We start from the raw sequence: 55,425 nt of genomic DNA, 5'->3' as shown, positions 1-55,425 counted from the left end.
CTACCTCGGCGATTATGGGCCGCGGCTTGGGCAATGACGTGGCGCTGATTACCGATGGCCGTTTCTCGGGCGGCAGCCATGGTTTTGTGGTCGGCCATGTGTCGCCGGAAGCGTTCGACGGTGGCCCGCTGGCATTGGTAGAGAATGGCGATACCATCACCATTGATGCGGAGGCCGATACCATTGAGGTGGATCTGTCTGACGAAGAGTTGATGCGTCGTCGCGCAGCGTGGAAGCAGCCAGAACCCCGTTATACCCGCGGCGTGCTCGCCAAATATGCACGTCTCGTTAGCTCTGCCAGTACCGGTGCGGTAACAGACCAAGAGTAACGATTTATCGGCGGGTGTCATCAAGACGTCAAGCGCAAGGCTTAGCATATAAGCCTTGCGCTTTTTTATTGGGTAAACGGTGAGGATGGATGGTGGAGCAAACGCAGACAAGCAGGCGCATAGGCGAGGTGTTTTGGGCATTCTTAGCGCTGGGATTAACGTCTTTTGGCGGACCGGTGGCACATCTGGGGTATTTTCGTACTGCCTTTGTGGAGCGGCGTCAGTGGTTAAGCGAAAGTGCCTACGCTGATTTGGTGGCACTGTGCCAGTTTCTGCCCGGCCCGGCGAGTAGCCAGGTGGGGTTTGCGCTCGGCTTACTGCGTGCTGGTCCTTGGGGCGCGGCCATGGCGTGGCTGGCTTTTACGCTACCTTCGGCAATTATTCTGCTGTTGTTCGCATTGGGGGCTGCGGTGCTGGATGGTCCGATCGCCAGCGGTATCATCCACGGCTTAAAAGTGGTCGCGGTAGCGATCGTGGCCCATGCGGTGTGGGGGATGGCACGCAACCTCTGCCCGGATAAAGCCCGTGTAGGAATCGCCTTGGCCGCTGTGTTCACGGTGGTGGTGGTAAGCGGCCCGCTGGGACAGGTCGCCGCGATTGTATTGGGTGGTTTAGTGGGGCTGACGCTGTGCCGGAATAGTGCCGCCATAGCAGAAAGCGCACCGCTGCATTTTCCGGTTTCCCGCCGAGCAGGCTTGGTCGCGTTGGGGCTATTCGGCGGGTTGCTGATTCTACTGCCACTGATGGCGGGCGGTGCTGTTTGGCTTAACGTGATCGATGCTTTTTATCGTTCAGGTGCGCTGGTATTTGGTGGTGGGCATGTGGTGCTGCCGCTGTTAGAAGCCGAGGTAGTACAGTCGGGCTGGATAACACCGGATGAGTTCTTGGCAGGCTATGGCGCTGCCCAGGCGGTGCCAGGGCCACTATTTACGTTTGCGGCTTACCTGGGAGCACTTCTGCCCGGCATGAACGCGGTAGTGGGCGCTTTGTTGGCACTGCTGGCAATCTTTATCCCAGGGTTCTGGCTGCTGGTCGGCGTGCTGCCGTTTTGGAACCAATTTCGTCGGTGGGGCAGCGCTCAGGCGCTAATGCGCGGTGCCAATGCGGCGGTCGTGGGTATTTTAGGCGCAGCGCTTTATCAGCCGGTATGGACCAGCGCGATTATTGGCCCTTATGAGTTTGTTCTGGCACTTACGGGCTTTTTGCTGCTTAGCGTATGGAAACTGCCTGCTTGGCTGGTGGTTGCTCTAGTAGCGATAGCGGGAATCTTTATTCCTCTGCATTAAATGCTCCTTCAGCGCGCTGTGTGACGTAACCGGCACTTCTATTTTGTCGATAACCTTAACGCTGAATTTTCCCTACCTCGGCATTCTCTTCTACGCTAAATATGTCGCCAATCATGGCTAACGAGGGAGGGGGCATCATGACGGACATGGGAGTCTGTGCCTGTCCTGGCTGTGAGCATCACGTTTCCAGCGAGCAGGCGGTCATCACAGAAGGTCGCGCCTATTGTTGTAAGGTCTGCGCTGCTGGCCACCCTGGGGGAAGCGATTGTGTTCATAAAGGGTGCCCCTGTAGTGAGCTTAACCGCCCAGCCGAGGGTGAAGAGAGTGCAGGTGAAGAGGTAATGGACGGATTCAGTAACGCGCAATTTTAGCCATAGACACAGCGTAACTGCCCACATTGACAAGGAGACCACAATGTCTAGACAAGCTCGTATCGAACCGGTCATTGAAGCCAGTGATCTTAAAGAAACCATCACCGGATGGTTGGTGATTGATGAAACAGTGCCTGAAAACGAAGTCGTTGTTTCCGAGCACACCTCTAAGAAAGAGGCAATTCAGGCTGCCGAGGCGTTAGAGCAGCGCGAAGACTAACTAGTCCTCAAAACTAGCCCAGCAAATAAAAACGCCTCGCGAGAGCGAGGCGTTGATTAGCTATTGGCTATGGCGCCTCCAGCTCTAAGGTGCGACGCAGGGCGTGAAGTTCATCCACTCCCAGGTGCTCAAGCCTTCCGGCGAGCAGGTCGCTAATTTTCTGAACGGGAAGCCCTGCCCGGCGGGCAATTTCTCGGCTTCCTAAGTCTGATACAGCGATCAGACGTGTAATAATACGCATTAAACGCGTACGTTTTTCTAGTTCCCTGACATCGAGGTCAGGGCTGCTTCGCGGAGGATCTAGCTGTTCCGCAGTGGCAGTTGCGCGTGCCGTGCTCATGTGGCTCCAACAGTCTGAAATGACAAGGACACAATGCCGCCAACTCGTGCGCATTTCAATGCCTATTTTGATGAAAATTTCACGATTTCTGCAAAGCCCGCAAACGCGCTAGCTCTGGTAAACTAGGCGCCTTCCTATTTTGCTGTGTACCTGGGCCGGTACACGCCGCTTTTTCAATTTAGTATCGCTTTTATAGGCCGTTGGGCCGAGGAGTTTTGCATGTCGTCGAACAGCACACCCAAGGTGGGCGTGATCATGGGTTCTAAGTCTGACTGGCCGGTCATGGAGCACGCTGTCTCCATGCTGGAGCGTTTGGGCGTGGCCTATGAAACCCGCGTGGTCTCGGCGCACCGTACGCCGGACCTGCTGTTCGATTATGCCAAGGGTGCGGCCGAGCGCGGCTTACAAGTGATTGTGGCGGGTGCTGGTGGTGCTGCTCACTTGCCCGGCATGGTGGCCTCGCAAACGCCGCTGCCCGTGCTCGGCGTGCCGGTGGAGTCTAAGGCGCTTAAAGGCTTGGATTCGCTGCTTTCGATTGCGCAGATGCCGGGCGGCATTGCGGTGGGGACGCTGGCGATTGGTAAGGCGGGCGCCACTAACGCAGGCTTGCTGGCGGCGCAGATTGTTGGCTTACAAGATGCCACTGTGCGCAGTGCGGTCGAGGCGTTTCGCGCTGAGCAGACCCAGAAAGTACTCGATAATCCGGATCCGCGTCCCGATCCAGAAGCAGAATAAGGAGGCTGTCTATGAATATCGGTGTACTAGGCGCAGGCCAGCTAGGCCGTATGCTGGCGCTAGCGGGTTATCCGCTGGGCAATCGCTTCACTTTTTTAGATACCACGGGTAACCCCAGTGCAGGCATTGGCGACGTCATTGTCGACCCTAATAACCAGCACCTGGCTGAGTTTTTAGCCAAGGTGGATGTGGTGACTTACGAGTTCGAGCACCTGCCGGTGCAACTGGTACGGGAAATTGAGCAGCACAAGCCGGTTTACCCGAGTAGCCGCGCCATTGAAGTGTGCCAAAACCGGGTCGAAGAGAAGACGCTATTTGACCGCTTGGGAATTCCGACGCCTGCTTATCGTGTGGTGGAAAGTGCCGAGCAGCTTGAAGCCGCCGCCCGCGAGCTGGGCTGCCCGGTAGTGGCTAAATCGGTCACGGAAGGCTACGACGGTAAAGGCCAGGCAGTATTGAAACAGCCTGAGCAGGCGGCAGATGCATGGGCCGCTATTGGCCATTCGCAGCTAGTCGTTGAAGCATTTGTCGATTTCGTGCGCGAAGTCTCGATGATTGCCGTGCGCGGTCGTGATGGCGAGGTGGTGTTCTACCCTATGGCGGAAAACCAGCATGTGGATGGCATTCTGCGCTATTCCGTTGCGCCGCTGCCGGATCTGGATGCTAGCGTTCAGCAAACCGCCGATAGCTATATCCGTGCGTTGTTGGATGAGTTGGATTACGTGGGGGTGCTGGCGTTAGAGCTGTTTCAAACCCGCGATGGCAGCCTGCTGGCCAATGAAATGGCCCCACGCGTACATAACTCCGGCCACTGGACGATGGACGGCGCGGTGACCAGCCAGTTTGAGAATCATCTGCGTGCTATTCAGGGCTTGCCGTTGGGCGATACCCAGGCGATAGCCCCCACGTGCATGATTAATGTAATTGGTCGTGAGGGGGATAATGCGGCGATCCTGGCGCTTACAAACACGCACCTGCATCGCTATGACAAAGCAGAACGTGCCGGGCGCAAACTCGCCCACGTCAATATCCTGGCACCCAACCATGCCGAACTGCTTGAGAAAGTTCGCGCCTGTAGCGCTTTGTTGCCCGATGCTCCCCCTCCAGATCTCAGTTTTTCAATCAAACAGTAGTGCTCCAAAGCCGCCTGCCCCGCAAGCGGCTTTTTTGCTTACTTAATGGGTCAGTAGTTGACCGAGTACGCAACTTATATCGCTAAAATTGCCTAAATGCGCTAAAAAGGAATCACAAAAAAATCAGCTTACTAGGCTGAAACCAATAGCACTTTTTCATTAGGCGGGTAGTCGGTATGTCTCAATCCTCAACTACGAGGACTGCGTCGGGGATGCGTAGTGGTTTCCAGCGCGATCATCATGTCACCGTAAAACGCTTACACAGCGAGAAAGTACGCCTTCTGTACGATAACTTATGGCAGCCCGTGCTTAGCAGTGTGTTGGCAGGCATGTTGTTAGTGGCTGCCATGTGGCCGGTAGTGGCGAGCTGGATACTGCTGACTTGGCTTGCCGTTTTGACCTTTGTGTCGTTGGCTCGCCTTGCCTTGGCTTACTATTTTAGCCGCTTACCCGCGCAGCAACAGCAGCGCCGCCGCTGGTTACATCGGTTCAGCATTGGTGCGATTGCGGCTGGCTGCGTGTGGGGTTCTGGTGGGGTATTTCTGTTTACCGGCGAAAACCATGGCCAGGTAGCCGCGCTTTCGATTGTCCTGGCCGGTATTGCCGCTGGCGGCATCACAACGCTTTCTGCCGTATGGTGGGTTTCGCTTGGCTTTGTGTTGCCGATTATCCTGCCCTTGCTGGTGCAGTTTTTGTTGTTAGGGTCATCACTGGCAATTCTCATTGGCGCCATGCTAAGCCTGTTTTTAGGCCTGATTATTACTACCAGCCGACGCCTAAGTCGCATTATTCACGACAATATTGCCCTGCGGGTGAGTATGTCTGCTCGCGAAGTGCAGTTGCAAGAAAGCGAAAACCGCTACCGCTCTATCTTTCAACGTTCGCCGCTGGGCGTGCTGCATTTTGATGAACATGGCCAAGTAACGGACTGTAATAGCAAACTGCTGGATATCCTGGGTGTTAACCGTGCGCAGCTGCTCGGCTATCGCATGCTATCCCATTCGGCGGATAGCAGAGTGGCAAAGGCTGTGCGCAACGCACTGGCCAAAGGCACTGGCTATTACGAAGGAACCTACTATCTGCCCAAGGCTAGCGCGGGAACGCCCCTGCGTGCCTTCTTCAATGGCGTACATAGCGCGGGTAACGAGATGGTTGGCGGGGTAGCGATTATCGAAGATTTTACTGAGCGTAAGCGCGCCGACGCGATTATTTACCGCCAAGCCTACTATGACTCACTCACTGATTTGCCCAATCGTCGCCTGTTTATTGAGCGATTAGCTGCCCTCTGCAATGAGAAGCAAACTGAACAGCAGGGCGGTTTGTTGATGTTTTTAGATTTAGATCGCTTCAAGCTGATTAACGATACCTGGGGGCACGCCACCGGGGATGATTTGCTGGTGCAAGTAGCCCGCCGCCTAGAAGGCTGTCTGCGCGAAGGCGACATGGCCGCACGGCTTAGCGGCGACGAGTTTGTCCTGCTGGCACTGCTTGAAGAAGAGGCAGAGGTAGATATGGAAGCCGCTGCTGAAGTTTATATGTGCGCTGTTCAGCAGGCACTCTCTGAACCTTATCGGCTTGAAAGCCGCTGGGTGGAGGTAACACCCAGCATGGGATACACCTGCTTTATGGCCGCTGATTGTGACGATGAAGAATTGCTTAAGCAGGCCGATATTGCGATGTACCGCGCCAAAACGGAAGGGCGAGCACGCCTACGCCGCTTTAAGCCCTGGATGCGGGATGCCATGCATTAAAGCGGCGTTGAAAGAATCTTTTAGGCTATCTGTCCGCTCAGCAATAGCCATAGCGCGATTAATGCAAAGTGGCCGGGATACCACGCTAACCATAGACGCCGCGGCATCGCCAAGTTAATGGCAGGAATGCGTTGGGCGGCCCCTGCGGCAAGTATCAGCACCACCACACAAGTGCCTACGGTAAATGACTTGGCCATGTCAGACGCATTCATTTGACCGGCAATCCAAAGTGCCGGAAACGCTGCTAACCCGGCCCACAGGCGCGACTGAAAGTCACTGTCCGCTTGGCTCAAGGCATGCATGGCAAACATCAATAGCGGAATCAGCAACAGCCCATTGTGGCCATACTCGACCCAGAACCCCAGCAGATACCACACCGTAACGCCTAGTGCGGCACCAGCTAACAGCCAGGGCATGGTGAGGGTTTGCTGCTGGTAGTGCTGCCAACCTTGGCGCACGAGCGCGCCCAGGGCCAAGCCGCTGGCGAGAGTAAAACAGACATTCAGAATGAAGGCGTCTGACGTCCGCGGCATCATCATATAGGGAAGCTGGGCGACCAAACCGATAATCAAAATCCGCCGCGAGTAGCGTAGCGGATTGCGGGTATTAAACAGCCCGTGCCAAGCCACCATGGCGGCAAACAGCGGAAAGGCGATACGGCCAATGGAAGACCCGGCCCAGCTCAAATCCCAGTCGCCGGGTAATATGTAGCGAGTGAGGTGGTCAATGGTCATGGTGAGCAGCGCCAGCCATTGCCCCCAGCCTGTCCAGTGAGAAGAAGGACGCAGTGTCGCAGCAGCCTCTTGAGCCACCGAGTGGGCGGCTGATTTTTCAACCATGGTACCTCCTTGTAAATCTGCGTTGAGAAATAAAGACCTGCATTTTGTAAACGAGTTCGCTGAATTGGCTTAACGTTTCTCAACGTCGCGACAACTATGCGATGGAGTTTACTCGGTTTCGTGGCTACTTGGTGGTTGTTGCGGTTAGTGGTTACTTAAGGGGGGTGGGAATTCAGCGTCAGAGAGAAGAGAGAGGAGGTATGCAGGAGACTGTCTGAGAGGTTACTTGGGGGATTGGAAAACCAATACCTCCCCGGCGCTTACGCCGGGGAGGAGAGAGCGGTTACTCAGCGTCTTCTTCACCAAAGTAACGGGTATAGATTTCGTCGTAAGTGCCGTCTTCTTGCACTTCAGCGAGTGCTTCGTTGAATTTTTCAGCCAGTGCTTCGTCGCGCTGACGGAAGGCGATACCAAAGCCGTCACCGAAGTACTCTTTCGGCTCGCTAATGCGCTCACCTACGACGACGTATTCTGCTTCGTCGCTTTCCAGTAGGGTCGATTGGCCAATCGGGAAGTCAAGGAAAACGATATCCAGGCGCTCGGCGGCCATATCCAGCACCATGTCATCGGCGGTGGAGTAGCGGCTGATGTCAGCCACGTCACTGAAATTGTCGGTAACGTAGTTGTCCTGCAGGGTGCCGCGTTGAACGCCGATCGTCATGCCTTCCAGCGTTTCTGTGGTGGCTTCGCTAATACCCAGGTCGCTGGCGGCGAACCAGGCTGACGGCATGGTGATGTAGGGGTCTGAGAACAGTACTTGCGCACGACGCTCTTCATTGATCGTCATGGACGACATAATGGCGTCGTAGTTGCGAGACATTAACCCTGGAATGATGCCATCCCATGCTTGCTCGACCCATTCACAGGTAACGCCCATGCGGTCGCACAGCTCGTTGCCCAGGTCGATATCAAAGCCGGTGAGCTCGCCTTCAGCGGTGCGGAATTCCATCGGTTCGTATGGAACGTCAACGCCAATACGGACGTTGTCGTAGTCACGTGCTTGTGCTGAGGAGGCGGCCGCTACTGCTAAGCCGAGTAGTGAAAGAGTTAGTAATTTTTTCATATTATAGCTATCTCCATAGAAAAGCGGACTCACCAGAATGTGATCCCCGTTTTTAACTGACAAATAGTTGTTAGCCGACAATTAAACTAACCCAGGTTGGCGCTGACGAAAAGAGCTTACATGCCAGTGAACCAACGTTTGTTTGACGGTTTCATCATTTTTTCATGATTAACGGTCTTGGCGGCATACTTATGAATTTAGGTGCGCTAACAGTTTTTTCTCCAAATAACGGAAAAAGAACAGGATCGCGAACGTTAAGCATAAATAAATGGCAGCCACGAACAGAAAAGCTTCGAAAGGGGCGTAATAACGCGCATAGACAAAGCGCGCGGCGCCGGTTAAGTCCATCAAGGTGACCACGCTGGCAATTGCGCTGGCGTGTAGCATAAAGATTACTTCATTGCCGTAAGCGGGCAGGGCACGGCGAAATGCACTGGGTAAGATAATCCGTCGCATCATCAAGCTCTGCGACATGCCATAGGCGCGGGCAGCTTCGATCTCGCCTTGCGCGGTGGCTTTAATCGCGCCGCGGAAGATCTCGGTAGTGTAAGCGGCGGTATTGAGCGTAAAGGCGATTAAGGCCGGATAGAACGCTTCGCGCAGCACTGGCCATAAAAAGGTGTCTTGAATGCCGTCAATAAACACCACGCCGTAGTAGATGATATAGAGCTGAATCAACAGCGGCGTACCGCGAAATACGTAGGTATAAAAATAGATCGGTAGGCTAATCCATTTATGTTTGGAGCTGCGCATGATCGCTAGTGGCACGGCAAGTATTAGCCCGGCGATAAGTGATAAGAAGACTAATTGGGTGGTGGTGACTAAACCTTCCCAATAGTAGCCCAGCGTATCGGCGGTAAAAATGGTATTGCCAGCGAGTAGGTCATTGAACCAAGCGGAAATATCGAGCATATCACTGACCTCCAAAGCCGATGTCGTAGCGTTTTTGCAGCCGCGCAAAAATCCATTCGGAGACGCTGGCGATCAATAGGTAAGCCACGGCGACCGGGATCAGGAAGGTGAACGGCTCGTGGGTGGCGCGAGAGGCTTCAGCGGCCACGCGTACCATGTCGGTTAACCCAATCACGGATACCAGCGCAGTGGTTTTGAGCAGTACCATCCAGTTATTCGACAGCCCAGGCAGGGCATGCCGCATCATTTGCGGAAAGCGGATACGGCGAAAGACGAGACCGCTGCTCATGCCATAAGCCTTACCTGCTTCGATCTGCCCGTTATCCACGGCCATAAAGGCGCCGCGAAAGGTCTCGCCCATGTAGGCACCAAAGATAAAACCAATGGTAAGCACACCCGCGGCAAAGGCGTTGAAGTTAATATAAATATCGATGTCGTAGTTGTAATAGAGCATGTCGCTGATGGCGTTGACACCAATCTGGCCGCCAAAAAACAGCAACATCATTAACACCAAATCCGGTACGCCACGAATGAGCGTGGTGTACACCGTGGCGGTTCGCTTTAACAACCAACTGCGCGACATTTTTGCGCTGGCGGTCAGTAATCCTAAAATAATCGCTAAAATTAACGATAGCACCGCCAATTGAACAGTGACGCCAGCCCCTTCTAACAGCCGGGGCCCATAGCCTTGCAAATCAATCATGGTGAGCCTCGCGGATCAGTATTTAGGTGCCAGGAACTGCTGCAGGCGCGGTGATTGCGGGTTGCCTAGCACTTGATCCGGCGGTCCCGCTTCTTCCACTAGGCCTTGGTGAAGATAGATTACTTGGCTGGAAACATCTCGGGCGAAGCTCATTTCGTGGGTGACCACGACCATGGTGCGGCCCTCTTCGGCCAGCCCGTGCATGACCTTCAACACATCACCTACTAACTCTGGGTCGAGGGCGGAGGTGGGTTCGTCAAATAGCATGACTTCCGGGTCCATCGCCAGTGCGCGCGCGATGGCGCCACGCTGCTGCTGGCCGCCGGACATCTGTGCCGGGTAGGCGTTGGCACGGGCGCTTAATCCCACACGATCGAGCAGGGCGTGGGCGTGTTCCAGGGCTTCTTTTTTGGGTTTTTTCAGTACATGAATCGGCGCTTCAATGATGTTTTCCAGCAGCGTCATGTGGGCCCACAAGTTGAAGCTTTGGAAAACCATGGAGAGCTTGGCACGCATTTGCACCACCTGCTTCCAATCTTCGGGCTCGCGACCATGCTTGGTGGTTTTAAAACGAATCGGTTCGCCGTGGACAATGAGGTCGCCATCGTCGGGCTGTTCAAGCAAATTCATGCAGCGCAAAAAAGTACTTTTACCCGACCCAGAGGCACCAATCATGGTAATCACGTCGCCCTTTTGGGCTTGCAGTGAGAGACCTTTCAGAACTTCCGTATCGCCAAAGCGTTTTTTAATATTACGCACTTCAAGGGGAGTAGGCGTAGCGGCCATAACATTGGCTCCAGTACAGAGTTGCCGCAGCAACGGGTTATCAGCGGTAGTTTATCAATAACGGGCTGTGATGCGGCTGGCGCGAAAAAAGGGGCGATTCTATCAGGCTGGACGCATAATGCGCGCCCTACTTATCACATTAAACATTCGACGTTAGTTGTATCAACGCCGAGCAGCCTGTTGTCGCCTCACCATTATTATTGTCAATCTCTCTAACGTTAGAAGGGTCTTTAGGAGCGCCTTAACGCTTAACCCTACGTAACCGGTGCCACCAACAGTGCCGCGCGGGCACCCACTTCTACATTGGCGTTAGGGAAGACCACGTGAAGGGGCGTATCACCCACTCGGAACTCTCCAGCTTCTCCATCTTGCGCCAGCAGCGTGCCAGGCTCAAAACGGTTGAAGTTGGCCGTGTCTTCGGCAAAACAGAGCTGAAAATCATCTGAGTGGCGAATCAGCTCATGCTGTACCTTAAAAAACTGCATTTGCGAGGCTGGCTGGTGGGCCGGGGAGTGCCCTTCACTTAACGCTGTGAGCAGGGCACACATAGGTTTTAGAGACGCCATATCGTTTTGACCGAAGGGCGCCACGCGGCCCAATTCAAACGTGAAGGCCTGGGCGGCGTGATAGTGCTTGCTGTAGTGGGAGAGTGTCCAGCTGTGCTGATGTTGGTGTAGCACCGCCTGCATATCCGCAGCGGCGAGCCACCCCCATTGCTCAGCGTCGGTAGAGGAGTCGGCAAATGGTTCGACAACGAAGCGGGGATAACGGCTATCCCGGATGGCGGTGTGTAGGTCGTAGTGCAGTTTGGGTAGCCCTGAATGGCGGGCGTAAAAGTTATCCACGGCGGCCATTAATGCTCGGGCGCGTTCCGGCTCTTCGCCTTCAGCGCGTAATTCACGCTTAAACAACCGGTTCAGGTTAGTGGTCATAAACCGCTGCTGTGCTTTAAGCGCGGGTAGGTTCCCAAGGATGACCAGCACGGGCGCGCCAAGTATGGCGCTACCGGCTTCCAGGCGGCTGAGCCATTCACCGATCAGTTCAACGGGCGCGGTTTCATTACCGTGGATAGCCGCTGAAAAAATGCACGCGTGGGCCGCGTGGCTTGCCGTATTCGGTGTGAGCTCCAAAACGCCCGGTGCATACAAGTGGTAGCTACCGCTTGGGAAGACGCCTTGCTTTTTGTCCGGGAGCTGCCCGTCAAGCGACCAGTCGAGCCATTGGCCTAGCATTGTCAGCTCCTTAGTCTCTGTTTTTAGTGTCGTTGTCGTTATAAAAAGTGAGCCTAGCATTACCACGCTAACCGTATGTCACAAGACACTAGGTCGTTCGCATGTAAAAGCCCAGCGTATTCGTGAAAAGCATAAGGGAACTGGCATCAAAAAAAGCGCCCATGCGATGCATGAGCGCTTTTTCAAGCTGCGTGTCGAGTTACGCTGAGCGCTGGCGCTCCATTTCCTGCTGATACTCACTGGCAAGGGAGGTTTTTTGGTTGTCTGGTAGGCCTCGGCCAGCCAACTGGAACACTTCCTGCTCTTCTTCATCAAGGTGGTGAGTCACTAAATGCTGTAGCTGTTTAGCATGGGTCAGCCAGTTAGTGGCGCTGTAGTCGGTTTCATCGAGAAGTTCTATAAGCTCATCAATTTCATGATGTTCGGCCACGCTGTGACGAGCCTTTTCCTGGGTCAAATCCATTTCCATCAGCGGGATGTAGAAAGCGCGCTCTTCGGCTGCGGCATGACCATGCAGTTCTTTTTTCACTTGCTTGTAGAGTGAGTCGCGCTCGTCGCTATCTCCATGAGTCTCAATCAAGCGGGCAAGCAGATCACGCTGAATATCATGATCCTTGCGCAGGGCTTCAAAAATCGTCATTCCAGACTCCTTGGATACGTTTAGGTAGGCAAGACCAAAGCTAGTGGGGGTTTGCGCAAAGTGCAAGCTGGCGTTCGTCGATGAAATCGATGCCCGCAGACGAAAACATTCGCTTTTATCTACGCTTGAGTGCGCTATGTTGTGGGTACTGTTTATTGAGAAAGCCCAACGCACTGCTAAGTTACTTATAAGCCACACATCGCTAAGGAGATATCCATGACAAAGGTTCTGGTACTTTATTACTCCATGTACGGTCATATCGATACGATGGCGCACGCCGTTGCAGAGGGCGCAAAAAGCGTCAGCGGCGTTGAAGTCACCGTTAAGCGCGTACCTGAAACCATGCCCGCGGAAGCCTTTAAAAACGCAGGCGGCAAGCAGGATTACGATACGCCGGAAGCTACGCCGCAAGAACTCGCTGATTACGATGCGATTATCTTCGGTACGCCAACCCGCTTCGGCAATATGACCGGGCAAATGCGTACTTTCCTGGATCAAACCGGTGGCCTATGGGCTAACGGCGCACTTCGCGGCAAAGTTGCCAGCGTGTTTACGTCTACCGGTACGGGCGGTGGTGATGAAATGACCATTACCTCTACGTGGACCACGTTGGCTCACCACGGAATGATCATTGTACCGATTGGTTATGGCCTTGAAGAGCAGTTCGATATTTCCAAAGTGAGCGGCGGCACGCCTTACGGCGCTGCGACCCTTGCTGGCGGCGATGGCTCTCGCCAGCCCGATGAGCGCGAGCTCAAAATTGCTCGTTTCCAGGGTGAGCTAGTCGCCAAGACAGCGGCTAAACTAGCCAGCTGATGAAGTGGTAGTTCATAACGTAAAAGCCTCGCTGGCATTGTCCAGCGAGGCTTTTTTATGGGTGATATCGACACTGCTAGGCGCCGCGTGCCGCGGTGTAAATGGTGTAAACGGATTGGCTGGCGGTCATAAATAACCGGTTACGATTCGCACCAGCAAAACATACATTGGAACAGACTTCAGGCAGCAAAACCCGCCCCAGCAGCGTGCCTTCCGGCGAGAAAACCACGACGCCATCAATACCTTCGCCACCGTTGGCGCTCGACCAGATATTGCCATCCATGTCGCAGGCCATACCGTCGAAAATGGTATCTTCGCTGGTAACGACCACTTGGCGGTCACTGACGCTTTTGCCATCTTCGCCAAGCGACCAGCGAATGATTCGCGCGGGCTCGTCAAAATGGGTGGGGGCACTGTCACTGGCGTAGAAACCCTTGCCATCCGGTGTTAGTACAATACCGTTGGGTTTAAAAATATCGTCGGTCAGCAGGATAGGTTCATCAAGGCTGTCATCGACGTAATAGATAGCGGTTTCAAGTTCCAGATCACGCTTCTTGCCCTCATAGTCGAAGTGGGCGCCGTAACCGGGATCGGTAAAGATCACACCACCCGACGGGAGCGCCACCACGTCATTGGGAGCATTGAGTGGCTTGCCTTGATAGCGCTCGGCAAGCACCGTGGTGCTGCCATCCCACTCGTAGCGTAACACCCGAGAAGGGTAGTGTTCGCAAGCAATTAGCCGGCCCTGGTGATCAAAGGTATTACCGTTAGAGTGGCCAACGTTGTCTCTTAAAACGCTGACCTGGCCAGTCGCTTCGTCCCAACGCATCTGCTTGGCTCGGGGGATATCGCTGAACACAACGTAACGGCCCACGGCATTCCAGGCCGGCCCCTCTGTCCATAGTCCGCCACTCCAGTGGCGCTCCAGCGGGCTATTAAAAATCATGTAGTCACTGAAGCGCTGATCCTCAACTTTCCAGGCATCAATGGGGTAGCGAGCGGGAGCGGACCCTGGCGGGGCCTGCATGGCAAACAGCTGGGGGGAAGTACCGACTGCGGCCAGAGCGGCCGTTGCCGAGAGAAACTGACGGCGTCCAAGTTTCATAGCATTATCCTGAGTTTGTTTGTTGATGTTGTTACGAGCGAAGTGAAACTGACGTTTTCTTCACCTTCAGGACAAATGTAGAACATAGGCGTGTAAAAAACATACATTGTCTGCCCGGTTGGACTCAGCCGGGCAGACAATCGCTATAGCAGATGAACGTCAGCGTGTAATAGCGTCAGCAATTGCCTTGCCTAAGCTTTGCGTTGTGCCTTGGCCACCCACATCGCGGGTGAGAACTTGGCTGTCGCCTGCGCTCAACACTTCCTCAATGGCGCTTACCAGCGCATCACCGGCTTCCTTGTAGCCAAGGTGCTCAAGCATCATGGCACCTGACCAGATCTGGCCGATAGGGTTGGCGATGCCTTTACCAGCGATATCCGGTGCGCTGCCGTGTACCGGCTCAAACAGGCTGGGAAAGTGGCCTTCTGGGTTGATGTTGGCTGATGGGGCAATGCCGATTGTGCCGGTGCAGGCGGGGCCCAAGTCGGAAAGGATATCGCCGAATAGGTTGCTGCCCACGACCACATCGAACCAGTCTGGGTGAAGGACGAAATTGGCGGTCAGAATATCGATATGGAATTTATCCACCGCGATCTCAGGGTAGCCCTTCGCCATTTCGACGACGCGCTCGTCCCAGTACGGCATGGTGATGGAAATGCCGTTGGACTTGGTGGCAGAAGTAAGCTTTTTGCGCGGGCGGGTTTGAGCCAGTTCAAAGGCGTACTTCAATACACGGTCCACGCCGGTGCGGGTCATAACCGTGTCTTGAATCACCACTTCACGGTCGGTGCCTTCAAACATTTTGCCGCCAACGCTTGAGTACTCGCCTTCGGTGTTCTCACGCACTACATAGAAATCGATATCGCCGGGTTCGCGGCCTGCCAACGGGCTTTTAATGCCGGGCATCAGCTTGCAGGGGCGCAGGTTGATGTACTGATCGAACTGGCGGCGGAACTGCAGCAGCGAGCCCCATAGGGAAATATGGTCAGGTACTTTATCGGGCCAGCCGACTGCGCCATAAAACAGTGCATCGAAGCCTTTTAACTGCTCAAACCAATCATCCGGCAGCATCTTGCCGTGTTCGAGGTAGTAGTCGCAGCTACCAAACTCAAAAGTAGTGAACTCAAGGTCGATATTAAAACGCTTGGCGGTTGCCTCGAGGGCACGAATGCCTTCGGGCATGACTTCGGTGCCGATGCCGTCGCCGGCGATAATGGCGATACGATGAGCCATGGTGCTTCCTTCTCTTGTTAGTGGCTGACAATTGCTGGCAAGTACTGGGTCTGGCAAGTACTAGGTCTGGTAAGTACTAGGTCTGGTAAGTACTGAATAGAGTGTAGCGGCTATTTTGGTGGAGATAATCAGGCTACTATTCAAGCTATTGTTGCGTAAAAGTGAAGAGTGGCTAAGGGGTGTATGGCACAACTGGATGATTTGGCGTTTTTTCAACACCTGGCACGGGCAGGCAGCTTAACGGCAACCGCCCGTGAATTGGGGCTATCGCTCTCCGCCGTGAGTAAGCGGCTGAAACTTTTAGAAGCGCGTTTGGGGGTCGAATTGGCCGCCCGTACCACTCGGCGGTTGACGCTGACGGCGGAGGGCGAGCGCTACCTTGCCCGTGGCACGCTCATTTTGGATGAGCTTGCCGAGTTGGAGAGCTCCCTGGGTGAGCGTTCCAACCAAGCCCTTAGTGGTCGGTTGCGTGTTAATGCCACGTTTGGCTTTGGCCGCCGTCATATTGCGCCGTTACTATCGCGTTTTTGTGCTGAGCACCCTGAGGTGGAGGGCTGGCTAGAGCTCACCAACTTTCCGCTCAACCTAAGCGATCACGGCTTTGATATCGGCATTCGTGTGGGTGAACCCCCAGAGTCGCGTTTAGTCGCGCGACGCATTTTAGCGAATCGACGCATACTCTGCGCATCGCCTGGCTATATCGCTCACTCGTCGCCCCTTCAGACACCGGCTGATTTGCAGCAGCATGCTTGTCTAGTCATTCGTGAGAACGACAGTGATTTTCCGCTATGGCGCTTTGAACGCAGCGAGCCGTCCAAAAAGGAGCAAACGGTAAAAGTCAGTGGCCGGTTAGCCAGCAATGATGGTGAGGTGATTACCCGTTTGGCGTTGGACGGCCATGGCGTGATGCTGCGCTCTTGGTGGGATGTAAACGAGCACCTTGCCAGTGGCGCGTTAGTTGAACTGCTGCCTGGCTGGCAGAGTGTACGAGCGGACTTCTATGCGGTCTATGAGCAGCGCAGGCATGTGCCCGCCCGGCTGCGTGCTTTTATTGCCTTTGTTCAGCAGGAAATGGCGGGGCGGGTATCGGCGCTGCCGGAGTCTTCCTGACTAGCGATTAGGGCAGGCTTCGCCCTGGGCGACATCGATCAGTTCATCGGTAGGAAAGTCCAGCTCCGCTGCACGCTGGCGCAGGCGGGACTCCGTCGCGCTATCCATTTCCGGTGTACGCGAGAGCATCCATAGGTAGTCTCGGTTAGGTCCCGCTACCAGCGCCCACTGGTAGTCATCGTCGAGTTCAAGAATGTTATAGCCGCCGTAAAAGGGGCCAAAAAAGCTCACTTTCAAACGGCCCACATTTTTATCATCAATAAAGTAGGCGCGGCCTTCGGCTTCATCCCACACTTGCTCTTCCAGGTTGTAGCCACGGTTGATCACGCGTACGCCGTCGTCATCGCGCAGGCTATAAGTGGCGGTGACGCAATCAAGGCCACGCTCAAATGAGTGGTCCAGGCGCGCTATCTCGTACCATTGGCCCAGGTAGCGATCTAATGCAAAGTCACTAACCGGCTCGGTTCCCTCGGGAATGCCGGTGCAGCCGGTAAGAAAAGCCATACTGATGACGCTGCTTCCTAGCAAATGTTTCATTTAAGCGCTCCTTGGCGATGAGTCTTTGGCGATCGGCTATGTTGTGTACTATCAGACGTTACATTCTGTCGTCATTTTGCCATATAAGAAGGACACGCTGATGACGTGTCGCTAATGAGATAGCAAACACAGGAGTGTTTATGTGGTGCCAACAAGAAATTCATTTACCCGAGGTGGCGCGCGGTTTCCATCTTATTACCGATGACGTGGCCAGGGCGCTGCCGTGTTTAAACGATGTTCATATTGGCACGCTGCACCTTCAGTTGATGCACACCTCCGCCTCGTTAACGCTTAACGAGAACACTGACCCGGATGTGCGCCACGACTTAGATGCCTTTCTGCGCCGCCTGGTGCCGGAAGACTTGCCCTATTTTCGCCATACGCTGGAAGGCCCTGATGATATGCCAGCCCACGTGGCCGCCAGCCTGCTGGGCACTCAGCTCACCTTGGCCGTGCGTGACGGTCGCCTAGCGCTGGGCACCTGGCAGGGCATATGGCTTACCCATAAGTTGCTGTGTTGACAAAACGACACATAAGGGAATAACAAAACAGAATATTTGACAAAAAGGCGTCGAGCTAGATACTGAATATGAAAACAGTATCAAGCAGGCGGGTGCCCACTTTGGCCTACATAATGTCTTATGATGATCAACACCACATTCGCCTTAATGACGGCCAGTGGTTTCCAGATGCATCCAGAAAACCAAAAACTAGGTATAGCATTTGGTGGGACCATGGCGAGCTGTGGTGGGAGGTCTTTCTCTACCTCGCTGAGAGAGCGGTCAAATCCACAACGCTACGAAGCAACGCCAGTGACCTGAATGCATACGCAAGCTGGCTAGAAGCAAACGGTCTCCATTGGTTGAACTTTCCCCTCAGGCGTGAGGATCGTTGTTTAGATCGATTCAGAGGCCATCTGATCGACAATTCTAGTGGCACTAGCGGCGTGCCCTCGCGACGAATGAATGCCGTCGTCAATTTCTATAAGTGGGCAAAGGCAAAGGGACTCATCGATAAACGCCTCAAACTTTGGGAAGATCAGCAGGTCTCTGTCGCCTTTTTCAATAGCACGGGCTTTCAGCGGACGGTTGGTGTGTGGACTACTGACCTAAGAATTTCACACCGAAAGGCAAACGTAACGACCGTTGAAGGAGGCCTTCTACCGCTGACTTCTGATGATCGAGACACACTACTTGATTACCTAAAGAATAATAAAAGCGAGCAGAACCAAGCTCTGCTCGCGATGTTTGTCATTGGCTTCTTTGTTGGAGCGCGTATTGGCTCAATTCGCACACTGCGCATTGAGAATCTGAAGAACGCAACCCCTGATCCTCATGACAAGCAGGTAATGCTTGTGGCGGCCGGTCCAGGCACGGGTATCGAGACAAAATTTAGTGTGTCTGGCTATCTCCGTTTCCTTACGCCGGTTCATAAGTTCATTCTCGATTACGCTGAAACCAATATCACCAGGCTTAACCGACAGGCGAAGGCATCGAAGGAGAATAAGTCGCTGGTCTTCCTCACAAAAGATGGTAAGCCATACAGCGCAGAGGCCATCAATGTTGCCATGAAGAGCCTGCGGGATGCGTTGATTCGATGGGCACACCCAGTTTCATGACCTCAAGTTTCACCAATGCAGAGCGACGTGTGGTACTGAACTGGCTCGCATTTATATGTCGGTGAGCGATGCGTATGCCATCGAGCAAGTAAAAGACTGGCTCATGCACAAGGATGAAAAGACTACTTGGGGCTATATAAAGTTCTTGAAGAAAACGAAGGCTGCTGCAAAGGCAAACAAAGTCTTCACCGAGCGTTTCTTGGGGCCCAACTTCAAGCTGCTAGGCGATAAATCGTGAAAAAACCAGAACAGCTAAAAATTAACGGTATCGATGGGGCCTGGACCGACCTGAGTCGGTGGCTGGTGAAAGGCGCCTCTGACAAAGACGCCCGATGGTTCTACAAGAACGCAACCGAGCAAACATGGGAGGGCGCCGTTAAAACTCGCCTGCCTTTTGTCCAGGCAGTGACAGATTACTCCAATGGGTGCGTGGCGCAGCGCAAGTCATCTGCGACAATCTACGGTTGTGTTAGCAGTATTTCGAAATTCATGCAGTGGGTAGACAGTGTTGGCTTTGATCTTACTCATGAGAGCGCTTCGATCGAAGCTGCTTTTCTTAAGCACGACGAACACATCTATCGACAGGCTTGGGTGGCAAAGGAGATAGAGCAATCATTTGCGTATGGGCATATGCAGCGGTTAGCTGTTTGCCTATCGTCGATTTTGAACAGAGCACCCTATGATGGGCTAAAACATAGTTCGAGAGTTAGCAAGGCGTACAAGTGGCCTCGTATGACTTCCGTCAGCCGCTCAGCTGAGAAACAAAATTTGGGCGATGCACAAGCACTTGGGTATTTTTGCGTTGATCTTAGCAATGCTCTGACAATCAAGGCTATCTACGGAAAGCTACCAATCATCATGGACACGGTGAGGCCCGACGGGACAGAGCAGGCGGTTCAGATAATGCCTCCGCGCTACCAGCTTGCGATTGATGGGAATGACAAACATTATACGCCAGAAATCGCACGCAAACTTTGCGAACCAACCGACATTCTCAATCAGTACCGCGGCTGGCTCCTTCGCCTGCGAGTCCTCGCTGAGTTAGTGATCTTTGTGTACCAGACTGGGATCAACGTCACACCCGCACTACGCATTGAGCGCCAAGGCCTGAAGTTCAAATCAGCGGGTAGTAGTGAGTGGTACGTGACTAGTCGTAAAGGAAGAAAGCACGGCGCTGTAAGTTTCCCGATCTACGATGATTACAGGCCGCGCCTAAAGGATTTCATCAAATTTATTGATTTCTTTTTCCCTGACGATCCTTACCTGTTTCCTATCGCCTCGGAGAATAGTAGGTCACTCGGCCGGATTCACTACGATTGTATACGAGAATGCTGTGCTCGGGCTGGAATTCCGTGGATGCCACCGCAGATGACCCGAAAAACAAGAGTGAATTTTTTGGATCGCATCGTTGGCGATCCTGACGTCAGCGCGGAAATGGCCCAGCACACTAGGGAGACGTTCAAACAGAATTACGAAAAACCCTCGCAGCAGCGAGCCATGTCCGCGTTAACGCACTTTTGGAAAAAGGAGCCGGTAAGCTTGATCAATGGTGGTTGCAATGGCAAGCCAGAAGCCACAGGTGACAAGCCAGCAGGTGTAACGAATCCCGACTGCATTCATGAGTCAGGTTGCCTTTGGTGCAGCAAGCATCGAGACATAGAGTCGAAAGACTACGTGTGGTCGCTTGAATCGTTCAGGAGACTAAAGTTAATTGAGGCGGCGCAACCGATTAAGCGTGAGATACCCGCTGACCAAGTGATCGAACGCATCTCAGGAAAACTAGAAGCTTTCAAAGAACGCAATGAAACGTCGCGCCGCTGGGTAAGCGAGGCGCAGATGCGTATAGAGGAAGGTGACTATCATCCCACGTGGAAGAACATCATCGCCTTCTGGGAGGCCAAATGAACGCTCCAATGCTCAGGTTTTGCGGAAATCCAGTATCGCCACTTGAGACAACGAAGCTGAGCAATTACCAGCCACCGACTTTTCCCCCGCCGAATGATTTTTGCGTGTCTGTCGATAGCGACGGAAACCCGTTATCGAAGTATTCTGATGTCTATTGGGACTTCAGTGCTTATGGATGTTTTGGCTTTAATTTTGGTTTCCGGGGCCTTACCTCTGAGAACGAAGCACTGCTAAAGCAGGTGATCTTTCTTTACCTCTACCACATGAAGCTTTTTCCAGGGAAAGTGGGCTCTATAACATCCTATTTTAGTGTTCTGGGTCGCTTTTGTCAGTTTGCTGACAAGCAAGGCATCACGATTGACCAACTATACCGATTTCCTCAATTGGCGAAGCCGTTGATTCAGGCTCTTACTACAAACCAACAGCAATTACTGATCACTATCTTTGGAGCCTTGCTTAGAGTAGAGAGTACGCTGGGTTGGAAGATCGCTGACGAGGACTTCATCTCGCGGCTTGCGGTACACCAGATTCCTCACATAAATACACAGAGTGCTTACATACCACCGAGGATCTGGATGACCCTGGTTCGTTCATTAGAGCGCACCATGGGTTCTTTTGAGCAGCACCAATCCGCGTTCGTGGACGCGTGGACCTGGGTCTCTGAAGCATACCGTCACAACATCCAGAGTGGTTACAGCGAGAAAAGCCCGTTCGAGAGGCCTCGCTCCAAAAGCACCGATATGCCTGGAAGAAAAGCCAGGAGGGTTTATTCAAAAGGCGTTTCAGCATTTATTCAGGATCGCGGCCTTGCTGAGCTGTTGAATCAAGAGGTTGGGTACGTGCCCAGTGATAGGTACGAGCTTTTGGTTTTGACAGCCTACGCAAACCTCGTCCGGAATAGCGCGTTCACCTACATACTCGCACACAGCATTCAGCGCTTAGGTGAAGGTTTGGATCTCCGGTTCGATTGTTTTGTTACTGACGATGATCCTATTCTCGGCAAGGTAGCGATGCTGGTCGGCGAAACCACGAAGACAGACCCTGATAGCGACGCGCGCTGGGTCGTACCTCTGCAGGTTAAGCGGGCTATCGATATTTTAAAGACTTTAGGGAGGATGCGTCTAAGTAACTCGCTTGAACCCACCGTACAATACGGTAATGAAAACCCATACCTGATGGTCGGCACACTAGAGACTTGGCAGCATCTTAATGCTTACCGAGTAAATCACTGGACCCTTAACAGTTTTGTGACATCACATCCCCTGACGTTCGATTTAAACGAGCTGACGATTACGGAGGAGGACTACAAAATTGCTTATCAACTGACTCCTCGGTTGACCGAAAAGGACTGGTTCAAAGTCGGTGGTGTTTGGTCATTCAGCGCTCACCAGTTGCGCCGTACTCTGGCAGTCAATCTCTTTGTTTCAGACGTCGATGCATCCATCATTCAGTGGATGATGAAGCACCGGACCGCCAACCAAAGCTACTACTATGGTCGCAATCACACGCACCTGACGGTAAATCGCAATGCTACGGAGACGGTATTGGTGGAGAGCTACAGGACAACAACACGGATACTGATAGAAGCAGCTGAGAACTCTTTGGGTGATTGCGTGCATCCCGTGGGGAAAAACTTGATAGCAGATGACACCCTGAAGCTCATTAAGGAGAAGGAACATAAGAAACTGGAGTCCCTTGCAAAGAAAGGCGCGATTGCCGCGAGGCCCACTTTGCTCGGCTTTTGCATGACACAAAGCTGCAATTACGGTGGGGTTGAATCAGCAGTGCATTGCGCTGGCGTTGATGGCAAGGCCCCCTGTAAGGACGCGATCTTCTCCAAACGAAATGAAGAGCGTCTCCAGACCCTTTACAACGGGAATGCCGAGGAGTTGAAGAATCTGCTTGAGAACACGCCCAGGCATTCAAAGCTGAAAGCCGAGAACGAAGCTATCGAGGTTTATTTCCATGCCACGTCCACAGACCGCTGAGACGGAACTGCGGGCTGCGTTCGAGAGACTGAAGAACGACTGCCCCCAAGAGCTGACAAAGGGCTCCCGTGTCACCCTCACCAATGTTGCCGCGGAGGCTAAGAAACCGCCTTCAAGCCTGCGTAAGGATCGCTACCCAAGACTGTACAAGGAGATTACAGCATATGCGGAGCGGCCGTCTGCGACGCCCCACAAGTCCAAATATATGAAGACCAGAACGTCGTCTACGAAACTCGTCACCAGGCTCAGGAGGGATTGCTCGGAACTGCAGAGTATTGTAGTGGCGCAGAATGCTCGCATTGACGAACTGGAACACGAAAATGCGTTGTTGAAGGAAAGCAAGGTTACGTAACTGACGCGCTAGGGGAGCTTGTGTGGTTTTCACCATAGCATTAGCGTAGCTTGTATCATTCTATTGTGTCATAACTTTATGATTATATTGATTAATTTAACAGTAACGTTTTAGGCTTTTTTGAGCATCCGGAGTAAGTGGTAAACCCGGTCTTTCAGCAGCCAACGAACACGATTTGGTTTTCTCACAGGATTCCCACGAATTAAAAATTTTGTCCTGTGATGACATAGAGCTCACATCCGCATGATACATGCGATATATCCTCTTACGACTGACAGCCAATGTCGTTGTTGTGAGATTTTCGAGACTGTTTCAGTCATATGGCTTGTATCCTTACCCCCTATGTATCATGCCCACCGAGCCGATGCGTTGGGCGGTTTCAAGGTTAAGCGTGCAAGGGGCTGCACAGCCAAGGTAAGGTGGGGAAATAAACAATACTTCTATCGGCGTCAAAGTGATCCCGTGAGCAGGATTCTTAGGAGTGATATAGATCCATAAAAGGTCTTTAATAATGTCTGATGTGGCAACAGTCTTCCGGACATATTTCTAAGCAGCTACTGGTAGCGCTGACTCATAGTCCACTGGACTCATATAGCCATTGCTGGAGTGCAGCCGCACCCGGTTATAAAACACTTCGATATACTCGAAGATGACTTGCTTCGCTTCAGCCCGCGTCCTGAAGTCTTCATGGTGAACAAGTTCCGTCTTTAGCGTGTGGAAGAAGCTTTCTGACGGGGCATTATCCCAGCAATTTCCCTTACGACTCATACTGCACCGGTAACCATGTTGCGTCAGCAGCTGCTGGAAGTTGTCCGATGCATACTGGCTTCCGCGGTCGCTATGCACTAGTAATCCGGCATTAGGCCTACGCTTCCAAATCGCCATGGTGAGCGCATCATTGACCAGCGAGGTCGGCATGCGACTATCCATTGACCAACCTACGACAGCGCGCGAATACAAGTCGATAAACACCGCCAGGTAAAGCCACCCCTCCCGCGTCGGTATGTAGGTGATATCCCCCACATAAGCCTGATCGGGCTTCTCCGTGGTGAAGTGTCGATCCAGCAGGTTGGGAGCAATGGGTTTATCATGTTTCGAGTTCGTCGTTGCCCTGAACTTGCGCCTTGTTTTGCACGCCAAACCTTCCTCCTGCATTAATCGACCAATGCGACGCCGACTGACGGATTCATTCTCTTCAGACAGCTTCTGCTGGAGACGTCGCGTCCCATACGTCGCTCGGCTGGCTTGATGGTGTTTATGAATGTTGGCCTTCAACGCTTCATCTCGCTGGTTTCTCAAGCTGGGCGGCCGTAATTGCCACTCGTAATAACCGCTTCGAGAAACGTCAAACACCCGACACATCAGAGCGATGCTGAATTCGCTCTGATGGTGCATGATAAAGGTGTATTTCAGCGTGATTCTTTGGCGAAGAAGGCTGCCGCCTTTTTTAACAGTTCCCGCTCCTCCTTGAGTCGGGCATTTTCACGACGCAGCTGTTTTAGCTCCTCATACAGATGCACGTCATTTACCTGCTTACCGGAGCCTGGCGGTGGTTCGCCGTGAAATTTATTGATCCAGGTATGCAGTGTATTGACGTTCACCCCCAGTTCCCGGGCGGACTGGGCAACTGGCTGATTCGATTCTATCGCCAGTTTGACGGCACCTTCTCTGAATTCGTCGGTATAAGAATTGGTTTTCTTCTGAGTCATGACACACCTCTATAAGCAGGAGATACTACCTGCGTCTGTGTGTCCGGGAAACTATAGCCACTTCAGTCTTAATTTGAGATGCAAAGGTGTTGAGGCTTTTAGGCCAGCTTATACATTTACTGAGGGCAGGTGGGGGCATCTTTTGTGCTTGAAAAACCTAAATGGGTAAACCAAGCCGTTGCGTTACCCCCTGCATTATCGCCGTCGCTCATTAAGGCAATGCCATTAATATAGCTGGGGGAGTTGCTAAAGAGTTCTGCGAAATCGGCACGTACATCGCGCACCTCAGCTACCCAATCACCAACACGCTGCTCCCCACTTTGGAGGGCTATTAGCTGCGCGCGTTGCGTAAAGGCGTTGGGCCAAGTAGCACCCTGGGGCTGGGTGGAAGCCCACACATAATTTACCGACTCCACCTGCCAAGGCAAGAGCCCCGTTTTATGCGCAACATAAACGCGAGCGGGGTAGTCATCACCCGCTTTAGTGGTTTCGTCCAACCCCGGATAGGTCTTACTTACTTGCCAGCACCAGTGCAGATAGGGCGTTTCATTTAGGTCAATTTCACGTTCAAGGTAGCGGGCTGACGCTTGTCCTTGGGATTCGGCTTCCAGCACCCGACGGCCTGATTTCTCAACGACAGTGTATCGGGTTTCACCCTCAAAACTGCGGGTGGGCCAGGTCATGATCTGGTTAGGGGTGAAATGTACTTCCTGGGCGATTGCCGCACCCACAAGAAACGGTGAACTGAAAAAACTAGCTCCTGTCATCAAGACCGCATTTATACGGTTAATGCGAGCCATGACGGTCACCTTTATCGTTTGATGCACGAGGTATGTCGGGATGGTGGCGGCCGATTTTATGTAGCAGGTCAAACTGGCGGGCACAGGTACGGCAGGCTCCGCACATTGATAGATGAAATCGTAGCGCGGTGCTTTCACGAAAGGTGAGCGCTCTATCCTGTTTGAGCGACATTAAACGCGTTGCTTCTCGGCACATCATCATAGCGTAACCCTCTCACGAGTATTGGTCGGCGTTCAGTCATCGCCTAACGTTCGGTGCCTTTGAAACTAAATTCCTTACAAATGGAGGCGTTGACACAATTTGTAATACAGATCTTCAAACAACCCTAGCGGCTCGATGCGTTCAGCTGTTCAAATGAGTCGCGTAGCGCGTTAACACCCGTGACCCCCTGTATGGTTTCTTGGTGTTGTCCTTGAGCGTCAAATAGCAATATCGTGACATGGCTTACACCATGCTGATTGGCGAAGTCGGCGCCTTTTGTGGTGTTGATATCCACAATACGCCAAGCCGGTGGAGCCTCCATTTGGGCTAATGCACTTTCAGCGTTGGCCTTTAATCGTTGGCAAAGTGGGCAACTATGGTCATGAATTTGAACGGCGACCGGCGTTCCGCTACCAATAACGCTAAGATCTGACGCTTCACGTGCGGTATGGTCATTAGCAATTAGCCATGCCATCGGAACGGCTAAAAACGCGAGTACAATTAGCGTTTTTTTGTTTGCCCGGCGAAGCCGGCAACCTCGGACACCTGAAAGAAGGTGTCGTCACCCCGACTGAGGGGAAGACAACCCGACTGGCAAGGGCGCCACTGGCCAACGGTGGGGTCTGAAGGAAGCCATAGGGTGTTAACGGTACACAACGCAAGTGAACCTGCTTCGGCAGCACAGGTGGGTAAGCGTGCAAAATAGCGCGACGCCCGATACTCAGTCAGGCCTGTGCTGTGTTTGAGGGTGGCATCGTTAACAGGGAGCCGGTGCAGTAACCGGGGAAGCCTGGCACCGTATCCAGTTTGTCTGGAAGGCACGCGTCAAGGTGAAAGCCAAGAGCGGGTCGGGTGTGAGGTGGCAGATGATGCCGTAGTAGTGAGGAAGTTCCGGCCTGTGAAGCCTGGTAACAGCGTGGAGGACAAAACCGGATCGACCGCTGGCGGAGGTTCAGTGGACTGGGCAAGGCCAAAAGCCTTGGTCGGATGCGAAGGGCGGAAGTCATTAATGAGAACGACGGATATTGATCCGAAGGTGGACGCTGCGTTCACAAGCTGTCCGACGGGGCAGGGAAGTGGGTCGAGGTGCGGTGGGAACACAGTGGCTTCGTCCTTCTCTGAACGAGGGAGTAGAACGACACCGTGGCGGCAGATTGCCAAGCGCTAGTACCCGGACGGGTCGTTTGAAACAGACCAGTAGCCAGACCGACGATCGGAGCCGTCATCACAGAGATGAGCAGGCATGAGGAAATACTACAGTCTTTACGGGCAGTTGCTGTCAAAGCAGCGCCTGTATGAAGCCTTCAGACACGTCAAGCGCAACAAAGGTGCGGCCGGAATCGATGGGCAGAGCCTGAGTGCGTTCGAGGGGAATCTGGAGGTGGAGCTGTCGTGTCTGCTCCTCGAACTGAAGGAAAAGCGCTATCGAGCGCAGCCTGTCAGGCGGGTTGCCATCGCCAAGGATGACGGCGGTGAACGTCTGTTGGGTATTCCCACGGTTCGAGACCGGGTTGTGCAACAGGCATTACGCAGTATCATCGAACCGCTCTTCGAACCGGACTTTCATCCCTCGAGCTACGGGTATCGTCCGGGACGCAGTGGCCACCATGCCATTGGCAAGGCGGAGCTGTTCGTGCGCCGCTACCGGCGTGAATGGGTAGTGGATATGGACTTGTCGAAATGCTTCGACACGTTAAACCACGACCTGATCATCCGCCAGTTCCGCCAACGGATCACGGACGGCAGTGTGTTGTCGCTGCTGCGCCAGTGCCTGGAAAGCGGCGTGATGGTGGGGCACCACCTTGAAGAGACGGCGCTGGGCAGCCCCCAGGGCGGCGTGATCAGTCCGCTGATCGCCAACGTCTACCTGGACGCCTTCGACCAGTTCATGAAGGCACGGGGTCATCGAATCGTCCGCTACGCGGACGATATCCTGATCCTGTGCAGCTCACGGGCTGGAGCGGAGAATGCGTTGAGGGCAGCCCACTGTTATCTGGAAGGTGAGCTGAAGCTGACAGTCAATACCACCAAGACCCACATCGCGCACAGCGACGAGGGGATCAAGTTCCTGGGGGTGGTGATCCACACCAAGTACACCCGCATCCAGGAAAAGAAGGTGGTGAAACTTAAGCAGAAGGTGAAAGCGTTGACGAAGCGCAATCGAGGTGCAGGGCTTGCGGTGATCATCCGCGAACTGAATCCTGTACTCCGTGGCTTCGCCAATTACTTCCGGGTAGCGAACTGCGCACGGGTGTTGAAACAGGTGATGAGCTGGGTCAGGCGGCGTCTCCGCTGCGTCCAGCTCAAGCAGTGGAAGAAGCCGAGTCGGCTGCATCGAAGGCTGAAACAGTTGGGCTACCGCCCGCCGTTTAAGTACATCAAGATGCAAAGCTGGCGTAACGCGGCGTCACCGCTGGCCCATCTGGCGATCCCCAGCGCCTACTTGCATGACGATCTGAAGTTGATGGACTTAACGAAGATCAAAACGGGCATCACTGTCCCCGAGTTCGGGGTAAGTTAATGGCATGAGCCGTATACGAGGCCCGTATGTACGGTTCTGTGAGAGGGATGAGGCGGTAACGCCTCACCCTACTCGATAACGAGGCCCGACCTTTTTTTAGCAGGATTAATTGATGTCTTCTTGTGTCGGGGAGAGGGCGTTTTACGATTTTTCTTCATTAAGTTAACCAGCCTTTTTCAATACATCCACGCAGCCGCAAACGGGCGCGGTGCAATATCACCCAACAGTTCGCATCGCTAAGCGTTAATGCTTCACAGATCTCTTGTGTGGTCAGTCCCATTAATTCACGCATGGTAAAAACCTGCGCAGTGTTATCTGGTAACACCATTAAGCAGGTGTCGAGTAAGCGCCAAAACGCCGCGTTTTCGAGTACCTGGTCGGGTTCGCCCCAAGGGGTAGGTTTGCTGGCAGCTTGCCAGCGCCCGTTCTCTTTAAACAGGTTTTCAAACGAGTCCTCATCACTTAGCTCATCGTCTTGCCAAGAGAGGTAGCGCCGCTCATAACGGAAGCGCTCAAGGATTTTATTTTTTAAAATGCCGATTACCCACGTTTCAAACGCTGAGCGCCCTGAAAAGCTCTGGTGCTTCTCTAACGCGGTGACCAGCGTATCCTGCACTGTATCTTCAGCGGCGGCGCTATCGCGTAACTGCAAGCGCGCGAAGGCGACAAGCTTGGGCCGCAGCATAGCAATGTGCTCTTCAGTCGATTGCTTGGCGGACGTCACGGCAGAATCCTCACGGGTAAAATTGGGTAGCAACAATATCCATTCATAGGTGTATATCGACCTAAGCAGGAGTGTCGATCACTTCATTCACCTGCAGCACGGGCTCAACATTGGTGAAATTAGCAATGTCGGCAAGCAACTGTTCACCTACAGTGGCAAACGCTGATTCAAAACTCTGAGCTGAGTCAAACCCCAGATGTGCGACCAAGTGGTAAGGGGATTGAGGGTCGAGGCGGCGGTGTACGCGAAGATAGCGTAACCCATGCTCGCTCAATAAGTTATTGACCAGTGTGGCGTGCTTCTCTATGTAATATCTATCATCAAAAGCGAGGGCATCAGAATTAGGGTAAGCAACCATAACGTCAATCATAACTGTCTCCGAATAAAAGTAGTGTGTGGCCGCCAGCCAGGCGGCCACAGGTAAACATGCGTTATGACGCAGGAGCTTCCCAAGCTAATGGCTTAAGCTCTTCATTAAGCGGTGTACCCGCAACATGGTTTGTGTAGTTGGAAAGTGTTTTCAGTGCGCAGGCGATTACCAGCTCAAGCACCTGTTGCTGAGTAAAGCCAGCCTCAAGAAAAGCGTCTAGTTCGGTTTGCTCAGCCCAACCGCGCTGTGCGTTCAAATGTCGGGCAAAGCGCGTCACAGCGGCAAGCTTGGCATCGTTAGGAGTGTTGCGTGCGCGTAAATCTTTGATGATTTCATCATCGGCACCGGCTTTCTTAATTCCTCCGGTATGAGCTGCCACGCAGAATTCGCAGTGGTTATCAGCGCTAATGGCGAGCAAGGCCGCTTGCTGTTCCACAGGGCTTAGGCTGGTTTTGGCATAAATACCGTCAAGCGTTAGATAGGCCTCGAGCAGCGTCGGTGCTTCCGCCATTTTGGCAAAGAGATTAGGCAGAAAACCCATCTTTTTTTCAGCGGCTTGAAGGTTCGCTTGAGCCTCTTTAGGTGCGCTCTCAGCGGTATGTAATGGAAAATCAGTCATTTCAAACTCCCTCTGATCAAAAAATGATCGTTGTGCTGTGTCGTCAATCTGCCTAAATGATTATGGAACAATTGGTTCATAATTGACAATGGGAATGCTCAAAATAGCCGAAATGAGTGATTTGGTGTCTGCTCAAGGCAAAGAGGTGGTGTTGCCGAGCATTCTGTTTCAATTATCGCACTGTAAAGATAGTGCTATGTAAAGCACCAACCAGTACCAGCACTGGGTATGACGGTGGGTGATATGAAAAGCGTGCTACAGAGAATTGGCTATATGATGAGTTGTTGGTTGTCGTGCCCTCGACATGAACAGATGAGCGCGGGGCCGACTGAGAACCACATCGCCACGCTTTTGAAGCCCGGTGATGTTTTGTTGGTAGAAGGCTCGTCGCGTTTCAGTGTTGTGATTAAATATTTAACGCAGTCGTCCTGGTCTCATGCAGCGTTATACGTGGGGGGCGAACATGCCCGCCGTTTGGGTGCTCAAGGAGGGGAATGTTTTATCGAAGCCGATGTGGCAGAGGGAGTTCGCTTGATTGGACTGAGTGAATTTAACGGCTGTCATTTACGTATATGTCGGCCTGTTGGTCTACGGGGGAGTGAGGTGGAGGCGTTAATTCAGTTTGCCGGTAGCCGTCTTGGGTACCGATATGATTTACACAATATCATTGATTTAGCTCGCTATTTTTTTCCTTTGCCTCCCGTGCCGCAGCACTGGCGGAAGCACTTTTTGACGCTAGGAAGCGGTGATCCCACGCGAGCAATATGCTCGACACTTATCGCCCAGGCCTTTCAATCGATTTATTACCCTATATTGCCTATCGAGAACGATACGCTAGCCACTAGCGCTGATGCGTTAGGAACAAGTGATCTTCTTCTGACCCAACGCCACTATTCGTTATTTACCCCGCGTGACTTTGATTTGTCGCCTTACTTTGAAATCGTGAAACCGAGATTGATGAATGGGTTCGATGCTCGTCAGCTGCACTGGCGGAAACCAAGTGATTCACCCTCAAAGTGAAAAATATCCCAGTAGGCCCTCTATCTCTTAACGTAGTGCCTAGCTTCAAAGAAGATCAGATAGTCCGTGGCCGTAGTGTATTTAATGCGGTTGGCGATAATTTTGCCTCGCTGATGTCGTGAACGTTTAAAAGGCACTTCTAAATTGTCCATTTTATAATGAGGCCTATTTTTTATCAAAAAGTGTAATGATTTTGTGTCTCGAGGCACAGACTAGTGTGAGATAAAAAGCTGCTTAGGAATAACGTCACCGTGACGTTTTATCATTAAAGCGGATGAAATTTAAAATGAGGAGATAGTCATGTTATTTAATAATCTAACCAAAAAAGTATGCCTTATTGGTCTTTGCATGGGCATGGCTACGAGCCCGCTAGTATTTGCCAATAACGCAACTATGTTAAACCAGGCTAGCTTTAACACTGGCGGCCCCACCCATGGTGGCACACGCGAAGGTAATCAGCAGTACCGTACTGAGGCGGAAGATAGTCAAATCGTTGAGAGCCAAGGTACTCACTACCGCATTACCCTCAAGGCTGGCAACCCTGCACTGGGCGGCACAAGGGAAAGCATGCATCGTGATCGCGTTAGAGTTGGTGGGGATAAGATCATGTCTCAGAAGGTTGCACAGCCAGAGTATAACAACGTTAATGTTGGTATCCTGTCACATGGCACACGTGGTTAATCCTCCGGCCAATAATCAGTTCTCTGCAGCAGCCCTGATAGCATACAAGGTCAATGCGGGTCAGCGCTTTCCAGATGGCACAGATCGACATTGCAATATGTAAACAGAGACCAAGCGGCTTTTAGTTTTTCTAAAAGTCGCTTATTTCGTACCGATCACTTTTTTCTAAAAAACTTTAAATAGTTACTTTTAGTAAAAAGTGGCTTTCTTGTGTCACAACATCCCTCTATTCGTTATTTTCCCCGCCTTGCTTAGTGATCGTGAAACCGATATTGATAGATGTATTCGATGTCTATCAGCTGCGCTGGAGGAACTCGAGTAATTCTCCCTCAACGTGATCAAAGCTTGTAAGGAAGCTATGCGTCCGCTCACTAACTAGGTGTTGTGTATAAAACAACCAAGCAGGTGAGGGGGGGTTGAGACCGGAAAAGTCGCGACTCTGCATAATAAGGCTGATTTCGAGAGGTGGGCACCATGTCGCTAACTAAACAAAAACGCAGTGATTTGCTGGATAAACTTCGTCGCCAAATTCGTTACAGCGCACCCGTCTTGGTGCTGGTGGCAGGTGGCGTCGCGCTGGGCGTTTCGGCCAATGAGCAAAATGTATTCGCCAACGATCAATCGGCTACGAGTGGACTAATACTGGCAAGTAATCACTCAGAGGCAGAGGCGCAACCTGCAGGCGAGGCTAGCGCTGAAGCAGAAGCAGAAGCAGAAGCAGAAGGAGAAGGAGCATCAGAGGGTGATGTACAGCCTAATGAACGCACGCAATTAGTGTCCCGGCCCGAAGGTTACGTACCCGGTTACGATGAAAACGGCGACAACCCCAAAACACTCATTGAGCGCGGTGAAGCCCTGTACAATGACACCTCGCTCAGTACGAACGGACTCTCATGCGCTAGTTGCCACGGTAGCGATGGCCAACAAGGCTATCAGGCAACGTTCAATCAGCCATACCCTCATCCGGTAGCCATGGGCACCAATATGTTTGGTATGGACACCGTACATGCAGACGAAATGGTTCAACTGTGTATGGTAGCGCCCATGGCGGCGGACCCACTTCCTTGGGACTCGGATGAGTTAGCGGCCTTGGCTGCTTATGTGGTTAACGCACAGCAACGCTTTGCAGGAGGGGTAGACGGCCACTGCAATAGATAGGGCCTGAGAAAAAAACCAGGGCGACCTTCAGCGTACTGCCGAAAGTCGCCTTTTGGACTGACTGTTCTTTTTGTGATAAAAAGCGTTTGCTCATAAGGTTGAAGTACATTGGCAGAAGGACATCGAAGGTTGGCTGACATGGCGAAAAATGCGTAACGGACTTACTAATCAACTGGCTGCCATGATAATGGTGGTCATCGTCATGCTGTCAGGCGCCAGTGTGAGCAGCATCGCTAAAGGAAGCTGCTTAGTCGATACGCCTGTGTCAGTGTCTAGTGTTGCTGACGCTCATTGCCTATCTCTCTCTGCGTTAGAGCAAGCCGCCGAGCATACCGACGCCTCTTGTTCCCCCTTTGCACCTGCGAGTGCCTGCGCGATGTCAGGCCCTGTTCTAACGCCTTCCCCACAAGGGTTGATGAAGGTGCCTTACCCGCAATCCCTTCCTGAGCAATTAGAAAAACCTCCCCGCTTTTTCTTGTCTTTCTAGCACCTTAAACGCTCTTTCATACCGCTTAGCGTTCATGGGGATATCCCGTGAAACCAAGGTATGCCTGTTAGAAAAACGGAGAAAGCAATGGACTATCCGGCGATTGACCCCGTAGCCGTGGCACTTGGGCCACTGGTGATTCATTGGTATGGATTAATGTATGTGGTGGGCTTCTTGTCTGCGTGGGGGCTAGGGCGCTGGCGTGCAGACTACCTAGGCCTCAGTAAAGATGACATCAGTGACCTGATGTTTTATAGCGCTGTCGGCGTGATTGTTGGCGGTCGGTTGGGCTACGCACTTTTCTATGGCATGGAGCAGTGGTTGATCAATCCATTGTGGGTCTTGCAGGTCTGGGACGGAGGCATGAGCTTCCACGGTGGTTTGCTAGGCGTTGTCGCTGCAACGCTCTTCTTCGCACGTAAAAAACGCATCGCTTTTATGGATATCGCGGATTTTATTGCTCCTCTAGCCCCTATTGGTTTAGGCGCGGGTCGGTTGGGTAACTTTATTAATCAAGAGCTTCCTGGCCGTATCACCGATGTGCCTTGGGCCTTGATCTTCACACAGGTAGGGCCTGAGCCACGTCATCCTTCAGCGCTATATGAGATGTTCCTGGAAGGGGGCGTGCTGTTTGTGGTGCTTTTTTGGCTGTCACGCCGTCCACGCCAAAGAGGCTTATTATCGGGGGCTTTCCTATTCGGCTATGGCGTATTCCGCTTCGCGGTGGAGTTCGTGCGCATGCCCGATGCCCATATTGGGTTCATCGCCTTTGATTGGGTCACCATGGGTCATTTGCTGACACTGCCCATGTTATTAGGTGGCGCTGCCTTGATCCTGTGGTCACGTTCCCAGCCTGTTACTAGCGTTAAAGGAGCCTAATAATGAATTTAATGAACCCCACCAGTACACGCCGTATGTTTTTAAAAAAGAGCGTTCTCGCTGTCTGCAGTATGGCCGCTGTTAGCTCGTCAGTATGGCCTTTATTGGTTTATGGCGATGAGCAGGAGGTGCCTGACAACAACCATTACTCTATCCCTGAAAAGAGCAATATGATCGGTCAAGATTACCAGGTGATAGCTAGCCAAGAAGATACGCTTATTGATATTGCTCGTGTGCACAAGGTGGGCTACGAAGAGATTCTGTCTGCGAACCCTGAGGTCAGTGTGTGGGTGCCAGGTAAGGGAACGGCCGTTACCATTCCACGGCGCCATATTTTGCCTAACGAAGCGCGTAAGGGGATTGTGATTAACGTCGCTGAGCTGAGGCTATATTACTACCCGGAGATCAAGCCCGGTGAAACGCCACGGGTGGAAACCTACCCCATTGGGATTGGCCGTGAAGGCTTCAACACACCGCTGGGTATTACCAAAACAACGATTCGTTTAGAGAATCCAGCATGGTACCCGCCACGCTCTATGCGCCAGGAAGCCGCTGAGCGGGGAGACCCTGCACCGGCGGTGGTGCCTCCCGGCCCTGACAATCCGTTAGGTGAGCATGCGATTTTATTGGATATTCCTGGCTACTTAATTCATGGCACCAATCAGTCCGATGGTATTGGCATGCGCGCTAGCCGGGGCTGCATACGCATGTATCCAGAGGATATTGCCTCCATATTTGATAACGTGCCCAGTGGTACGCAGGTCAATATTATCGACCAGCCCGTTAAAGTGGGCGTTAGTGGAGAGGGCGATGCCTATGTGCAGGTCTTTAAAACGGTTGATAGCGATAAGGTAGGCGTTGATTCATTGAAAGCGATGCTGCGTTTGGAGTTGTCGGCGTCTGAAGGCAGTTTGGCTGAGCTGAATGATAACCGTCTACAGGTGCTATTCGACCAGCCTGATGATCAAATAGTCGCGTTATCTGCACTTACTCAAGCACCGAAGGAGGGTGAATCGGAAGCAGCGAGCATGAATATTTATCAAATGATAACGCAGATGCCTTCAACTTAAAGCGGTTGCTAATTGCTTGATACCTCTTAGCGGCTAAGGCTGAGTATAACGCCTTCATGACCCTGCCTTGTCATGAAGGCGTATCATATAAACGCTTAATTTGGGTGCGGGTCGCGTGAACACATTTTGCGAGCCTCCCATGCTTTAGGTTTCTTAACTCTAGAAGCGTCAATCGAAAAAGAGTCTTCCCGCTGAAACGCGATTAATAGCAGACTACCCGCAAAGATAATCAGCGAAGGGTAGAACAGCAAGTTGGTGCCCTCCAGGTACCAGCCCAGAGGGTCAATGATTGAGGGAAAAACGGCAACAAGAGAGGCTCCGTTAATCGCCACCTGTAGGGGAAGTACCCAGCGGCGCATCAGCCCCACCAGAACCAATAAACCGATCACGATCTGTACCACGCCGAAAAGGTACAGAAGCGCCTCTGCGGACATGAACGACAGGTAGTATTTTTCGCTGATTGCCGCGCTACCTTCTGTGTTGAGGAGCTTGTTGGCGCCCCAGAATAACATCAGACCCGATAGTGAGATGCGCAGGAATAGCAGCGTTAATGCCTTCATTCGAATGATCCTTAGTTGTTGGTTACGTTGTTGGCGATGCGCGTTTATGAGCGCCCAGTTCACTGGCAATATGCGTTAACCCCCTGTCATCAGGGAGGGCGGCACCTCCCGAGGTAAAGCTTCCCCAGTCGCTGCTGAGCAACACACACATCCAGCGTGGGTGTGCATAAAAATGATCTGAGTTGATGACGAGCTTTTGTGGTAGCTGAAACGATTGCCTTACAGTGCAGTCACGATTTTTTGTATTGATGCCTTATCGAGCCGTTGTGACGCTTTTATTTCCTTGCCGTTGATGCTGGTAACATGCGTTGAAGTTAAAAATAAATACAAAAAATGGTAACCGTCGTAGACTATTGGGAACGATCATTCCAAATCTCGGTTTAGCGCTTAAAGGCACGGCAAGGGGAAATTATGTCATCAGCAGACGCACATCATTCTGGCTATCGCGAAGCCCTAAGCGATAGCCATCCACCGCTATGGCCACGGGCCTTGAAAACGGCACTGATCATTGGGCCTCTGCTGACCGTGATCAATCAATTTGAGGCGCTGTGGGCGTTAAGCGGTTTCAGTTTCTGGCAATTTGCCTTAACCATGTTAGTGCCGTTCTGCGTGTCATGGCTGGGTGCCACTGGCGCCAAGCAGCACTTTGGCCGCACCAGCCAAAGGTACGTTGAACGTTTTGATAACATAGCCGTACTTGCTGACAAAATTGGCCATAACGCCTATGCGGTGAATCAGGCCTCTCAAAAGCGCCATGCATTTATCGAACAGGTACTCTCTCACAGCCGCCAGGCGGGAAAAGACGCCGAGCACCTGCAAGTGACAGCCGAACAGAGCTGTAAAACACTACGCCAGGCTAATCATGACGCCGCCGATGTTAACTCACGCATTCAGCATGTTGCCGATGGCATGTCGGCAGGCCGTGCGCTCACTCAGCAAACGGCTGACGCGGTGGCTACGTTCAGCCAGCAGTTTGAGGATATTCAAGGCATGGCGGCCAGTATTCAGCACATAGCCACCCAAACTAACTTGCTTGCTGTTAATGCGCGCGTGGAAGCCGCCAGAGCGGGGGAAGCCGGACGTGGTTTTGCCGTTGTGGCGATGGAAGTCAATAAGCTTGCAGACAGCGCGGCCAAGGCGGCTAATGATATCCATCAGCGGCTGGATGCGCTTTCCGGCACCACCATCGACGTTAAACAAAAGATGCAGGCGCTGCAGGCGCAAATCGAAGCGCTCGAAGCCGAAAGCCAGGCCGGCCAGCGCGGCGTAGCGACGGTGGCGACGGGGATTGACCATGCCACCGGCGCCGCTGATGAGGCCGCCGGTCATGCGATGCGACAGGTGGAGGCAACCCGAGGTGTCATACGTGACCTGGAGCAGGTACTGGAAGACACGCAAAAAGCGATTGAGCGTTCAGCCAGCAACCACCAGCTTGCCCTGGAACTCAGTCGCGTCGCCCATCCTGTTGTGCCCGCGCTGCCGGAATTAGCCCCTTCGCTTCCCGCATCGGGAGCCCAAAATGGCGTTGCGTAACTGGTTCAATCTCTCTCGGCACATGGCCTACTGCTCCCAGGCGCTGCAGGACGCCAACCGTCGGCTACGCCAGGAAATCGCCGAGCGCCGCGAAGCCCAGGCGCTTGTGGCAAGCCTTGCCCGGTTTCCCGAAGAGAATCGTCAACCGGTGCTGCGCATCGACCATCGAGGAGAGTTGCTTTACGCCAATAGTGCGGCCCGTCCGCTGCTCGATCACTGGCATTGCGATGCGCCAAACGATGACACCCCCCGGCAATTGCGAGTTCCCTCGGACTGGCAAGCGCGTGTCGATAGCGCGCTAAAAAGCGGAGAGCTCGTTGAAGAAGAGTGCTACCTGGAACAGCGCTGGCTGTTACTGACGCTCAACCCGCTGGTTGACGCCAACTACGTCAATCTTTACGGCACTGACATTACTGACCGCAAAGCCTATGAGCAGGCGTTAGAGCAGCGTAATCAGTTCGACGAACTGACCGGTTTAATCAATCGGCACGTGCTGTACGACCGTGTGGATCAAGTTTATCGCAGTGCAGACCACAAACGCGGGTTCGCCCTGATTGTGCTGGATCTGGAAAACTTTCGCCTGGTAAACAGCTTGCTGGGCCATCAGGGCGGTGATCAGGTGCTCATCGCCCTGGCAGAACGTTTACGCCAGCAGGTGAATGAGGCAGCCACACCGGCTCGTTTGGATGGTGATACCTTTGCAGTGCTCTTGCCGCATGTGGGTTCGCTTTCACATTTGGCAGCAGATGTTGAGCGATGGCTTAGTCACCTAGCGGAGCCCCTTGATGTTGGTGGTGAGCGTATTGAATGCCAAATAGTGGTGGGCATCTCCTTAGGCCCGCAAGACGGAGAAGATGCGCGAGAGTTGTTACGTCATGCCCATTTGGCTGCCCATCAAGCGCGACAGAGTCTTCAGCGCTACCGCTTTTTTGTTCATGAGCTGAACACGCACTTGCACCAACGCCATCAACGCTTGAGCGCCTTAAAAGACGCCATCCAAAACGACGTCCTATTGATGCATTACCAACTCCAGTTCGATGCGCACGGTGTAGCCGTCGGCGCCGAGGCACTTATCCGCTGGCCGCAACCTGATGGCAGCATGGTATCGCCAGGCGAGTTTATTCCTCTGGCGGAGGAAAGCGGTTTGATTGTGCCCATTGGTCGGTTAGCGCTAACCCACGCCTGTGCTCAAGCGGCCAAGTGGCGGCAAAGCGGTTATCCTCTGCGCGTAGCGGTCAATCTGGGGGCCGAGCATATTCATGATCCCGAGCTGCCTGAGCTGATAGAGACGCTTTTGGCGCGCTATAAGCTGCCCGCCCATGACCTGGAAATAGAAGTGACCGAAAGCAGCCTGATGGAAAATATCAGTCAAGGCCGTCAGCAGTTACAACGGCTACGCGAGATCGGCATTGATATTGCGTTGGATGACTTTGGCACAGGCCATACATCGTTGGCCTACCTACGCGATTTACCCGCCCAGCGGCTTAAGCTCGATAGAGAATTTATCACTGACTTGCCCGATAAACCCTATAACCAGGCAATCTGTCGTGCCGTTGTCACGCTGGGTCATGCCATGGGAATGACCGTGTTGGCTGAAGGCGTTGAGCGGGAAGAAGAACATGCGCTGCTTAAAGCGCTTGGGGTAAACGAGTTTCAAGGATTTCTGCTAGCAAGGCCTATGCCAAGTTCTCAAGTAGGCGAGTGCCTCAAGGGGTTATCATCAGCGCCGTCAGTTGAATAAATAAGTTACTTTTGTGGTCGCGTTATGCTCAGCAGGTGTTTTGTTTATCCCGCACAGCAAGAAAGCTGCTTTACATTCTGGTTGAACGTTTGCGCGCAGAGTTTGAGGCCTTCCACCATCGTCAGGTAGGGAAACAGTTCATTGCCGATGTCCTCTACCGTCATATCTGCTCTTAGCGCCATCACCGCCGTCTGGATTAGTTCTCCGGCTTCCGCGGCTACCGCCTGCACGCCCAGCAAGCGCCCGGAATCGCGCTCGGCGACCATCTTGATAAAGCCATGGGTGTCGAAGTTGACCAGCGCGCGAGGCACGTTCTCAAGTTCCAGCATACGGGTATCAACGCTGAAGCCTTGCTCAAGTGCCTCGGTTTCCGTCAGACCAGCGGTGGCCACCTGTGGGTCGGTAAACATCACCCCCGGCATAGCACTGAGATCCAGAGTGGCCTCGCCTCCCGTCATGTTAACGGCAGCCCGACTGCCCCCGGCAGCGGCGACATAGACAAACTGCGGCTGATCGGTGCAGTCACCGGCGGCATAGATACCGGGAATGGTGGTTTGCAGATGCTCATCCACCTGAATCGCACCATGCGAGGTTTCCACGCCGATGCCCGCCAGGTTTAGGTCGTCGGTATTGGGTGTCCTGCCGGTCGCCACCAGTAGTTGATCCCCCCGCAAGGTGCCGGCATTGGTGTCGACGACGAACTCATTGTCGCTATAGTCCACGCGGCGGGCCCGGGTCTGCCTGAGAACTTTAATGCCCTCACGCTCGAACGCTGCCTCTATGGCGTCACCAATGGCGGGGTCTTCACTGGACAACAATCGGCTGCGGGCCAATACAGTGACCTCGCTGCCCAGCCTAGCGAAGGCCTGAGCTAACTCCAGGGCAACGAAACCGGCACCGATCACAATCAACCGTTCGGGTACTGTATCCAGTACCAACGCACTGGTGGAGGTCAGATACGGCGTATCGGCCAGCCCCGGTATCGGCGGCTCTGAAGGGCGGGCGCCGGTGCCAATAAAGGCGCGGTCGAAGTGAACAGTCTGCCCACCGCCGTCGTTCAGTCTGACTGTCAGATTATGGGCATCGACAAACCGGGCTTCACCTTTCAGGATCGTGATGGCTGAGTGGTCTCGCAGTATGCTTTCGTACTTGTTATTACGAAGTTCTTCGACACGTGCATGCTGCTGCTGAACCAGTTTCATCCGGTTCACCACGGGGGGCTGAGCGCTTACCCCCTCGTCAAAGGGGCTCTCCTTGCGCAGGTGCGCAATATGCGCGGCGCGGATCATGATCTTCGAGGGTACGCAGCCGATATTGACGCAGGTGCCGCCGATGGTGCCACGCTCGACCAAGATAATGCGGGCGCCACGCTCCGCGGCTTTCAAAGCGGCCGCCATGGCCGCGCCGCCGGTGCCGATGACGGCAATATGCAGGTTGTTATCACTCATCAGGACAACTCCTTGAATCTGTAGAGGCATTCTTACGGTAGGCGTCGAATTGTTTTTTGCGCCATAGGGCATAGACGGTCAAGCCGATGAATACGGCCAGGGCTGGAAGCAACACGTAGTCGAGATACCCCGTCAGGGCTGCTAGGCCCACAGCGCCCAGCAGGATCACCAGGATTGGGGTGAAGCAGCACAAAGCCACCAGGACGGTTCCAATTACGCTCGCGCGCAGCAGGGTCGTTGGGTTTTTCAACAGACGTTCTCCTTTTAAGCGAGTGGAGGTCGGGCATTCGGCTCCGTATTGAGATAAGGTTACTTCCGTAGTCGGCTACGGAGTCAAGGCAGATGTTGAATGACGCAAATTCACTGACCATTGGTGGTCTGGCCAGGGCAGCCAAGGTTCATATCGAGACAATCCGCTATTACCAGCGGCGAGGGCTAATACCGGAACCCCAGCGCCCGCCGGGTGGTATCCGGCGCTATGGTGATGCCGATATCGACCGATTGACGTTCGTGAAAACGGCGCAGCAGTTGGGCTTCAGTCTCGACGAGATCAGCGACCTGCTCCGGCTCGAAGACGGCGCCCACTGCCAGGAAGCCAGTGCTTTGGCCGAGCACAAGTTGCGGGACGTGCGAGAGAAGATCGAAAGGCTGGAGAAAATCGAGAAGGCGCTTGGGAAAATGGTCGACCGGTGCCACGCCCAACAAGGCAATATCACCTGCCCGCTCATTGAGTCCTTGCACGAAGGGATCAGTGGATCAGAAGAACAAGCACGTTAGTTTCCATCAATATCATCGGCGATGCGTGTCATGGCATTTCATGCACTGACGTGAGTTCACCCCTAATGCTTATACTCACATGGGGAAGGCGCTAAAGTGCTGCTCAAACGAGAAGGTCTAGAGCGATTGATCATGACGCTCAGGAGGACGAAGCTTTTTGCGATAGGTTTCTGGATCATCACCAAATTTTGTTTTAAAAGCAGCGCTGAATTGACTACGGCTCAGATAGCCGCAGCGCTCGGCAATACGTTGTGTTGGTAATGAGGTGGTGTTTAAAAGACGTGCAGCGTAACGAAGACGTAGTTCGATTGAAAATCGATGTGGTGGCATCCCAAAAGCCCGTTTAAAACGCTCAATAAAGACAGTGCGGCTCATATGGCAACGCTCAGCGAGTTGATCAATATTCAATCGTTGCCCCCTATATTGTGTCATTGCCTCAATAGCATTATGTAGTTCCGGCGCTTCCAAGGTTAATAGCCATGGATGTTGAGGTGCATTTTCTTGAATTTCACGCAGCAGCCAAATAAAACATTGTTTCATCAATGCTTCCAGCATGGCGGTGGTGCCAAGCTTTGGAGATTCTAATTCTTGAAATAATTGGTGAAAAAGATGCTGGATATGAGCATTAGAGTTTTCAAGGCGTACCGGAGCGTGCAAACGATCAAAGGGAGAACCGCCGGTCAGTGAATCGACTTCCAGCAAGCCACACAAAATGAGGACGCCTGGCAATGTGGTATCGGTATGGGTACGCATCCAAGGGGGCGACTGGCCAACGGGTATACATTGATTAACGCCAAACGGCTCCCCCGTAACCTCGTCGATGGTGAGGGCATAGTGGGGCGGGCATATAACTAAGCTACCGGCGTTCAAAGGCGTCCGCTGATGATTTTGGCCCACCATACTGCCGTTTCCACGCAATATATAATGAAGCGATACCGTTCCTAGTGGGGGAGCCTGTAGCGGCCAGTCACGGCGAATGTCGCATACGGCAAACGAGGTGACATTGATCAACATATCTTTAAGGGCGTTTTCAAGCATACCTGTCACCCATTATCCGAACGATATGGCACCTTTCTAGTACTTTTATCGTGGTGGTTGCGTCTAGGCTAATCAGGGTCTGATACTCCAAGAGGATTTACCTTATGTGCAACCATCATAGTGACAATAAGTCGCCAGCCACTCTACATAACGTAGATGAGGGGCGCCGACGTGTATTAGCGGGAGGCCTTGCTGGTATTACAGCGGCAACAATAGGTGGCTTCTCCAGCTCTGCCATGGCGCAAGGCGCAACTACAGACCCTTATGCTCCGCCAGCAGAAGGTGCCTTACCCGATACAGGTTTCCAACTGGATCTTAGTCGTGCAGCGCTAGTCGTTACCGATCCCCAAGTCGATTTTCTAAGCCCGGAGGGCGTCACTTGGCAGGTAGTGGGGGAAAGCGTACAGGAACATAATACGGTAGAAAACATTCGCCGCTTATTTGAAGCCGCTAAACAGCGAGGGATAACGGTAGCGGTGTCTCCCCACTATTATTACCCGCATGACCACCAGTGGACGTTTGGCGGCCCGTTAGAAAAAATGATGCATGGGATCGGCATGTTTGATCGTGAAAATCCGCTCGCCGCTTTACCGCGTAATACAGGTGCCGATTTTATGCCGCAATATAAACAATATATTGAAGATGGTGAGACAATTATTACGTCTCCGCATAAAATTTACGGCCCTGAACACAACGATTTGGCACTTCAACTGCGTAAACGTCGCATTGATCAAGTTATCTTGGCTGGCATGTCCGCAAATTTATGCGTCGAATCTCACTTGCGAGAACTATTAGAGCAGGGGTTTGAAGTGGTCGTGGTTCGCGACGCTACTGCGGCAGCAAAACTACCAGAAGGCGATGGTTATTTAGCCGCCTTGACGAATTTCAGGTTTATTGCCAATGCGCTTTGGAGTACAGACGAAACGGTCGCCAAACTACAAGGGTGAGAAAACTCTGGGCGGCTAACGTCATTGCCCGGCCCAATAGCTGCTCCAGACTGTTGGTTTATCCACTCTCTGGAGCATGCTCATGACACGTGATTCTGGTTGAGATAGGCCAGGACATTGATCATTCTGAACTCTAGTTAGTTAGCTGCTAAGAAAAATTAATAGAGAAGCGTGGCAGGTGCCTTGCGAGAGCACCTGGTGTCATTATGTGTGTTATGACGAGCGATCTAGTTTCTTGAACGTTGCGCCAAGTACGATGCCCCAGATCCAATGCAAGACCAGCGTCATGACCGGCGCCATCGGGCCTATATTGATGCCAAAGAGACCGGCGCCCGACATAGGCATGGGGATTAGCATCATCAATAACCATGCGCCGGTTGCAAAGATGATGCCCTTTGCAACAACAGACTTCCCAGGGATGAAGGATATTATCATGCTAAATATCCCACCCCAAAGTACGGTGCCAATAGCAAAGTGCATGATCCAGCCCATAATGGGGGTAGCGGGTAGTCCCAGCCGGGAATGCATCATCTGCTCCAACATTTGGATTGGATTCAGATCAGGCATTAACCCCATGCTGGTCTTCATCACCATGATGGCCGACAATGCGAGTGTTGCAGCGAAACCGGCGATAAAGCCATTCTTTAAATGACCCATGTTAAACTCCTTGCTCTATTTATTGATGCCATCACATTTAAACGTGAAAGCAGAAATGACAATAATGCGTATAACATTCACCGGATTAGTTGTTGAACGTAGCGAAACCTTACACGTCGTTTTTTGACGGAACAGTTGAAACATCTGCCATCAGTTGCAGACTCGGTGCTGCGAGAGAGTCGGCATGCCAAGTCGTATTTGAAGAGTTATAGGTCGATTACGGCTGATGTTTTTTGAAAATGTAGCTGTAGCTACAATCTACTACCTAAGCGCGATTATATAAATTTTCCTAGTCTCGCCGACACGTTGGCGTAACATGGGCTTCACAGTCATGATGGATATAGGTGCGCCCAAATGCCCCAGCAAACGCTAAAAGCACAGCCACGTATCATTTTCTTTGATGTTGTTGAAACCGTTTTTTCCCTGGCTCCGCTGGAAGATAAACTGACTGAGCTAAACCTGCCCCCCGGTACGGATCGACTATTTTTCGCACAGTTGCTGAGAGATGCTTTCGCTCTCTCGGCCAGCGGCGTCTTCCACCCCTTTCCAGACATTGCTAAAGGGACACTAACGGTCCTGCTGCACAGCCTTGGACGCGAGGCCGATGAAACCACGTTGAAAGATATCTTGGGCGTTTTCTCCCAGCTCCCTGCCCATAAAGATGTCAAACCCGCGCTTGAAAGGGCGAAGAACTCAGAGTGCCAAGCCGTCCTGCTCACTAATGGCTCCCGCGCTAATACAGAGAAGCTGGTACGCGACAACGGCATAGAGCATCTGGTTGACGATATTGTATCGGTGGAGGATTTCAGCATCTGGAAGCCGCAAACAGAGCTTTACCGTTTGGCTGCATTGAAACACTCATGCGCACCTGCGAATGCTCTGCTGGTAGCTGCCCATGCCTGGGATGTTCACGGCGCGATTCAAGCCGGTTTTCATGGCATTTGGATTCAACGCCAAGAGTCGTTCTACCATCCCTTAATGGGTAACCCTGATGGGCAGGTTACTAGCTTGGTCGATGCAGTGGATCTTGGAGTTCAACGGCTCCGGTGAACATCGGCACACAGCAATGGCTTATTGGCACTCGGCGCGGCACACCAAACGCTCCCAAGGGGGCAAACAGCCAGCCTAACGTGAGATATTTAAGCTCCGGCCGCTCGGCCGGAGCTGGGTTTAAGTCTGCATGGAAATAGATTAGGGAAATGATTGTTTTAACAATTAATTACTTTCGAAATCGACCTGGATGTTTTGCATCGCGATGGTAACGCTTAAATAAAAAGTTTTAGCCGATGCCGCGAGGCGGGTAATTCTTGTCCTGGATAGTCGCAATACCCATCTTGATCATTTCCAAATTGGGACGGCAGAAAGGCGCGCTAGAGATTTCCGCAAAATGTAGTCCGCCATCCGGGCGAATGAAAAACAGCCCCGGTTCGGCAAAAGGTTGATCGGTCTCTGTACTATCCAAGGGGGTAGAGATATATAGGCCTAAGTCACGCGCCTGATCGATACCAAGGCCGTACGCGACGTCAAAATTTAAGCCTACTTCATCAGCAAATTGTTTGGCTTTTTCCTCAGGGTCGGTGGAGACCGCAACGATCTGCACATTCCTATTATCGAAGTCGGCTTTCTTGTCATTGATCTGGCCGAGGTATTTTTTGCAGATAGGGCAGTGAAGACCCCGGTACATAACCAGCATCTGCCATTGACCTTGCGGTGGCTGTCCTAGCGTCACCGTCTCACCAGTAACGGTCTTTAAAGCAATAGCCGGAAAGGTTGCGTCGATTTTAGCGTGTGCTGACATCATGTAACTCCTTTTAATGTGTGGCCCCTAACAGATTGTTTGTAAAAGGGGCATTTGAGTGGACACCCCAATACGTGGAAGATTCCGGTTCACGTACAGTAGCTATAGTCGATCCGTTGCTACTCGTCGAAAGATTAAGTAGCAGGCCCGCATTCCAAGCAGGGATCGATGTCGGTGTCGGCCTTGTTCATTTTTCCGTGCGCGTCTCTAAGTGCCGTACGCACCCCTTCCTCAATGACCGGGTGGTAGAACGGCATCGCCAGCATTGTGGAGATGGTCATGCGTTGCTGCGCGGCCCAGGCCAAGAGATGGCCAATATGTTCAGCGGCGGGGCCAAACATCTCGGCGCCCACGAACAAACCGCTATCGCGCTCTGCATACACTTTTAAGATTCCCCGGTTTTTTCCTAACACCTTGCTACGCCCCTGATCTTCAAACGCGCTTTTGCCCACCACATAATTCTCGCGTTCGGCTGCCGGCATGCGGCTAACGCCGAGGCCCACGCTGGTTATCTGCGGGCTGCAGAACACCACGGAAAAGGGCGCCTTCCTTTCAGCAGGGATCACGTTTGGGTAACGGCCCGCATTGTCCCCGGCGATTCGGCCTTCATGAGCCGCTTCGTGAAGAACGGGTGCCTGTTGATTAGCGTCACCTACCAAGAAAACCGGGCTGTTTCCACACTGTAGGGTCGATGACTCGTTCAGTGGCACCCCATTGTCATCAAGAGCTAGCCCACTGTTGTGCAGCGCCAGCGAGTTAAGATTAGGCGAACGACCGGTCGCCACCAGGACATAGTCAAATAGCTCCGTCAGCGCGCCCTTGTCGCGATCAACAAAGCTAATGGACACACCGTCTTCAACCGAGGAAACATCGGCCACTTCTGAGCGAGTGTCCAGATAGAACTCCTCGTTAAAACATTGTTCGGCATAATCGCGTAATTCCTGGTCAGCGATGCCGCCAAGGGAGCCACTTCGACCAAACATGCGTACGCGAACACCCAGGCGACTCAGCGCCTGGCCCAATTCCAAGCCGACTACGCCGGTTCCAAACACTGCCACCGATTCAGGCAGATCAGGCAATTCGAACAGGCTATCATTCACCAGCAGTCGTTTGCCCAACCCCTGAAACATATCGGGAATAGTAGGACTCGACCCGGTGGCAATCACGATTCGATCTGCCTTGATTTCAATTCCTTCACCGACCGCCAGCCTGCCCGGGGCCACGAAGCGGGCACTACCTACCAGCTTATGGGCGGAGGGTATAGCGTCGATTGATGCCAGCACCGACCCGACAAATTTATTCCTTTCCTTGCGTACGCGTTCAAGGACTTTCTCGCCATTGACCACGATATTCTCTACCTGAATCCCAAACAGTTCTGCATTTGCTGCATCATGGGCACTTTCCGCCGCTGCGATCAGCAATTTGCTGGGCATGCAGCCTACCCGGGCGCACGTTGTACCGTAGTGGTTGCCTTCGATTAACACCAGATTATCGGTATGTTTGCGCGCGGCGTTATAGGCGGCGAGACCCGCTGTGCCGGCCCCTATAATCGCAACATCTACTTCTCTTGTAGCCATCTCATCGTCTCCAAATATAACCATTCGATTGGTGTTATTTACTTAACGGTAGGACGTCTGGAGAAGTTGAAACGCCAACGTCAAATTGTTTTATGCTGACTAAAATCGAGGAAGACCGCATCAACCAAGCGAGCCACACCGAGTGTTAAGGGTATATGCGCTGCTACATTAAGGTGACACGGCGCTATCGCCTATTTGTTGAAATAAGGCATCTAACGTCTGAGCGTTATCGTCTAATTTAGGCGTGCTCTGGTTGATATAAGGAGCAAATACATAGCTAGGTATTTTCCATGACAGTGTCGCGCTGTCGGCTGAATCTTCAGTAACGTAGAACCGCAGTGGCGCTTCAATCATTGCCGGTACGCTTTCACGGATGATATCTACCGCAAAGTCGTTACGAAATACCCCGACGACTCGATTACCCGGAATGGTTTCGCCGCGCTGTGCAGCGGCCTCGGTTGGACCAGCTTCTGTAACTACCACCATCCCAGCGTCAGAAACAGCCTGATGTAGATCATCAAGTAGCGTCGCGTAGTTTTTCTCTGAAGCAATGACTGTCCAACCCTCTTCTGGCCAATCAATCGGCTCATTCGCGGATGCTTGTGTGATAAACGATCCACTGCCTCCTGCCATCATCAACACTGTAAGGAAATAGCGGGATTGTTTGATAAATGGGTTCATTGCTAGCTCTCCTCGATAAAAAACGACTTAACGCATGTTTTGTTGCCAAAAGCGCAGCGTAGAGGGATGTACACCAAAATCGCTTGATAAGGCTATATTCATTGATTCGCACAACAGCCGGATAAGCGCCATGTGGTGTACGGTGTGGCTCATTAGAAACGCCAGCTCACGACCTAGGCTGGAAGGCAATATGAGGTTATTGCCCGATGGGTCGACTGAGTAGTTAACCACTATGGGTATATCGACGGGCTGGTGGGCCAGCGCTTGTAGTTCATTTCGAAGCTTGTCAACGGCTTGTGCCGCAACGCTGGGGTCTTCTTCTAGCGCTGCCTGCCGATCACGCTGTTCATAATCGATAGTATTTTTTTGGACGCTGTCTTTGAGGCCAGCCAGTAGCGTTTGATAATGCTCTAGTACATGGCGTACATGCTTACCCACTGACTGGGTTTCAAACAGCTGTTGATATAATGTGCAAGGCATTAGTAGGAGTAAATCGCTGAGCTGATTAAGTGGATAGATGTTTTCATCCACCAGCTCCTTACTCGTGGCGTATGGTTCAGCTGCGGACAACGAGTTAACAGACATAACGAAGCTCCTGATACGCTGAGCTGGCGACATCACCAGCTCAGCACAACACAGCAAATTACGCGTGCTGTAAATCGTTAACCGGCTTCGGCACCGCCTTCACCTTCACCTTCCATCTCTTCTTCCTCACCTTCGGCACCGCCTTCGGCCAGCATCATGGGCGCTTCCTGCATCGGCGTGAATCCTGTGTTGGGCTCATCTGCCTGGGCTTGGAAAGCAAGACCGCTTGCCACCAGGGCGAGGGCAGGTGCGGTATAGCCGAACTGGCGGCTTAGACGGCTCAGTAAACGACGTTTAGCTTCGTGTTGAGACATGGTGTTTCTCCTTATAGTGTCACAAGCAAATGCGCCAGATGGCGCGCCTTCCTGCCGCTATACCGCGGCATGGGAAGAGGTTAAAAGCGGTGTTTGTTTAAGCCACTGGGTAACGGTTTCGACCTGCTTAGTGTCCAGCCGGGCGCAGCGCGCCCCCTGGATCATTTGCTGCAGCGCAGTTAAGGCGTCAGGGCTTAATCCTTGTGGGTGTTCTGCTGTTTCCAAGGCTACGGGCAGCAGGGCGCCGAGCCATTCAAGCGACGACGGTGCCTCCGGGCTTACGCACGGGGCTGCATCAAGCCATAAAAGCCCAACGCAAGGGCCGCGCTCCTGAAACAAGAACCCGGCATCCTCAATCGGGACATTAAGCGGTTCCAGAGTGTTCGGTGCGGCCAGAGAGAGGCGTGCCCCGTATGTCAGGGCATGGCCTTTATGTGCCGCCACCGCCTTCAGTGTCTCCATCGCCTGGGTAGAATCTTGGTTGGGCATAACGCAGACGATATGCCCCTCCTGTCGACTCAGCAGCACGACATCGAGTATCAGATGCCCATCAATAGCGGTGTGGGACAAGCAGTGCTGGATAATGGCGGGGACGATGTCGTCGAGGTGCAGACGCGAGCGAATAACCCGGCTGTCGTTGGTCAGGCAATAGCCGTTGGCGCTTTCCAGTATGTGCAGCGACGTGTCGGCGGCTTTTTTATCAGCCTCCAGCAGAGGCGCGAGGGCGTTGGCAATGCGCTCTGCCACTGGGCCCTGGGGCGCACTGATCGAATAACGACGCTGATCAAAAAACAGCGTACTGCGCCAGGTAGCAGGGTGTTCGCGAGCGGCAAACGCCATGTCGGGCGCTGAGGTGTTGCGATCACCAGGCCCCAGCAGCCCATGCTGCCACCATAGCGAAAGTGTGGCCCACATATCGATGGTCAGGGTGCCGGCGTCGACCTGCCCGCCGCTTGCCGCCTGTAGGTGATCAATAACGGTCTCGATCGACTCGCCTTCGCTGACTAGCAGCCAGATCAGCGCAGCGCTGTCGTTAAGCTGGAAATAGCGCCCGCTTGTGTGGTGGTAAAGCGCCAATTGCTCACCGTCGATCAGCTCGCTGACGTCCTGGCCGTGGAAAGACAGGCTCAGCGGGGCGAGCTCAGCCGCCAAATGGTAATCGGCAAGGCTGGGTAGCCCGACAAAGGGCAGGTAGCGTTGGGCATCCTGGGTCGGGTAGAGCGGTACAAAGCCACCGGCACGTTCACGCTCGGCCGCCAGCGCAGCAGCATCGAAGGTCGTTGCGTCCCGGGGCGGCTGATCAAGCCCGGTCAGATCGATCATGTCCTTCACCAGCCCGGCTTTTACGGCCTCTTCGACCACGCCGCCGTGTTCGGGTTTGGCGCAGGTGCCCAGTGAGGGGCTCAGGTTGCACTCCAGAATCCAGGGCTTGAGCTGGTCGTCGACCAAGCAGTCCAGGCCGATTAACTCGTAGCAGCCCCGCGGGTCGGCGCCGTCTTCCTGGGAGCGGGCGCGCATCGCCTCGACGCCAGAGAGCGCGGTCAGCGTGGCCAGATCCTGAAGCTGGCTAAACAGCGTCTGGTCGTCGTGGCCCTGCTCGCGAAGCCAGTGGCGATAGCGGTCAAGGTCGATAAACTCCACCGGAATTTCGGCGTCTAGGTTGAGCGCGTTGATGTCGGGGTTGGTCAACTGGCTAAAGGGGTTGTCGATGTCATTCGGGCTCCACGGCGCCGAGGCCAGCTTGGCAAAGCCTTGGTCGTAGAGATACACGCGTAGCGGGTCAATGCTGGCGATCAGCATATAAAGGCGCAGCACGTACTTGTGGCCGCGGATGGTGTGTGGGTTGGCAACGTACTCCTGCACCAGCCAGTTGGGTTCCAGCGGTGCGGTGGTCGGGTCACGCAGCACCTGAACCCCTTGCCCCTTGGACGCATTGGTCGGCTTTAAAATCCAGCGCTTTTCGGGATGCGCGGCGGCGTCTTCGACAAGCGCCGGATAGTCTTGGGGCATTTCATAGGCGCGGGGGAAGAAATTCAGCCGCGCCGTATTGGAATGCGCCTCACCGTAGTGGCGCCGGGTACGTTCGCGCAGCGCACTCAAGCCCGCATGCAGGCGGCTTTTGACCGTGAGCGCGGCGTTGCCGGGAATGTGGTTCATCACACGGCTGGGAGACGTCGCCTTGAACGCTGCCCTGGGCGGCATGCCGGTGACCCACGCCGCCTGCCAGTGCTGTTCATCTCCCTCTTTCCACCCCTTAGCTTGCAGCGTCTGGCGGAAAAAAAGATCCTGCTCGGCATGGCGCTTACCGCTTAGCCAGAAGGTGGGCGCTGACGCAGACGAGCGTGGTGTGAAAGGGGGCATAACAGTGCTCCTGATGCATTGTTCTCATGTTCAGTGAGGCCATTTTCAAAATACTTACATCGTCACGTAGATTATTTTCCTGTGCTCTTGGAGAGTGCCATATAGCCAAACTCTATTGTCAGCTTCTCTTTTTATAGCGCATGATAAGGGTATTGTACCAATCGTTCCTTCCCGTTAGAGGAGTTGTTTCCATGAAACGCATCGTTATCAGTGCCGCTGGTGTCTTCAGTGTGATTACCCAAGCTCAAGCGTTGGAAATGACGCCACTGGTGGATGCACAGTGGTTGGATACCCACAAAGAGCAGTCGTCACTGGTGATTTTGGACGTTCGTTCCTCCATCGATAACGGCGGAGATGAAGATAGCTTTCGAGAAGCGCGTATTCCCGGTAGCCGCTATACCAGTTACACCGATGATGGTTGGCGCGAAAACCGTGACAGCGTGGCGGGGTTGATGCCCGAGGTCGATGATTTGGAAGTATTGATCGGTGGCCTGGGGATCAGCAACGACAGCGACGTGGTGATCGTGCCAGCAGGGACAGGGCCGACGGACTTTGGCAGCGCGGCAAGGATCTATTGGACCTTGAAAGTATTAGGTCACGATGACGTTTCGATTTTGAACGGTGGCTTTGCAGGCTGGCAGCAGCAGGGCTATGACGTTGCCACGGGCGATCCTGATGCCTTTGATTCGACAAACTTCGAAGCGTCTTTACGTGAGCAGTTAGTGGCAAGTACGGAAGACGTAGAGGCGGCGCGAGAAGAGCAGGCGCAGTTGGTAGACGCACGACCCTCTGAATATTTTTCTGGTGAGAATAAATCACCCGCTGCGCGAGTGGCAGGAACGATACCAGGCGCACGAAGCCTACCGCACCAAAGCCACTTAAATGTTCAAAACGGTGCTTACTACCTGGATGTCGATGGTCTGCAGTCACGCATTAATGACGCTGACCTGGACAGCCGTGAGCGCACCATTGCTTTTTGCAATACCGGCCATTGGGCAGCGACCGACTGGTTTGTGCTCAGCGAAGTCGCTGGGTTTGAAAATATCGCCATGTACGATGGCTCCATGGCAGCCTGGACCATCAGCGACTCCCGCCCGGTGCAGCTCGCCCGTGAAGGCATTAAACAGGTGCGTGAACTGCTTAATTAAGCCTTTTTTCCTATGCCCGCAGGATCACTGCGGGCTTTTTTATGGTGCGCCAGGCATGGCGCGCAGCGCCTTGACGGGCGCTATTCCTGTGGGTGGTGCCGCAGGATGACTTGGGGGTGGAAGTCCCCTGCACGCCCGGCAAGGGGAAGTGCTAGCCGATGGCAAGGGTGTCCACCGTGAGGTGGAATCTGAAGGAAGCCTAAGGCAAAACGCTGGTCTGACGAACAGGAAGCGGATACGAGGCGGCATGGCGGGGTGAGATGGCCATAATCATCAAAGCCCAATACTTGCACGGAACGTCATAACGTATATCCGACAGGCATAAGCGGGAAGGTCGCGCGTCTTACCCTGGGAGGTCTGGTGGTCTGCCACAGTGCTACCGGCGTCGAGAGGCGACGGGATGGATCTCCAGACGTCAGCCGAGGCCATAGTAAGTGCCGGTTCACCGCGGCACCAAGGGCCGAACATGAAGAACCGCGAGTAGGCGATAACGTCTCGAGGATCGATCATGAAGACAGACAATGACGCTAACACCGTCACTCACCCAGAGGGACATGGGCAGTACCCTGGGTCCCGGCCGGTGAGCGTTGAGACGACCCCGGCGTCGCTATCGTGGACGAAAGCGGAGCACGCCTCGCTTATGGAACGGGTCGTTGACCCGGACAACATGGAGCGAGCTTACCGACGGGTGGTCACCAACAAAGGCGCACCGGGTGCCGATGGCATGACGGTGCATCAGTTGGCTAACTACCTAAAGCAGCACTGGCCAACGCTGCGCGAGCGGCTGCTGGCCGATGCGTATCACCCGAGTCCAGTCCGAGCGGCCACGATCCCCAAGCCAAAAGGCGGCGTACGGCAGCTCGGGATACCCACGGTCACCGACCGGTTGATCCAACAAGCGCTGTCCCAGGTGCTCATGCCGATCTTCGACCCGCTCTTCTCTGAGTCAAGTTACGGCTACCGCCCCAGGCGGAGTGCCAAGCAGGCCGTCTCGGCCATGAAGGCTCACGTTACCGCTGGCCACCGTTGGGTGGTCGACCTTGACCTCGAAGCCTTCTTCGACCGAGTGAATCACGACCTGCTGATGGCCCGGGTCGCGCGGCGCGTTGACGACAAGCGCGTGCTGCGTCTGATCCGTCGTTACCTGGAGGCGGGCATGTTCCAGCAGGGTCTCCCCACGCCGAGAAGGCAGGGGACGCCCCAAGGCGGGCCACTCAGCCCGCTGCTGGCGAACATCCTGCTGGACGACATGGACAAGGAGTTGGAACACCGAGGCCACCGCTTCTGCCGCTACGCCGATGATGTGCAGGTGTATGTCAAAAGTCGGCGGGCAGGCGAACGTGTCATGGAAAGCTTGAGTGAGTATCTCGAGAACTCACTCCGGCTGACGGTCAATCGCCGGAAAAGTGCGGTGGATCGGCCATGGAAACGCGGCTATCTGGGCTACCGTCTCACTTGGCACAAGCAGCCGAAGTTGACGCTGGCCAAGACAAGTCTGGAGCGTATGATGCAGCGTGTCCGTGAGATCTTGAAACGTGGCAGGGGGCGTAACATCCAACGGGTAATCGAAGGGTTGAGGCCAGTCCTGCGAGGATGGGCCAACTATTTTAGCCTCGTTGATGTGAAACGCCCCTTGGAAGCACTGGATCAATGGATACGCCGCCGCTTACGCGGTCTGATCTGGCGGCAATGGAAGCGCCCGGCGACCCGGTGGCGGAAACTCCGAGGCCTAGGTCTGGACGCGTACCGTGCTTGGAAATCGGCGTGGAACGGTCGAGGCCCCTGTTGGAATGCCGGGGCTTCGCACATGAATCAGGCCCTGCCGAGAAAGTGGTTTTACGATCAGGGTCTGATCTCGGTATTGGAGACGGTAAGAGTGCTCAAACGTTGTTCATGAACCGCCGTATACGGAACCGTACGTACGGTGGTGTGAGAGGACGGGGGAGGTGACTCCCCCTCCTACTCGATGGGGAATAAAAAGCGCGTACAGTAAGCGGTACGGTCAATATGGTACATTAGGCAGCTAATCAGTTAGATAGGCAGTGAGGTAGACACATGAGCGTTGGAAGACCGATGCAGCATCAACCAGAGGCGGCGTTAAGCGCTGCCATGCATTCGTTTTGGCGTTCGGGATATCACCATACATCACTGCGTGATCTGTTAGAGGCCATGAACATTTCTCGCAGTAGTCTTTACCATCTCTATGGTAATAAAGAGACGCTATTTACGAAGGCGCTTGCACGCTACCGGGAACAGTTGCTGGCTCAACTGACTTCCTCACTAGCACAAGAAGAGAGTGCTTGGTGTTTTATAGAACGCCTTCTGATGCGCACTGCCGAGCAGGCAGAAAGCGAGCAAGCCGCCTTAGGCTGCTTGATTTTTAACTCCGCCACGGAGCTTGGCAGCCAAGGCTCATCTGAAGCCGAGGCCGCTGCACAAAGCGTTCAGTCTATAACTTCATTCTTTGTAACGGTTATTGAACAGGCGCAAGTCGAAGGCTCCATTCCCGCTCAGCGCGACCCTCAAAGCTCAGCATATTTCTTAACGCTTTCAATATCAGGGCTACGGATGTTACTAAAAAGTGGCGCTACACAGCAGCAGGCAACGCTCCAGGTGTCTCATATTTTGCGCGGTTTAATTTGATTTTTATTAAGTAAGTTTCTGTTTTATCGATTTTTATACCAAAAATGTTGTTGTGCAGTGACAGTTAAATGCTGTTATGTGCCATTAAATAAATCATCTGATAATGTCATTTTCAGCTGTGTCTTTATGGCTTTACATAATTTGCCCAGCCCTGCATCATTTCTCGCCGTTTTTCGAAGAGATCACCTCGTCTATAAGCAGCTTCGACTTTGTTTTCGATAGTGGGAGCAAGCGTCATTTCTGCTACATCTCTAGCCCGGATTTCTCATAGCACCTCAGCAAGTACCGCACCCAGGCCGCCATGCTATTAAAAACCTATTGGTACATCTTAAATTGCCTACTTTTTAACCACTTTCCGTCGTTCAGATACACT

General features: G+C 53.2%; 59 protein-coding genes (1 of these 59 only partly in view). 30 read left to right on the top strand and 29 right to left on the bottom strand.

Annotation, left to right across the window (positions count from 1 at the left end; genetic code table 11):
- The 4 genes from ilvD to V8L70_RS15850 form a co-directional block, all read left to right on the top strand.
- Positions 1–329 carry the end of a dihydroxy-acid dehydratase gene (ilvD, locus tag V8L70_RS15865; RefSeq protein WP_101147784.1) on the top strand. 1,354 nt of this gene lie to the left of the window's left edge, so 329 of the gene's 1,683 nt are visible here — the last part of the coding sequence; its start codon lies beyond the left edge, outside the window; it ends in the stop codon at positions 327–329.
- 89 nt (positions 330–418) lie between these two features.
- Positions 419–1,615, top strand: a complete 1,197-nt coding sequence (gene chrA, locus V8L70_RS15860) for a chromate efflux transporter (RefSeq protein WP_101147785.1) — start codon at positions 419–421, stop codon at positions 1,613–1,615.
- Positions 1,616–1,752: 137 nt separating this feature from the next.
- Complete coding sequence (locus V8L70_RS15855; protein WP_083832267.1) at positions 1,753–1,986, top strand: hypothetical protein; 234 nt, start codon at positions 1,753–1,755, stop codon at positions 1,984–1,986.
- A 43-nt stretch (positions 1,987–2,029) separates the two neighbouring features.
- Positions 2,030–2,206 (top strand): hypothetical protein, encoded by a 177-nt coding sequence (locus V8L70_RS15850; RefSeq protein WP_008958941.1) that lies wholly within the window; start codon positions 2,030–2,032, stop codon positions 2,204–2,206.
- A 67-nt stretch (positions 2,207–2,273) separates the two neighbouring features.
- On the opposite strand, the gene V8L70_RS15845 is transcribed toward V8L70_RS15850, so the two are convergent.
- The gene (locus tag V8L70_RS15845; protein WP_008958942.1) at positions 2,274–2,546 is read right to left on the bottom strand and encodes an XRE family transcriptional regulator; all 273 of its coding nucleotides are present in this window, start codon (positions 2,544–2,546) and stop codon (positions 2,274–2,276) included.
- Between the two features lie 219 nt (positions 2,547–2,765).
- On the opposite strand from V8L70_RS15845, the gene purE reads away from it, so the two are divergent.
- From purE to V8L70_RS15830, 3 genes are all read left to right on the top strand, one after another.
- Entirely contained in the window at positions 2,766–3,281 is a 516-nt protein-coding gene (gene purE, locus V8L70_RS15840; protein ID WP_008958943.1) for a 5-(carboxyamino)imidazole ribonucleotide mutase, read from the top strand.
- Positions 3,282–3,292: 11 nt separating this feature from the next.
- The gene (locus V8L70_RS15835; RefSeq protein WP_008958944.1) at positions 3,293–4,414 is read left to right on the top strand and encodes a 5-(carboxyamino)imidazole ribonucleotide synthase; all 1,122 of its coding nucleotides are present in this window, start codon (positions 3,293–3,295) and stop codon (positions 4,412–4,414) included.
- 176 nt (positions 4,415–4,590) lie between these two features.
- The gene (locus tag V8L70_RS15830) at positions 4,591–6,165 is read left to right on the top strand and encodes a sensor domain-containing diguanylate cyclase (protein ID WP_198556146.1); all 1,575 of its coding nucleotides are present in this window, start codon (positions 4,591–4,593) and stop codon (positions 6,163–6,165) included.
- Between the two features lie 20 nt (positions 6,166–6,185).
- On the opposite strand, the gene V8L70_RS15825 is transcribed toward V8L70_RS15830, so the two are convergent.
- From V8L70_RS15825 to V8L70_RS15795, 7 genes are all read right to left on the bottom strand, one after another.
- Entirely contained in the window at positions 6,186–7,004 is an 819-nt protein-coding gene (locus V8L70_RS15825) for a TraX family protein (RefSeq protein WP_336270124.1), read from the bottom strand.
- 283 nt (positions 7,005–7,287) lie between these two features.
- Positions 7,288–8,067, bottom strand: a complete 780-nt coding sequence (locus tag V8L70_RS15820) for a transporter substrate-binding domain-containing protein (protein ID WP_290700371.1) — start codon at positions 8,065–8,067, stop codon at positions 7,288–7,290.
- Between the two features lie 189 nt (positions 8,068–8,256).
- Positions 8,257–8,979 (bottom strand): ABC transporter permease, encoded by a 723-nt coding sequence (locus tag V8L70_RS15815; RefSeq protein ID WP_290700368.1) that lies wholly within the window; start codon positions 8,977–8,979, stop codon positions 8,257–8,259.
- A 1-nt stretch (position 8,980) separates the two neighbouring features.
- Positions 8,981–9,682 (bottom strand): ABC transporter permease, encoded by a 702-nt coding sequence (locus V8L70_RS15810; RefSeq protein ID WP_336270122.1) that lies wholly within the window; start codon positions 9,680–9,682, stop codon positions 8,981–8,983.
- Between the two features lie 15 nt (positions 9,683–9,697).
- Positions 9,698–10,468 carry an ABC transporter ATP-binding protein gene (locus V8L70_RS15805; RefSeq protein WP_336270121.1) on the bottom strand — a complete coding sequence of 257 codons (771 nt, stop codon included), beginning with the start codon at positions 10,466–10,468 and terminating at the stop codon, positions 9,698–9,700.
- A gap of 254 nt (positions 10,469–10,722) precedes the next feature.
- On the bottom strand, positions 10,723–11,700 hold the full coding sequence (locus V8L70_RS15800; RefSeq protein ID WP_336270120.1) for a succinylglutamate desuccinylase: 978 nt from the start codon (positions 11,698–11,700) through the stop codon (positions 10,723–10,725).
- Positions 11,701–11,899: 199 nt separating this feature from the next.
- The gene (locus V8L70_RS15795; RefSeq protein WP_176302011.1) at positions 11,900–12,340 is read right to left on the bottom strand and encodes a hemerythrin domain-containing protein; all 441 of its coding nucleotides are present in this window, start codon (positions 12,338–12,340) and stop codon (positions 11,900–11,902) included.
- Positions 12,341–12,556: 216 nt separating this feature from the next.
- Here V8L70_RS15795 and wrbA point away from each other — a divergent pair, with 216 nt between their 5' ends.
- The gene (gene wrbA, locus V8L70_RS15790) at positions 12,557–13,156 is read left to right on the top strand and encodes an NAD(P)H:quinone oxidoreductase (protein WP_008958954.1); all 600 of its coding nucleotides are present in this window, start codon (positions 12,557–12,559) and stop codon (positions 13,154–13,156) included.
- A 76-nt stretch (positions 13,157–13,232) separates the two neighbouring features.
- On the opposite strand, the gene V8L70_RS15785 is transcribed toward wrbA, so the two are convergent.
- Complete coding sequence (locus V8L70_RS15785) at positions 13,233–14,261, bottom strand: SMP-30/gluconolactonase/LRE family protein (protein WP_176302012.1); 1,029 nt, start codon at positions 14,259–14,261, stop codon at positions 13,233–13,235.
- Positions 14,262–14,420: 159 nt separating this feature from the next.
- On the bottom strand, positions 14,421–15,494 hold the full coding sequence (locus tag V8L70_RS15780; RefSeq protein ID WP_336270116.1) for a tartrate dehydrogenase: 1,074 nt from the start codon (positions 15,492–15,494) through the stop codon (positions 14,421–14,423).
- Positions 15,495–15,677: 183 nt separating this feature from the next.
- On the opposite strand from V8L70_RS15780, the gene V8L70_RS15775 reads away from it, so the two are divergent.
- Positions 15,678–16,604: a LysR family transcriptional regulator gene (locus V8L70_RS15775; protein WP_336270115.1), complete on the top strand. Its 927-nt coding sequence runs from the start codon at positions 15,678–15,680 to the stop codon at positions 16,602–16,604.
- Here V8L70_RS15775 and V8L70_RS15770 read toward each other — a convergent pair whose 3' ends face one another.
- Positions 16,605–17,141: a lipocalin family protein gene (locus V8L70_RS15770; protein WP_336270114.1), complete on the bottom strand. Its 537-nt coding sequence runs from the start codon at positions 17,139–17,141 to the stop codon at positions 16,605–16,607.
- Between the two features lie 140 nt (positions 17,142–17,281).
- Between V8L70_RS15770 and V8L70_RS15765 the strand changes: the two genes are divergently transcribed.
- The 6 genes from V8L70_RS15765 (at position 17,282) to V8L70_RS15740 (ending at position 23,004) form a co-directional block, all read left to right on the top strand.
- A complete protein-coding gene (locus V8L70_RS15765) occupies positions 17,282–17,662 on the top strand; it encodes a secondary thiamine-phosphate synthase enzyme YjbQ (protein WP_336270112.1) in 381 nt (126 codons plus the stop codon).
- Between the two features lie 113 nt (positions 17,663–17,775).
- Positions 17,776–18,759, top strand: a complete 984-nt coding sequence (locus V8L70_RS15760; RefSeq protein WP_336270111.1) for a hypothetical protein — start codon at positions 17,776–17,778, stop codon at positions 18,757–18,759.
- Positions 18,760–18,814: 55 nt separating this feature from the next.
- A complete protein-coding gene (locus tag V8L70_RS15755; RefSeq protein WP_336270110.1) occupies positions 18,815–18,997 on the top strand; it encodes a hypothetical protein in 183 nt (60 codons plus the stop codon).
- Positions 18,994–20,664 (top strand): hypothetical protein, encoded by a 1,671-nt coding sequence (locus tag V8L70_RS15750; RefSeq protein ID WP_336270109.1) that lies wholly within the window; start codon positions 18,994–18,996, stop codon positions 20,662–20,664. The genes V8L70_RS15755 and V8L70_RS15750 overlap by 4 nt, the downstream gene beginning before the upstream one ends.
- Positions 20,661–22,652: a hypothetical protein gene (locus V8L70_RS15745; protein WP_336270108.1), complete on the top strand. Its 1,992-nt coding sequence runs from the start codon at positions 20,661–20,663 to the stop codon at positions 22,650–22,652. The genes V8L70_RS15750 and V8L70_RS15745 overlap by 4 nt, the downstream gene beginning before the upstream one ends.
- Positions 22,630–23,004 (top strand): hypothetical protein, encoded by a 375-nt coding sequence (locus V8L70_RS15740; RefSeq protein WP_336270107.1) that lies wholly within the window; start codon positions 22,630–22,632, stop codon positions 23,002–23,004. Before V8L70_RS15745 ends, V8L70_RS15740 begins: the two co-directional genes overlap by 23 nt.
- Positions 23,005–23,550: 546 nt before the next feature.
- Here the strand turns inward: V8L70_RS15740 and V8L70_RS15735 are convergent.
- The 4 genes from V8L70_RS15735 to V8L70_RS15720 form a co-directional block, all read right to left on the bottom strand.
- A protein-coding gene (locus tag V8L70_RS15735) for an IS3 family transposase (protein ID WP_336270105.1) occupies positions 23,551–24,713 on the bottom strand; the annotation gives its coding sequence in 2 pieces (ribosomal slippage) (positions 23,551–24,440 and positions 24,440–24,713; 1,164 coding nt in all).
- 116 nt (positions 24,714–24,829) lie between these two features.
- Positions 24,830–25,513 (bottom strand): DUF3047 domain-containing protein, encoded by a 684-nt coding sequence (locus V8L70_RS15730; protein ID WP_336270104.1) that lies wholly within the window; start codon positions 25,511–25,513, stop codon positions 24,830–24,832.
- Positions 25,500–25,709, bottom strand: coding sequence for a zf-HC2 domain-containing protein (locus tag V8L70_RS15725; protein WP_281372587.1), 210 nt, complete (start codon positions 25,707–25,709; stop codon positions 25,500–25,502). The genes V8L70_RS15730 and V8L70_RS15725 overlap by 14 nt, the downstream gene beginning before the upstream one ends.
- Positions 25,710–25,839: 130 nt before the next feature.
- Complete coding sequence (locus V8L70_RS15720; RefSeq protein WP_336270103.1) at positions 25,840–26,190, bottom strand: thioredoxin domain-containing protein; 351 nt, start codon at positions 26,188–26,190, stop codon at positions 25,840–25,842.
- A gap of 768 nt (positions 26,191–26,958) precedes the next feature.
- Between V8L70_RS15720 and ltrA (V8L70_RS15715) the strand changes: the two genes are divergently transcribed.
- The gene (ltrA, locus tag V8L70_RS15715) at positions 26,959–28,236 is read left to right on the top strand and encodes a group II intron reverse transcriptase/maturase (protein WP_101146757.1); all 1,278 of its coding nucleotides are present in this window, start codon (positions 26,959–26,961) and stop codon (positions 28,234–28,236) included.
- A gap of 157 nt (positions 28,237–28,393) precedes the next feature.
- Here the strand turns inward: ltrA (V8L70_RS15715) and V8L70_RS15710 are convergent, their stop codons facing one another.
- The 3 genes from V8L70_RS15710 to V8L70_RS15700 all read right to left on the bottom strand — a co-directional run bounded on the left by V8L70_RS15710 (position 28,394) and on the right by V8L70_RS15700 (position 29,949).
- Positions 28,394–28,960, bottom strand: a complete 567-nt coding sequence (locus tag V8L70_RS15710; protein ID WP_336270102.1) for a sigma-70 family RNA polymerase sigma factor — start codon at positions 28,958–28,960, stop codon at positions 28,394–28,396.
- Positions 28,961–29,021: 61 nt separating this feature from the next.
- Entirely contained in the window at positions 29,022–29,330 is a 309-nt protein-coding gene (locus V8L70_RS15705; RefSeq protein WP_336270101.1) for an EthD family reductase, read from the bottom strand.
- 61 nt (positions 29,331–29,391) lie between these two features.
- Positions 29,392–29,949 carry a carboxymuconolactone decarboxylase family protein gene (locus tag V8L70_RS15700; RefSeq protein WP_336270100.1) on the bottom strand — a complete coding sequence of 186 codons (558 nt, stop codon included), beginning with the start codon at positions 29,947–29,949 and terminating at the stop codon, positions 29,392–29,394.
- A 243-nt stretch (positions 29,950–30,192) separates the two neighbouring features.
- Here V8L70_RS15700 and V8L70_RS15695 point away from each other — a divergent pair, with 243 nt between their 5' ends.
- The 6 genes from V8L70_RS15695 (at position 30,193) to V8L70_RS15670 (ending at position 35,244) form a co-directional block, all read left to right on the top strand.
- Complete coding sequence (locus V8L70_RS15695) at positions 30,193–30,969, top strand: YiiX/YebB-like N1pC/P60 family cysteine hydrolase (protein WP_336270099.1); 777 nt, start codon at positions 30,193–30,195, stop codon at positions 30,967–30,969.
- Positions 30,970–31,269: 300 nt separating this feature from the next.
- Positions 31,270–31,650, top strand: coding sequence for a hypothetical protein (locus V8L70_RS15690; RefSeq protein WP_336270098.1), 381 nt, complete (start codon positions 31,270–31,272; stop codon positions 31,648–31,650).
- 474 nt (positions 31,651–32,124) lie between these two features.
- On the top strand, positions 32,125–32,808 hold the full coding sequence (locus V8L70_RS15685) for a c-type cytochrome (protein WP_336270097.1): 684 nt from the start codon (positions 32,125–32,127) through the stop codon (positions 32,806–32,808).
- Between the two features lie 148 nt (positions 32,809–32,956).
- Positions 32,957–33,295: a hypothetical protein gene (locus V8L70_RS15680; protein WP_336270095.1), complete on the top strand. Its 339-nt coding sequence runs from the start codon at positions 32,957–32,959 to the stop codon at positions 33,293–33,295.
- Positions 33,296–33,382: 87 nt separating this feature from the next.
- Complete coding sequence (lgt, locus tag V8L70_RS15675; protein WP_336270093.1) at positions 33,383–34,174, top strand: prolipoprotein diacylglyceryl transferase; 792 nt, start codon at positions 33,383–33,385, stop codon at positions 34,172–34,174.
- Positions 34,174–35,244 (top strand): L,D-transpeptidase family protein, encoded by a 1,071-nt coding sequence (locus V8L70_RS15670; RefSeq protein WP_336270132.1) that lies wholly within the window; start codon positions 34,174–34,176, stop codon positions 35,242–35,244. Before lgt ends, V8L70_RS15670 begins: the two co-directional genes overlap by 1 nt.
- Positions 35,245–35,339: 95 nt before the next feature.
- Here V8L70_RS15670 and V8L70_RS15665 read toward each other — a convergent pair whose 3' ends face one another.
- The gene (locus V8L70_RS15665) at positions 35,340–35,804 is read right to left on the bottom strand and encodes a DoxX family protein (RefSeq protein WP_336270092.1); all 465 of its coding nucleotides are present in this window, start codon (positions 35,802–35,804) and stop codon (positions 35,340–35,342) included.
- A 411-nt stretch (positions 35,805–36,215) separates the two neighbouring features.
- On the opposite strand from V8L70_RS15665, the gene V8L70_RS15660 reads away from it, so the two are divergent.
- Positions 36,216–37,337: a methyl-accepting chemotaxis protein gene (locus tag V8L70_RS15660; RefSeq protein WP_336270091.1), complete on the top strand. Its 1,122-nt coding sequence runs from the start codon at positions 36,216–36,218 to the stop codon at positions 37,335–37,337.
- Complete coding sequence (locus tag V8L70_RS15655) at positions 37,324–39,078, top strand: putative bifunctional diguanylate cyclase/phosphodiesterase (RefSeq protein ID WP_336270090.1); 1,755 nt, start codon at positions 37,324–37,326, stop codon at positions 39,076–39,078. The genes V8L70_RS15660 and V8L70_RS15655 overlap by 14 nt, the downstream gene beginning before the upstream one ends.
- Positions 39,079–39,122: 44 nt before the next feature.
- Here the strand turns inward: V8L70_RS15655 and merA are convergent, their stop codons facing one another.
- Together merA and merF are read right to left on the bottom strand one after the other, a co-directional pair.
- Positions 39,123–40,526 carry a mercury(II) reductase gene (gene merA, locus V8L70_RS15650; RefSeq protein WP_336270088.1) on the bottom strand — a complete coding sequence of 468 codons (1,404 nt, stop codon included), beginning with the start codon at positions 40,524–40,526 and terminating at the stop codon, positions 39,123–39,125.
- On the bottom strand, positions 40,519–40,776 hold the full coding sequence (merF, locus tag V8L70_RS15645) for a mercury resistance system transport protein MerF (RefSeq protein ID WP_336270087.1): 258 nt from the start codon (positions 40,774–40,776) through the stop codon (positions 40,519–40,521). The genes merA and merF overlap by 8 nt, the downstream gene beginning before the upstream one ends.
- A 92-nt stretch (positions 40,777–40,868) precedes the next feature.
- Between merF and merR the strand changes: the two genes are divergently transcribed.
- Positions 40,869–41,303 (top strand): mercury resistance transcriptional regulator MerR, encoded by a 435-nt coding sequence (gene merR, locus V8L70_RS15640; RefSeq protein WP_336270086.1) that lies wholly within the window; start codon positions 40,869–40,871, stop codon positions 41,301–41,303.
- 117 nt (positions 41,304–41,420) lie between these two features.
- On the opposite strand, the gene V8L70_RS15635 is transcribed toward merR, so the two are convergent.
- Positions 41,421–42,341, bottom strand: a complete 921-nt coding sequence (locus V8L70_RS15635) for a helix-turn-helix domain-containing protein (RefSeq protein ID WP_336270084.1) — start codon at positions 42,339–42,341, stop codon at positions 41,421–41,423.
- 104 nt (positions 42,342–42,445) lie between these two features.
- On the opposite strand from V8L70_RS15635, the gene V8L70_RS15630 reads away from it, so the two are divergent.
- Entirely contained in the window at positions 42,446–43,288 is an 843-nt protein-coding gene (locus V8L70_RS15630) for a cysteine hydrolase family protein (RefSeq protein ID WP_336270083.1), read from the top strand.
- Positions 43,289–43,501: 213 nt separating this feature from the next.
- Here V8L70_RS15630 and V8L70_RS15625 read toward each other — a convergent pair whose 3' ends face one another.
- The gene (locus V8L70_RS15625; protein ID WP_336270082.1) at positions 43,502–43,945 is read right to left on the bottom strand and encodes a DUF6789 family protein; all 444 of its coding nucleotides are present in this window, start codon (positions 43,943–43,945) and stop codon (positions 43,502–43,504) included.
- Between the two features lie 354 nt (positions 43,946–44,299).
- Between V8L70_RS15625 and V8L70_RS15620 the strand changes: the two genes are divergently transcribed.
- Positions 44,300–44,995 (top strand): haloacid dehalogenase type II, encoded by a 696-nt coding sequence (locus V8L70_RS15620; protein WP_336270081.1) that lies wholly within the window; start codon positions 44,300–44,302, stop codon positions 44,993–44,995.
- Positions 44,996–45,224: 229 nt separating this feature from the next.
- Here the strand turns inward: V8L70_RS15620 and V8L70_RS15615 are convergent, their stop codons facing one another.
- The 6 genes from V8L70_RS15615 to V8L70_RS15590 form a co-directional block, all read right to left on the bottom strand.
- Positions 45,225–45,746 (bottom strand): peroxiredoxin-like family protein, encoded by a 522-nt coding sequence (locus tag V8L70_RS15615; RefSeq protein ID WP_336270079.1) that lies wholly within the window; start codon positions 45,744–45,746, stop codon positions 45,225–45,227.
- A gap of 131 nt (positions 45,747–45,877) precedes the next feature.
- Positions 45,878–47,320 (bottom strand): dihydrolipoyl dehydrogenase, encoded by a 1,443-nt coding sequence (locus V8L70_RS15610; RefSeq protein ID WP_336270077.1) that lies wholly within the window; start codon positions 47,318–47,320, stop codon positions 45,878–45,880.
- A gap of 168 nt (positions 47,321–47,488) precedes the next feature.
- On the bottom strand, positions 47,489–48,001 hold the full coding sequence (locus V8L70_RS15605; protein WP_336270076.1) for a DUF302 domain-containing protein: 513 nt from the start codon (positions 47,999–48,001) through the stop codon (positions 47,489–47,491).
- 27 nt (positions 48,002–48,028) lie between these two features.
- A complete protein-coding gene (locus V8L70_RS15600; protein ID WP_336270074.1) occupies positions 48,029–48,586 on the bottom strand; it encodes a hypothetical protein in 558 nt (185 codons plus the stop codon).
- A 77-nt stretch (positions 48,587–48,663) separates the two neighbouring features.
- Positions 48,664–48,900: a hypothetical protein gene (locus tag V8L70_RS15595; protein WP_336270072.1), complete on the bottom strand. Its 237-nt coding sequence runs from the start codon at positions 48,898–48,900 to the stop codon at positions 48,664–48,666.
- A 57-nt stretch (positions 48,901–48,957) separates the two neighbouring features.
- Positions 48,958–51,261: a PqqD family peptide modification chaperone gene (locus tag V8L70_RS15590; RefSeq protein ID WP_336270071.1), complete on the bottom strand. Its 2,304-nt coding sequence runs from the start codon at positions 51,259–51,261 to the stop codon at positions 48,958–48,960.
- A gap of 191 nt (positions 51,262–51,452) precedes the next feature.
- Here V8L70_RS15590 and V8L70_RS15585 point away from each other — a divergent pair, with 191 nt between their 5' ends.
- The 3 genes from V8L70_RS15585 to V8L70_RS15575 all read left to right on the top strand — a co-directional run bounded on the left by V8L70_RS15585 (position 51,453) and on the right by V8L70_RS15575 (position 55,052).
- Positions 51,453–52,409, top strand: a complete 957-nt coding sequence (locus V8L70_RS15585) for a sulfurtransferase (protein ID WP_336270069.1) — start codon at positions 51,453–51,455, stop codon at positions 52,407–52,409.
- A 508-nt stretch (positions 52,410–52,917) separates the two neighbouring features.
- A complete protein-coding gene (gene ltrA / locus V8L70_RS15580) occupies positions 52,918–54,306 on the top strand; it encodes a group II intron reverse transcriptase/maturase (protein ID WP_336270068.1) in 1,389 nt (462 codons plus the stop codon).
- Positions 54,307–54,464: 158 nt separating this feature from the next.
- Entirely contained in the window at positions 54,465–55,052 is a 588-nt protein-coding gene (locus tag V8L70_RS15575) for a TetR/AcrR family transcriptional regulator (protein ID WP_336270067.1), read from the top strand.
- The last annotated feature ends 373 nt before the right edge of the window (positions 55,053–55,425 follow it).

Source organism: Vreelandella arctica (genome assembly GCF_037070215.1).
Lineage (GTDB): Bacteria > Pseudomonadota > Gammaproteobacteria > Pseudomonadales > Halomonadaceae > Vreelandella > Vreelandella arctica.
The sequence above is the reverse complement of the archived record's forward strand: the minus strand, read 5'-3'. Positions and strand labels throughout refer to the sequence as shown.

Excerpts from the sequence above, each read along its gene's own strand:
- chrA (WP_101147785.1), top strand. The coding sequence starts at position 419 with ATGGTGGAGCAAACGCAGACAAGCAGGCGCATAGGCGAGGTGTTTTGG.
- V8L70_RS15855 (WP_083832267.1), top strand. The coding sequence starts at position 1,753 with ATGACGGACATGGGAGTCTGTGCCTGTCCTGGCTGTGAGCATCACGTT.
- V8L70_RS15850 (WP_008958941.1), top strand. The coding sequence starts at position 2,030 with ATGTCTAGACAAGCTCGTATCGAACCGGTCATTGAAGCCAGTGATCTT.
- V8L70_RS15845 (WP_008958942.1), bottom strand. The coding sequence starts at position 2,546 with ATGAGCACGGCACGCGCAACTGCCACTGCGGAACAGCTAGATCCTCCG.
- purE (WP_008958943.1), top strand. The coding sequence starts at position 2,766 with ATGTCGTCGAACAGCACACCCAAGGTGGGCGTGATCATGGGTTCTAAG.
- V8L70_RS15835 (WP_008958944.1), top strand. The coding sequence starts at position 3,293 with ATGAATATCGGTGTACTAGGCGCAGGCCAGCTAGGCCGTATGCTGGCG.
- V8L70_RS15830 (WP_198556146.1), top strand. The coding sequence starts at position 4,591 with ATGTCTCAATCCTCAACTACGAGGACTGCGTCGGGGATGCGTAGTGGT.
- V8L70_RS15825 (WP_336270124.1), bottom strand. The coding sequence starts at position 7,004 with ATGGTTGAAAAATCAGCCGCCCACTCGGTGGCTCAAGAGGCTGCTGCG.
- V8L70_RS15820 (WP_290700371.1), bottom strand. The coding sequence starts at position 8,067 with ATGAAAAAATTACTAACTCTTTCACTACTCGGCTTAGCAGTAGCGGCC.
- V8L70_RS15815 (WP_290700368.1), bottom strand. The coding sequence starts at position 8,979 with ATGCTCGATATTTCCGCTTGGTTCAATGACCTACTCGCTGGCAATACC.
- V8L70_RS15810 (WP_336270122.1), bottom strand. The coding sequence starts at position 9,682 with ATGATTGATTTGCAAGGCTATGGGCCCCGGCTGTTAGAAGGGGCTGGC.
- V8L70_RS15805 (WP_336270121.1), bottom strand. The coding sequence starts at position 10,468 with ATGGCCGCTACGCCTACTCCCCTTGAAGTGCGTAATATTAAAAAACGC.
- V8L70_RS15800 (WP_336270120.1), bottom strand. The coding sequence starts at position 11,700 with ATGCTAGGCCAATGGCTCGACTGGTCGCTTGACGGGCAGCTCCCGGAC.
- V8L70_RS15795 (WP_176302011.1), bottom strand. The coding sequence starts at position 12,340 with ATGACGATTTTTGAAGCCCTGCGCAAGGATCATGATATTCAGCGTGAT.
- wrbA (WP_008958954.1), top strand. The coding sequence starts at position 12,557 with ATGACAAAGGTTCTGGTACTTTATTACTCCATGTACGGTCATATCGAT.
- V8L70_RS15785 (WP_176302012.1), bottom strand. The coding sequence starts at position 14,261 with ATGAAACTTGGACGCCGTCAGTTTCTCTCGGCAACGGCCGCTCTGGCC.
- V8L70_RS15780 (WP_336270116.1), bottom strand. The coding sequence starts at position 15,494 with ATGGCTCATCGTATCGCCATTATCGCCGGCGACGGCATCGGCACCGAA.
- V8L70_RS15775 (WP_336270115.1), top strand. The coding sequence starts at position 15,678 with ATGGCACAACTGGATGATTTGGCGTTTTTTCAACACCTGGCACGGGCA.
- V8L70_RS15770 (WP_336270114.1), bottom strand. The coding sequence starts at position 17,141 with ATGAAACATTTGCTAGGAAGCAGCGTCATCAGTATGGCTTTTCTTACC.
- V8L70_RS15765 (WP_336270112.1), top strand. The coding sequence starts at position 17,282 with ATGTGGTGCCAACAAGAAATTCATTTACCCGAGGTGGCGCGCGGTTTC.
- V8L70_RS15760 (WP_336270111.1), top strand. The coding sequence starts at position 17,776 with ATGTCTTATGATGATCAACACCACATTCGCCTTAATGACGGCCAGTGG.
- V8L70_RS15755 (WP_336270110.1), top strand. The coding sequence starts at position 18,815 with ATGTCGGTGAGCGATGCGTATGCCATCGAGCAAGTAAAAGACTGGCTC.
- V8L70_RS15745 (WP_336270108.1), top strand. The coding sequence starts at position 20,661 with ATGAACGCTCCAATGCTCAGGTTTTGCGGAAATCCAGTATCGCCACTT.
- V8L70_RS15740 (WP_336270107.1), top strand. The coding sequence starts at position 22,630 with ATGCCACGTCCACAGACCGCTGAGACGGAACTGCGGGCTGCGTTCGAG.
- V8L70_RS15730 (WP_336270104.1), bottom strand. The coding sequence starts at position 25,513 with ATGGCTCGCATTAACCGTATAAATGCGGTCTTGATGACAGGAGCTAGT.
- V8L70_RS15725 (WP_281372587.1), bottom strand. The coding sequence starts at position 25,709 with ATGTGCCGAGAAGCAACGCGTTTAATGTCGCTCAAACAGGATAGAGCG.
- V8L70_RS15720 (WP_336270103.1), bottom strand. The coding sequence starts at position 26,190 with ATGGCATGGCTAATTGCTAATGACCATACCGCACGTGAAGCGTCAGAT.
- ltrA (WP_101146757.1), top strand. The coding sequence starts at position 26,959 with ATGAGGAAATACTACAGTCTTTACGGGCAGTTGCTGTCAAAGCAGCGC.
- V8L70_RS15705 (WP_336270101.1), bottom strand. The coding sequence starts at position 29,330 with ATGATTGACGTTATGGTTGCTTACCCTAATTCTGATGCCCTCGCTTTT.
- V8L70_RS15700 (WP_336270100.1), bottom strand. The coding sequence starts at position 29,949 with ATGACTGATTTTCCATTACATACCGCTGAGAGCGCACCTAAAGAGGCT.
- V8L70_RS15695 (WP_336270099.1), top strand. The coding sequence starts at position 30,193 with ATGAAAAGCGTGCTACAGAGAATTGGCTATATGATGAGTTGTTGGTTG.
- V8L70_RS15690 (WP_336270098.1), top strand. The coding sequence starts at position 31,270 with ATGTTATTTAATAATCTAACCAAAAAAGTATGCCTTATTGGTCTTTGC.
- V8L70_RS15685 (WP_336270097.1), top strand. The coding sequence starts at position 32,125 with ATGTCGCTAACTAAACAAAAACGCAGTGATTTGCTGGATAAACTTCGT.
- V8L70_RS15680 (WP_336270095.1), top strand. The coding sequence starts at position 32,957 with ATGCGTAACGGACTTACTAATCAACTGGCTGCCATGATAATGGTGGTC.
- lgt (WP_336270093.1), top strand. The coding sequence starts at position 33,383 with ATGGACTATCCGGCGATTGACCCCGTAGCCGTGGCACTTGGGCCACTG.
- V8L70_RS15665 (WP_336270092.1), bottom strand. The coding sequence starts at position 35,804 with ATGAAGGCATTAACGCTGCTATTCCTGCGCATCTCACTATCGGGTCTG.
- V8L70_RS15660 (WP_336270091.1), top strand. The coding sequence starts at position 36,216 with ATGTCATCAGCAGACGCACATCATTCTGGCTATCGCGAAGCCCTAAGC.
- V8L70_RS15655 (WP_336270090.1), top strand. The coding sequence starts at position 37,324 with ATGGCGTTGCGTAACTGGTTCAATCTCTCTCGGCACATGGCCTACTGC.
- merA (WP_336270088.1), bottom strand. The coding sequence starts at position 40,526 with ATGAGTGATAACAACCTGCATATTGCCGTCATCGGCACCGGCGGCGCG.
- merR (WP_336270086.1), top strand. The coding sequence starts at position 40,869 with ATGTTGAATGACGCAAATTCACTGACCATTGGTGGTCTGGCCAGGGCA.
- V8L70_RS15635 (WP_336270084.1), bottom strand. The coding sequence starts at position 42,341 with ATGCTTGAAAACGCCCTTAAAGATATGTTGATCAATGTCACCTCGTTT.
- V8L70_RS15630 (WP_336270083.1), top strand. The coding sequence starts at position 42,446 with ATGTGCAACCATCATAGTGACAATAAGTCGCCAGCCACTCTACATAAC.
- V8L70_RS15625 (WP_336270082.1), bottom strand. The coding sequence starts at position 43,945 with ATGGGTCATTTAAAGAATGGCTTTATCGCCGGTTTCGCTGCAACACTC.
- V8L70_RS15620 (WP_336270081.1), top strand. The coding sequence starts at position 44,300 with ATGCCCCAGCAAACGCTAAAAGCACAGCCACGTATCATTTTCTTTGAT.
- V8L70_RS15615 (WP_336270079.1), bottom strand. The coding sequence starts at position 45,746 with ATGATGTCAGCACACGCTAAAATCGACGCAACCTTTCCGGCTATTGCT.
- V8L70_RS15610 (WP_336270077.1), bottom strand. The coding sequence starts at position 47,320 with ATGGCTACAAGAGAAGTAGATGTTGCGATTATAGGGGCCGGCACAGCG.
- V8L70_RS15605 (WP_336270076.1), bottom strand. The coding sequence starts at position 48,001 with ATGAACCCATTTATCAAACAATCCCGCTATTTCCTTACAGTGTTGATG.
- V8L70_RS15600 (WP_336270074.1), bottom strand. The coding sequence starts at position 48,586 with ATGTCTGTTAACTCGTTGTCCGCAGCTGAACCATACGCCACGAGTAAG.
- V8L70_RS15595 (WP_336270072.1), bottom strand. The coding sequence starts at position 48,900 with ATGTCTCAACACGAAGCTAAACGTCGTTTACTGAGCCGTCTAAGCCGC.
- V8L70_RS15590 (WP_336270071.1), bottom strand. The coding sequence starts at position 51,261 with ATGCCCCCTTTCACACCACGCTCGTCTGCGTCAGCGCCCACCTTCTGG.
- V8L70_RS15585 (WP_336270069.1), top strand. The coding sequence starts at position 51,453 with ATGAAACGCATCGTTATCAGTGCCGCTGGTGTCTTCAGTGTGATTACC.
- ltrA (WP_336270068.1), top strand. The coding sequence starts at position 52,918 with ATGAAGACAGACAATGACGCTAACACCGTCACTCACCCAGAGGGACAT.
- V8L70_RS15575 (WP_336270067.1), top strand. The coding sequence starts at position 54,465 with ATGAGCGTTGGAAGACCGATGCAGCATCAACCAGAGGCGGCGTTAAGC.